Origin of the sequence: Bradyrhizobium sp. WSM471 (genome assembly GCF_000244915.1) — a bacterium.
In the GTDB taxonomy this organism is placed as follows: Bacteria; Pseudomonadota; Alphaproteobacteria; order Rhizobiales; family Xanthobacteraceae; genus Bradyrhizobium.
In genome coordinates this window covers 6872239-6927429 of sequence record NZ_CM001442.1, presented here as the reverse complement: position 1 = coordinate 6927429, position 55191 = coordinate 6872239, and the positions used below count along the sequence as shown (strand labels likewise).

At 63.7% G+C, this 55191-nt stretch carries 52 protein-coding genes and 1 tRNA gene (1 of these 53 only partly in view); 30 read left to right on the top strand and 23 right to left on the bottom strand.

Translation table 11 applies throughout. From position 1 onward, the window contains the following. The first annotated feature begins 125 nt into the window (after positions 1-125). The 4 genes from BRA471DRAFT_RS31540 (at position 126) to BRA471DRAFT_RS31525 (ending at position 4802) form a co-directional block, all read left to right on the top strand. Complete coding sequence (locus BRA471DRAFT_RS31540; protein WP_231170993.1) at positions 126-317, top strand: hypothetical protein; 192 nt, start codon at positions 126-128, stop codon at positions 315-317. A gap of 79 nt (positions 318-396) precedes the next feature. Next, positions 397-1569, top strand: a complete 1173-nt coding sequence (locus BRA471DRAFT_RS31535) for a phosphoserine transaminase (RefSeq protein WP_007614733.1) — start codon at positions 397-399, stop codon at positions 1567-1569. A gap of 211 nt (positions 1570-1780) precedes the next feature. Next, the gene (gene serA / locus BRA471DRAFT_RS31530; RefSeq protein ID WP_007614731.1) at positions 1781-3370 is read left to right on the top strand and encodes a phosphoglycerate dehydrogenase; all 1590 of its coding nucleotides are present in this window, start codon (positions 1781-1783) and stop codon (positions 3368-3370) included. A 259-nt stretch (positions 3371-3629) separates the two neighbouring features. Then, a complete protein-coding gene (locus BRA471DRAFT_RS31525; RefSeq protein ID WP_007596708.1) occupies positions 3630-4802 on the top strand; it encodes an acetyl-CoA C-acyltransferase in 1173 nt (390 codons plus the stop codon). Positions 4803-4935: 133 nt separating this feature from the next. Here the strand turns inward: BRA471DRAFT_RS31525 and BRA471DRAFT_RS31520 are convergent, their stop codons facing one another. Then, complete coding sequence (locus tag BRA471DRAFT_RS31520) at positions 4936-8280, bottom strand: PAS domain-containing protein (RefSeq protein ID WP_007614729.1); 3345 nt, start codon at positions 8278-8280, stop codon at positions 4936-4938. 649 nt (positions 8281-8929) lie between these two features. On the opposite strand from BRA471DRAFT_RS31520, the gene BRA471DRAFT_RS31515 reads away from it, so the two are divergent. The 8 genes from BRA471DRAFT_RS31515 (at position 8930) to tenA (ending at position 16598) form a co-directional block, all read left to right on the top strand. Next, complete coding sequence (locus BRA471DRAFT_RS31515; protein WP_007596705.1) at positions 8930-9361, top strand: phasin; 432 nt, start codon at positions 8930-8932, stop codon at positions 9359-9361. 192 nt (positions 9362-9553) lie between these two features. After that, a tRNA-His gene (locus BRA471DRAFT_RS31510) sits at positions 9554-9630 on the top strand. Positions 9631-9891: 261 nt separating this feature from the next. Further along, positions 9892-10383, top strand: a complete 492-nt coding sequence (locus tag BRA471DRAFT_RS31505; protein ID WP_007614727.1) for a TIR domain-containing protein — start codon at positions 9892-9894, stop codon at positions 10381-10383. Between the two features lie 7 nt (positions 10384-10390). Next, positions 10391-11038 carry a hypothetical protein gene (locus BRA471DRAFT_RS37245; RefSeq protein ID WP_007614725.1) on the top strand — a complete coding sequence of 216 codons (648 nt, stop codon included), beginning with the start codon at positions 10391-10393 and terminating at the stop codon, positions 11036-11038. A 163-nt stretch (positions 11039-11201) separates the two neighbouring features. After that, positions 11202-12317: a nucleoside triphosphate pyrophosphohydrolase family protein gene (locus BRA471DRAFT_RS31500; protein WP_007614723.1), complete on the top strand. Its 1116-nt coding sequence runs from the start codon at positions 11202-11204 to the stop codon at positions 12315-12317. Beyond that, positions 12317-13000, top strand: a complete 684-nt coding sequence (locus tag BRA471DRAFT_RS31495) for a uracil-DNA glycosylase (protein WP_007614722.1) — start codon at positions 12317-12319, stop codon at positions 12998-13000. Before BRA471DRAFT_RS31500 ends, BRA471DRAFT_RS31495 begins: the two co-directional genes overlap by 1 nt. Positions 13001-13097: 97 nt before the next feature. Then, positions 13098-15590: a patatin-like phospholipase family protein gene (locus BRA471DRAFT_RS31490; RefSeq protein ID WP_007614720.1), complete on the top strand. Its 2493-nt coding sequence runs from the start codon at positions 13098-13100 to the stop codon at positions 15588-15590. 333 nt (positions 15591-15923) lie between these two features. Beyond that, a complete protein-coding gene (gene tenA, locus BRA471DRAFT_RS31485) occupies positions 15924-16598 on the top strand; it encodes a thiaminase II (protein ID WP_007614718.1) in 675 nt (224 codons plus the stop codon). A 286-nt stretch (positions 16599-16884) separates the two neighbouring features. Here the strand turns inward: tenA and BRA471DRAFT_RS31480 are convergent, their stop codons facing one another. From BRA471DRAFT_RS31480 to BRA471DRAFT_RS31470, 3 genes are read right to left on the bottom strand one after another with little or no spacing between them, the layout of a single operon-like run. Further along, positions 16885-17823, bottom strand: a complete 939-nt coding sequence (locus BRA471DRAFT_RS31480) for an AEC family transporter (RefSeq protein ID WP_007614714.1) — start codon at positions 17821-17823, stop codon at positions 16885-16887. A gap of 6 nt (positions 17824-17829) precedes the next feature. Continuing rightward, complete coding sequence (locus BRA471DRAFT_RS31475; protein WP_231170992.1) at positions 17830-18759, bottom strand: CoA ester lyase; 930 nt, start codon at positions 18757-18759, stop codon at positions 17830-17832. Continuing rightward, positions 18756-19922 (bottom strand): CaiB/BaiF CoA-transferase family protein, encoded by a 1167-nt coding sequence (locus BRA471DRAFT_RS31470; protein WP_007614711.1) that lies wholly within the window; start codon positions 19920-19922, stop codon positions 18756-18758. Before BRA471DRAFT_RS31470 ends, BRA471DRAFT_RS31475 begins: the two co-directional genes overlap by 4 nt. A 320-nt stretch (positions 19923-20242) precedes the next feature. On the opposite strand from BRA471DRAFT_RS31470, the gene BRA471DRAFT_RS31465 reads away from it, so the two are divergent. Both BRA471DRAFT_RS31465 and BRA471DRAFT_RS31460 read left to right on the top strand, forming a co-directional pair. Beyond that, a complete protein-coding gene (locus tag BRA471DRAFT_RS31465; protein ID WP_007614709.1) occupies positions 20243-20593 on the top strand; it encodes a hypothetical protein in 351 nt (116 codons plus the stop codon). Between the two features lie 438 nt (positions 20594-21031). Then, on the top strand, positions 21032-21709 hold the full coding sequence (locus BRA471DRAFT_RS31460) for a ParA family protein (RefSeq protein ID WP_007596685.1): 678 nt from the start codon (positions 21032-21034) through the stop codon (positions 21707-21709). Between the two features lie 78 nt (positions 21710-21787). On the opposite strand, the gene BRA471DRAFT_RS31455 is transcribed toward BRA471DRAFT_RS31460, so the two are convergent. The 5 genes from BRA471DRAFT_RS31455 to trxB form a co-directional block, all read right to left on the bottom strand. Continuing rightward, positions 21788-21967, bottom strand: a complete 180-nt coding sequence (locus BRA471DRAFT_RS31455) for a hypothetical protein (protein ID WP_007614707.1) — start codon at positions 21965-21967, stop codon at positions 21788-21790. Positions 21968-22065: 98 nt separating this feature from the next. After that, entirely contained in the window at positions 22066-22212 is a 147-nt protein-coding gene (locus BRA471DRAFT_RS39165; RefSeq protein ID WP_007614705.1) for a hypothetical protein, read from the bottom strand. 179 nt (positions 22213-22391) lie between these two features. Beyond that, positions 22392-23300 (bottom strand): 4-hydroxy-tetrahydrodipicolinate synthase, encoded by a 909-nt coding sequence (locus BRA471DRAFT_RS31450; protein ID WP_007614703.1) that lies wholly within the window; start codon positions 23298-23300, stop codon positions 22392-22394. 461 nt (positions 23301-23761) lie between these two features. Then, positions 23762-24685 (bottom strand): LysR family transcriptional regulator, encoded by a 924-nt coding sequence (locus tag BRA471DRAFT_RS31445; protein ID WP_007614700.1) that lies wholly within the window; start codon positions 24683-24685, stop codon positions 23762-23764. A 5-nt stretch (positions 24686-24690) separates the two neighbouring features. Continuing rightward, the gene (gene trxB, locus BRA471DRAFT_RS31440; RefSeq protein WP_007614698.1) at positions 24691-25656 is read right to left on the bottom strand and encodes a thioredoxin-disulfide reductase; all 966 of its coding nucleotides are present in this window, start codon (positions 25654-25656) and stop codon (positions 24691-24693) included. Positions 25657-25921: 265 nt separating this feature from the next. On the opposite strand from trxB, the gene BRA471DRAFT_RS31435 reads away from it, so the two are divergent. Beyond that, positions 25922-26401, top strand: coding sequence for an Lrp/AsnC family transcriptional regulator (locus BRA471DRAFT_RS31435; protein WP_007596676.1), 480 nt, complete (start codon positions 25922-25924; stop codon positions 26399-26401). Positions 26402-26587: 186 nt separating this feature from the next. On the opposite strand, the gene greA is transcribed toward BRA471DRAFT_RS31435, so the two are convergent. From greA to BRA471DRAFT_RS31420, 3 genes are all read right to left on the bottom strand, one after another. Further along, positions 26588-27061: a transcription elongation factor GreA gene (gene greA, locus BRA471DRAFT_RS31430; RefSeq protein WP_007596674.1), complete on the bottom strand. Its 474-nt coding sequence runs from the start codon at positions 27059-27061 to the stop codon at positions 26588-26590. A 212-nt stretch (positions 27062-27273) separates the two neighbouring features. Further along, positions 27274-30738, bottom strand: a complete 3465-nt coding sequence (carB, locus tag BRA471DRAFT_RS31425) for a carbamoyl-phosphate synthase large subunit (RefSeq protein WP_007614696.1) — start codon at positions 30736-30738, stop codon at positions 27274-27276. A 145-nt stretch (positions 30739-30883) separates the two neighbouring features. Further along, the gene (locus tag BRA471DRAFT_RS31420; RefSeq protein ID WP_007614695.1) at positions 30884-32053 is read right to left on the bottom strand and encodes an MFS transporter; all 1170 of its coding nucleotides are present in this window, start codon (positions 32051-32053) and stop codon (positions 30884-30886) included. Positions 32054-32165: 112 nt separating this feature from the next. On the opposite strand from BRA471DRAFT_RS31420, the gene BRA471DRAFT_RS31415 reads away from it, so the two are divergent. Then, positions 32166-32537, top strand: a complete 372-nt coding sequence (locus tag BRA471DRAFT_RS31415; RefSeq protein ID WP_007614693.1) for a helix-turn-helix transcriptional regulator — start codon at positions 32166-32168, stop codon at positions 32535-32537. 278 nt (positions 32538-32815) lie between these two features. On the opposite strand, the gene BRA471DRAFT_RS31410 is transcribed toward BRA471DRAFT_RS31415, so the two are convergent. Continuing rightward, the gene (locus BRA471DRAFT_RS31410) at positions 32816-33517 is read right to left on the bottom strand and encodes a class I SAM-dependent methyltransferase (protein ID WP_007614691.1); all 702 of its coding nucleotides are present in this window, start codon (positions 33515-33517) and stop codon (positions 32816-32818) included. Between the two features lie 113 nt (positions 33518-33630). On the opposite strand from BRA471DRAFT_RS31410, the gene BRA471DRAFT_RS31405 reads away from it, so the two are divergent. Next, the gene (locus tag BRA471DRAFT_RS31405) at positions 33631-34155 is read left to right on the top strand and encodes a Dps family protein (RefSeq protein ID WP_007614688.1); all 525 of its coding nucleotides are present in this window, start codon (positions 33631-33633) and stop codon (positions 34153-34155) included. A 171-nt stretch (positions 34156-34326) separates the two neighbouring features. Here the strand turns inward: BRA471DRAFT_RS31405 and BRA471DRAFT_RS31400 are convergent, their stop codons facing one another. Together BRA471DRAFT_RS31400 and carA are read right to left on the bottom strand one after the other, a co-directional pair. Further along, positions 34327-34851: a hypothetical protein gene (locus BRA471DRAFT_RS31400; RefSeq protein ID WP_007614683.1), complete on the bottom strand. Its 525-nt coding sequence runs from the start codon at positions 34849-34851 to the stop codon at positions 34327-34329. A gap of 166 nt (positions 34852-35017) precedes the next feature. Further along, positions 35018-36208 carry a glutamine-hydrolyzing carbamoyl-phosphate synthase small subunit gene (carA, locus tag BRA471DRAFT_RS31395; RefSeq protein WP_007614681.1) on the bottom strand — a complete coding sequence of 397 codons (1191 nt, stop codon included), beginning with the start codon at positions 36206-36208 and terminating at the stop codon, positions 35018-35020. A 146-nt stretch (positions 36209-36354) separates the two neighbouring features. Here carA and BRA471DRAFT_RS31390 point away from each other — a divergent pair, with 146 nt between their 5' ends. The 6 genes from BRA471DRAFT_RS31390 to BRA471DRAFT_RS31365 all read left to right on the top strand — a co-directional run bounded on the left by BRA471DRAFT_RS31390 (position 36355) and on the right by BRA471DRAFT_RS31365 (position 41428). Further along, positions 36355-37083, top strand: coding sequence for an alpha/beta fold hydrolase (locus tag BRA471DRAFT_RS31390; RefSeq protein ID WP_007614680.1), 729 nt, complete (start codon positions 36355-36357; stop codon positions 37081-37083). 33 nt (positions 37084-37116) lie between these two features. After that, positions 37117-37572: a GatB/YqeY domain-containing protein gene (locus BRA471DRAFT_RS31385; RefSeq protein WP_007614677.1), complete on the top strand. Its 456-nt coding sequence runs from the start codon at positions 37117-37119 to the stop codon at positions 37570-37572. Between the two features lie 96 nt (positions 37573-37668). Further along, complete coding sequence (locus tag BRA471DRAFT_RS31380; RefSeq protein ID WP_007614675.1) at positions 37669-38805, top strand: epoxide hydrolase family protein; 1137 nt, start codon at positions 37669-37671, stop codon at positions 38803-38805. A 10-nt stretch (positions 38806-38815) separates the two neighbouring features. Next, a complete protein-coding gene (locus BRA471DRAFT_RS31375; protein ID WP_007614673.1) occupies positions 38816-40426 on the top strand; it encodes an acyl-CoA synthetase in 1611 nt (536 codons plus the stop codon). 9 nt (positions 40427-40435) lie between these two features. Further along, positions 40436-40903, top strand: a complete 468-nt coding sequence (locus BRA471DRAFT_RS31370) for a MarR family winged helix-turn-helix transcriptional regulator (RefSeq protein ID WP_007614671.1) — start codon at positions 40436-40438, stop codon at positions 40901-40903. An 81-nt stretch (positions 40904-40984) separates the two neighbouring features. Further along, entirely contained in the window at positions 40985-41428 is a 444-nt protein-coding gene (locus tag BRA471DRAFT_RS31365; protein ID WP_007614669.1) for a hypothetical protein, read from the top strand. On the opposite strand, the gene BRA471DRAFT_RS31360 is transcribed toward BRA471DRAFT_RS31365, so the two are convergent. Then, the gene (locus BRA471DRAFT_RS31360) at positions 41429-43657 is read right to left on the bottom strand and encodes an ATP-binding protein (RefSeq protein ID WP_007614666.1); all 2229 of its coding nucleotides are present in this window, start codon (positions 43655-43657) and stop codon (positions 41429-41431) included. Between the two features lie 313 nt (positions 43658-43970). Here BRA471DRAFT_RS31360 and BRA471DRAFT_RS31355 point away from each other — a divergent pair, with 313 nt between their 5' ends. Continuing rightward, positions 43971-44744, top strand: a complete 774-nt coding sequence (locus BRA471DRAFT_RS31355) for a DUF2189 domain-containing protein (protein ID WP_007614665.1) — start codon at positions 43971-43973, stop codon at positions 44742-44744. 27 nt (positions 44745-44771) lie between these two features. On the opposite strand, the gene BRA471DRAFT_RS31350 is transcribed toward BRA471DRAFT_RS31355, so the two are convergent. Together BRA471DRAFT_RS31350 and BRA471DRAFT_RS31345 are read right to left on the bottom strand one after the other, a co-directional pair. Beyond that, a complete protein-coding gene (locus BRA471DRAFT_RS31350; protein WP_007614664.1) occupies positions 44772-44963 on the bottom strand; it encodes a hypothetical protein in 192 nt (63 codons plus the stop codon). Beyond that, positions 44963-45769 (bottom strand): transglutaminase family protein, encoded by an 807-nt coding sequence (locus tag BRA471DRAFT_RS31345; RefSeq protein ID WP_007614663.1) that lies wholly within the window; start codon positions 45767-45769, stop codon positions 44963-44965. Before BRA471DRAFT_RS31345 ends, BRA471DRAFT_RS31350 begins: the two co-directional genes overlap by 1 nt. Before the next feature lie 361 nt (positions 45770-46130). Here BRA471DRAFT_RS31345 and BRA471DRAFT_RS31340 point away from each other — a divergent pair, with 361 nt between their 5' ends. Then, entirely contained in the window at positions 46131-46355 is a 225-nt protein-coding gene (locus tag BRA471DRAFT_RS31340) for a hypothetical protein (RefSeq protein ID WP_007614662.1), read from the top strand. Positions 46356-46373: 18 nt separating this feature from the next. Here BRA471DRAFT_RS31340 and BRA471DRAFT_RS31335 read toward each other — a convergent pair whose 3' ends face one another. The 3 genes from BRA471DRAFT_RS31335 to BRA471DRAFT_RS31325 are packed head-to-tail and all read right to left on the bottom strand — an operon-like array spanning position 46374 to position 47660. Further along, entirely contained in the window at positions 46374-46886 is a 513-nt protein-coding gene (locus tag BRA471DRAFT_RS31335) for an SRPBCC family protein (RefSeq protein WP_007614661.1), read from the bottom strand. Continuing rightward, positions 46883-47353 (bottom strand): SRPBCC family protein, encoded by a 471-nt coding sequence (locus BRA471DRAFT_RS31330; RefSeq protein WP_007614660.1) that lies wholly within the window; start codon positions 47351-47353, stop codon positions 46883-46885. The genes BRA471DRAFT_RS31335 and BRA471DRAFT_RS31330 overlap by 4 nt, the downstream gene beginning before the upstream one ends. Continuing rightward, positions 47346-47660, bottom strand: a complete 315-nt coding sequence (locus BRA471DRAFT_RS31325; protein ID WP_007614659.1) for a helix-turn-helix transcriptional regulator — start codon at positions 47658-47660, stop codon at positions 47346-47348. Before BRA471DRAFT_RS31325 ends, BRA471DRAFT_RS31330 begins: the two co-directional genes overlap by 8 nt. A 165-nt stretch (positions 47661-47825) precedes the next feature. On the opposite strand from BRA471DRAFT_RS31325, the gene BRA471DRAFT_RS31320 reads away from it, so the two are divergent. Next, a complete protein-coding gene (locus BRA471DRAFT_RS31320) occupies positions 47826-48446 on the top strand; it encodes a LysE family translocator (RefSeq protein WP_007614658.1) in 621 nt (206 codons plus the stop codon). An 11-nt stretch (positions 48447-48457) separates the two neighbouring features. Here the strand turns inward: BRA471DRAFT_RS31320 and BRA471DRAFT_RS31315 are convergent, their stop codons facing one another. After that, on the bottom strand, positions 48458-49264 hold the full coding sequence (locus BRA471DRAFT_RS31315; RefSeq protein ID WP_007614656.1) for an N-formylglutamate amidohydrolase: 807 nt from the start codon (positions 49262-49264) through the stop codon (positions 48458-48460). A gap of 91 nt (positions 49265-49355) precedes the next feature. On the opposite strand from BRA471DRAFT_RS31315, the gene BRA471DRAFT_RS31310 reads away from it, so the two are divergent. Further along, positions 49356-50267, top strand: coding sequence for a transglutaminase family protein (locus tag BRA471DRAFT_RS31310; protein ID WP_007614649.1), 912 nt, complete (start codon positions 49356-49358; stop codon positions 50265-50267). Between the two features lie 178 nt (positions 50268-50445). Further along, a complete protein-coding gene (locus BRA471DRAFT_RS31305; RefSeq protein ID WP_007614647.1) occupies positions 50446-50844 on the top strand; it encodes a gamma-glutamylcyclotransferase in 399 nt (132 codons plus the stop codon). On the opposite strand, the gene BRA471DRAFT_RS31300 is transcribed toward BRA471DRAFT_RS31305, so the two are convergent. Next, positions 50841-51404, bottom strand: a complete 564-nt coding sequence (locus tag BRA471DRAFT_RS31300) for a chlorite dismutase family protein (protein ID WP_007614646.1) — start codon at positions 51402-51404, stop codon at positions 50841-50843. The two genes, BRA471DRAFT_RS31305 and BRA471DRAFT_RS31300, sit on opposite strands and share 4 nt — an antisense overlap. Positions 51405-51563: 159 nt before the next feature. Here BRA471DRAFT_RS31300 and dnaG point away from each other — a divergent pair, with 159 nt between their 5' ends. After that, positions 51564-53576 carry a DNA primase gene (dnaG, locus tag BRA471DRAFT_RS31295; RefSeq protein WP_007614645.1) on the top strand — a complete coding sequence of 671 codons (2013 nt, stop codon included), beginning with the start codon at positions 51564-51566 and terminating at the stop codon, positions 53574-53576. A gap of 377 nt (positions 53577-53953) precedes the next feature. Then, positions 53954-55191 carry the 5' portion of an RNA polymerase sigma factor RpoD gene (gene rpoD / locus BRA471DRAFT_RS31290; protein WP_007614644.1) on the top strand. Its footprint extends 913 nt past the window's final position, so the window shows 1238 of its 2151 coding nt (coding positions 1-1238); the start codon lies at positions 53954-53956; its stop codon lies off the right edge, out of view.

Here is a 55191-nt window from a genome sequence, read left to right as displayed (position 1 = left end):
ATACGTTCATATTAAGAGCTGATAAACCACCGCTACGGCGTTCACGTTGGTGAAGGAACGAACGGTGCTACGGGACGTCGAAACCGGGCTCGATCGGTTCGGGGATTTCGATGACAAGCTATTCGATGATCAAGGTCGGCAACGACTACGTCGTGCAGGCCAATGACAAATGCATTTTGAAAGTCGGCAGCCGCCGCCGCGCCGCGCAATTGATCAGCGAAGCCACGGACTTGCTGAACGCGCTCGCCGCCGTCGAATCCCCCAAAATCGCGCCGGAGGCGCCATCACTCGCGCGTGAGGCCCCGGAACTTCCTTGACGACCCTTCCCGATTCCCGTATCAGCCGCGGCGGGACACCTCCCCCCAACGGGAGGCTTACTATCTGGAAGGGTAGACGATGACTGTAGCGAAGCCCGCTTCGCGGCCGAACGTGCCGCATTTTTCCTCCGGCCCCTGCGCCAAGCGCCCCGGATGGAATGCCCAAAATCTCAAGGACGCAGCGCTCGGCCGTTCGCATCGCGCGAAGGTCGGCAAGACCAAGCTCAAGCTCGCGATCGATTTGACGCGCGAAGTGCTTGAAGTGCCCGCCGATTATCGCATCGGCATCGTGCCGGCCTCCGATACCGGCGCGGTCGAGATGGCGCTGTGGTCGCTGCTGGGTGCGCGGCCCGTCACCACGCTCGCCTGGGAATCCTTCGGCGAGGGTTGGGTCAGCGACATCGTCAAGGAATTGAAGCTCAAGGACGTCACCAAGCTCAACGCGGCTTATGGTGAGATCCCCGACCTCTCCAAGGTCGATCCGAAGTCCGACGTCGTCTTCACCTGGAACGGCACCACCTCGGGCGTGCGCGTGCCCAACGCCGACTGGATCAGCGCGAGCCGCGAAGGTCTGACCATCTGCGACGCCACTTCGGCCGCGTTCGCGCAACCCCTCGACTGGGCCAAGCTCGACGTCGTCACCTTCTCCTGGCAGAAGGCGCTCGGCGGCGAAGCCGCGCACGGCATGCTGATCCTCTCGCCCCGCGCGGTGGAGCGGCTCGAAACCTACAAGCCAGCCTGGCCGCTGCCGAAGATTTTCCGCATGACCAAGGGCGGCAAGATCAACGAAGGCATTTTCGTCGGCGAGACCATCAACACGCCGTCGATGCTCTGCGTCGAGGATTATCTCGACGCGCTGAACTGGGCCAAGTCGATCGGCGGCCTGAAGGCGCTGATCGCGCGCGCCGACGCCAACACCAAGGTGCTCGCCGACTGGAAGGCGAAGACGCCCTGGATCGACTTCCTCGCCAAGGACGCCGCGATCCGCTCCAACACTTCGGTGTGCCTGAAGTTCACCGATCCCGCGATCACCTCGCTCTCCGAGGACGCGCAGGCCGACTTCTCCAAGAAGCTGGTGGCGCTGGTCGAGAAGGAAGGTGCCGGCTACGACTTCGCCTACTACCGCGATGCGCCCGCCGGCCTGCGCATCTGGTGCGGCGCCACCGTCGAGGCCAGCGATGTCGCGCTGCTGACCCAGTGGATCGACTGGGCCTTTGCCGAGACCAAGGCCACGCTCGCCAAGGCGGCGTAGTTTTTACCTCTCCCCGTTCTTACGGGGAGAGGTCGGGTCGCGCAGCGATCCGGGTGAGGGGCTCTCTCCGCGAGCACCTCGCCTGTGGCTGCCCCTCACCCCGACCCTCTCCCCGTAAGAACGGGGAGAGGGAGAGCAAAGAGCTTTCGAGCAATTCCCATTCCGGCCCTCAGGCCGATCTCCCTCTAGGGACGGCGAAGGACACATTCCCATGACCAAACCCAAAGTTCTCATTTCCGACGCGCTCTCTCCCGCCGCCGTGCAGATCTTCAAAGACCGCGGTGTCGAGGTCGACTTCCAGCCCAATCTTGGCAAGGACAAGGACAAGCTCGCCGAGATCATCGGCAATTACGACGGCCTCGCGATCCGCTCGGCGACCAAGGCGACCGCGAAGATCCTCGAGAAGGCGACCAATCTCAAGGTGATCGGCCGCGCCGGTATCGGCGTCGACAACGTCGAGATTCCCGCCGCCACGGCCAAGGGCATCATCGTGATGAACACGCCGTTCGGCAATTCGATCACGACCGCCGAGCACGCCATCACCCTGATGCTGGCGCTGGCGCGCGAGATTCCGCAGGCTGACGCTTCGACCCAGGCCGGCAAATGGGAGAAGAACCGCTTCATGGGCGTCGAGATCACCGGCAAGGTGCTCGGCGTCGTCGGCTGCGGCAACATCGGCTCGATCGTCGCCGACCGCGCGCTCGGCCTGCGCATGAAGGTGATTGCGTTCGATCCGTTCCTGTCGCCCGAGCGCGCCAGGGACATCGGCGTCGAGAAGGTCGAGCTCGACGACCTCTTCAAGCGCGCCGACTTCATCACGCTGCACACGCCGCTGACCGAGAAGACCAAGAACATCATCGACGCAGCCGCGATTGCCAGGATGAAGAAGGGCGTTCGCCTGATCAACTGCGCCCGCGGCGGCCTCGTCGACGAGCAGGCCGTGGTCGACGCTTTGAATTCCAAGCACATCGCGGGCGCCGCCTTCGACGTCTTTGTCGAGGAGCCCGCCACCGCGAACGTGCTGTTCGGTCATCCCAACGTGATCTGCACGCCGCATCTCGGCGCGTCCACCACCGAGGCGCAGGAGAACGTCGCGCTTCAGGTCGCCGAGCAGATGTCGGACTATCTGCTCACCGGCGCGATCTCGAATGCCGTCAACTTCCCCTCGATCACGGCGGAAGAGGCGCCGAAGCTGAAGCCGTTCATCGCGCTCGCCGAAAAGCTCGGCTCGTTCGCCGGACAGCTGACCGAGAGCGGCATTCTCAAGGTCGAGATCACCTATGAGGGCCACGTCGCCGAGATGAAGATCAAGGCGATCACCTCCGCCGTGCTGTCCGGCCTGCTGCGGCCGATGCTGGGCGAGGTCAACGTCGTCTCCGCGCCCGTCGTCGCCAAGGAGCGCGGCATGGTGGTGGACGAGATCGTCCGCGCCGCCCAGAGCGACTATGAAAGCCTGATCACCGTCACCGTCACCACCGAGCGGCAGGAGCGGTCGGTCTCGGGCACGGTCTATGCCGACGGCAAGCCGCGCCTGGTCGACATCAAGGGCATCCGCGTCGACGCTGAATTTGGCAAGTCGATGATCTACGTCACCAACGAGGACAAGCCGGGCTTCATCGGCAAGTTCGCGAGCCTGCTCGGCGATGCCAAGATCAACATCGCGACCTTCCATCTCGGCCGCGTCGCGCCGGGCTCCGATGCCATCGCGCTGATCGAGGTCGACGGCGCGGTGCCGGCCGATCTGCTCGCCAAGGTGCAGGCCCTGCCGCAGGTCAAGCAGGTCAAGGCGCTGACGTTCTGAGTAACTGTCATTCCGGGGCGCGCGTAAGCGCGAACTATGGTGCGCAATTGCGCACCTGAGAATCTCGAGATTCCGGGTTCGATGCTGCGCGTCGCCCCGGAATGACGCCGATCGTATATTCCGACCCGCGGAACAACGCCGCCCTCTCGCGAGGGCGGCGTTTTTATTTCTCCCGCGACCGCTGGACATTGTGTACCAATGGCGCCGAGAAGACGTCGATCGACGCTCCGTTCAAAATCGTTCGAAAAGGGAGAAAACAATGCGTGAAGCCGTCATCGTTTCCTATGCACGCACGGGCCTCGCGAAATCCGGCCGCGGCGGGTTCAACATCACCCCGCCGATGTCGCTCGCGGCCCACGCCATCCACCACGCGGTCGACCGCGCCGGCGTCGAGAAGGACTATGTCGAGGATTGCTATCTCGGCAATTGCGCCCATGGCGCGCCGAACATCGGCCGCCAGGCCGCGCTGCTGGCGGGAATGCCGAAATCGACCGGGGGCGTCTCGGTGAACCGGTTCTGCTCGTCCGGGCTCCAGACCATCGCGATGGCCGCCAACTCGATCCGCTCGGACGGTTCCGATTGCATCGTCGCAGGCGGCGTCGAGAGCATCTCGATGCCGGGCGGCGGCACGCCGAAGGAATCGATCGATCCCGAGCTGCTCAAGACGGCACCGGCGATCTTCATGGCGATGATCGACACCGCCGATATCGTCGCCGAGCGCTACAACCTCAGCCGTGAATATCAGGACGAGTATTCGCTGGAGTCGCAGCGCCGAATGGCCGCCGCGCAGCAGGCGGGCAAGTTCAAGGACGAGATCGTCCCGATGAAGACCAAGATGAAAGTGGTCGACAAGGCGACCAAGGCCGAGTCGATCGTCGATTACGTCGTCGATCGCGACGAGTGCAACCGGCCCGAGACCACGCTGGAAGGTCTCGCCAAGCTCGAGCCCGTCAGGGGTCCCGGCAAGTTCGTCACGGCGGGCAACGCCAGCCAGCTGTCGGACGGCGCCGCGGCCGTCGTGCTGATGGAAGCCAAGGACGCGGAGAAGCGCGGCCTCAATCCCATGGGCCGCTTCGTCGCCTGGGCGGCCGCGGGTTGCGAACCGGACGAGATGGGCATCGGCCCGATCTTTGCCGTGCCGAAGCTGTTGAAGCGTCATGGTCTGAAGATCGACGACATCGATCTGTGGGAGCTCAACGAAGCCTTCGCCAGCCAGTGTCTCTATTCGCGCGACAAGCTCGGCATCGATCCCGCCAAGTACAACGTCAACGGCGGCTCGATCGCGATCGGCCATCCCTTCGGCATGACCGGCGCGCGTCTCACCGGCCACATCCTCCAGGAAGGCAAGCGCCGCAAGGCCAAGTGGGGCGTCGTGACGATGTGCATCGGCGGCGGCCAGGGCGGCGCGGGCCTGTTCGAAATCTACAGCTGAGATCGAGCCTCTTGAATGCGGAAGGGCACGGCGCCGCAAACGCCGTGCCCTTTTTGTTTGGGTGATCTGGGTTTGCGAGCTCTCTCAACGCGGGTCGTCCCGGCCTTCGCCGGGACGACGATGTTGTGAAGGCTTACGCCTTCGCCAGCGCAGGTGCGAACACCACCTCGATCAGCGAGCCGGAGTTCGCCGCGCTCTTGATGTTGAACCGGGCGCGGTTGGCTTCGACCAGAGCCTTGGTCAGCGACAGGCTCAGCGCGGAATTGTCCTCGGCATCGCCAGGCGGCGGCGTCCGGAACGGCTCCATCGCGGCGGCGACTTCGCGCTCGCTGAGGCCGTGGCCGGTGTCGCGGATGCGAAGTGCGACCTCGCCGCGGTCGGTGAGCGCGGTCGAGACGATGACCTGGCCGCCGGCGCTGGCAAGCCGGATCGAGTTGGAGATCAGGTTCATGGTGATCTGCCGCATCGCGCGCGCATCCGCGCTCACCTGCGGCAGCGCATGACCGAGCGAGGTGCGGATGATGATGCGCTCGCGATTGGCCTGCGGCTGCATCACGACCACGCAGGCCTCGACGAGATCGTTGAGGTTGAGGTTGGCGAAGTTGAGGTCGAGCTTGCCGGTCTCGATCCGCGACAGCTCAAGCAAATCGTCGATGATGGCGATGACGCGCTCGCCGGAGGCGCGGATGTCCTTCATGTACTCGCCGTAACGCTCGTTGCCGAGCGTGCCGAAACGCTCCGAGATCATCACCTCCGAGAAGCCGATGATGGCGTTGAGCGGCGTGCGGATCTCGTGGCTGATCCGCGCCAGCATGTCGGCCTTGGCATTGGCCGCGCCGTCGACCAGACGTCGCGCCTGCGTCAGCTCGCTCTCGCCCTGCTTGCTCTGCGAGAGATCGCGGAACACGGCGAAGAAGTTCGGGCCGTCGGGCCGGGTGCGGCCCATGATCATCGCGAGCGGAATGACGCCGCCCTTCTTCTCGCGCCCCAGCACCTCGCGGCCATGGTCGAGCAGGCTCGCGATGTCCTGGCTCTTGAGGTTTTCCAGATAGTCGATGACGACATGCTGGCTCTCCGGCGCGAACAGCGTCACCAGGTTCTGCTGCATCAGCGTCTCGCCGTCATAGCCGAACAGCGCCTCGGCGCTGCGGTTGCAGGCGTGGATGTTGCCTTCGGCGTCGAACATGACGATGCCCTCGGCGGTGGTGTCGAGGATCGCCGCGAGATCTTCCGCGTCGGCCTCGCCGATCTCGGGCTCGGTGGGCAAGATCTCCGGAACAATGGTCTCCGGGACAATGGTCTCGGCGACCACGGTCTCCGCGATGACGGGCGCAACGGGCGCTGCTTGCGGCAGCGCGCAGATCAGCGCATGCGCGCTCTCGCCGTCCCAGTCGATCGCGTGCAGATGCGCCTCGGTGGTCGGCAGCGGCGCTTCGCCATTGGCGAGCGTCGCGCTGATCGTGACAGGCGTGCCTGCTTGCGACGTGCTGCTCGCCGCGGACACGCCCGGCTCGACATAGAGCGCATCGAGCCCGCCGGCGTTTTCCAGTGCGCTCAGGCTGGCATAGCCCATGCGCGCGAGAAACGCGGGGTTGGCGTAGAGCAGGCGGTCGAGCCGATAGATCAGAATGCCGGTCGGCAACAGGTCGAGCAGCGCGCGGTCGCGCGTGCTGTGGCCGTGCGCGGGCGGCGCGGGCTCGCTCAGCCATTCGGCCGGCGCATGCGGCGGTTCAGGCTCTGGCGTGGGCGTCGGCGCTTCAGGCGTGATCTCGGCATCCGCAGGCTCGGCCGATGCCGCGATGGTTTCCTTGTCGCGTTCGAGGCGCTCGGACAATTGCCGGGCGAGCTCGTTGAACGCGCTGTTCTCGACCGGCGTCAGCGTCGGCGATCGCGTGTCGCCGGGCGCGCGGAACGGCAGGACATTGGGAGGCGTTTCCACTGGCGTTTCCGGATCGGTTGGATGTGAATTCGCGTCGGTGATGGTTTCGGGCAGTTCGGCTTCAGGCTCAGGTGCGGGCGGCTCGATCGGCGGAGGCGGCGGCGCCTCCAGCTTTGGTTCGGGCTCCGGCTCGACCACATCGGCGAAAAGGCTTTGCGGCGCCGCCGGTTCGGCCAGCAGCTCAAAACGCCTGAGCGCATCGAGCCGGTTGAGGCCGTCGAGATCGCGGCAGACGCCAAAACCCCTGAAGCCCGCGAAATTGCGCTCGCCGTCGTAGACCGGAAGCCCGGCAAGCTCGACCGGCAGATGCTCGCCGCCATCGGCCGGCCAGTTCACGGTGATCCCGGCCCAGGTGTCCTTGCTGGCAAGCGCCTGCGCCACGCGGCTTTCAGGATCGAGCGCGAACGCGTCGGCGATCTCGCGCCAGGGGCGGTCGAAGCCGGCGGCCGCGCGCGGACCGATCAGGTGGATGAATTCGTCGGAGAGAAGCACAAAGCGGCCCTCTGCATCGGCCTTCCAGAGGAAGCGCAACGGATGCTGACGCGGTGCGGGCGGCTCTTCATGGCCCGACGGCGGCTCGACCATGGCGGTCACGGTCGGCGCGGCCTGCGGCGACACCATGGCTTCGGCCGAGTTTTCAACCGGAGTCTTGTTTTCAACTGGAGGCTTGGGCGCGATCGTCTCGCTTCCTTCCGGCGCGTCGACCGGCTCGGCAAAGGCATCGAACAGCGCGATTTCGGATGGCGCCTCGTGCGACGGCGCTGCTTGCACATGCTCCGGCACGTCGGCCGGAGCAGGGGGCGGCGCAGCCTCAGGCTGAACGATGTCTTCGCGCGCGACCTCTTCAGCGGCCTCGGGTTCGACCTTATCACTCGCCGCCGCCTGCTGCACGGCAGGCTCGATCAGCGCGACCAGGCCGACATCGGCCCCGCTGCCGACCCGCTGCAGCACCATCTGGCCGATGCCGATCGGCGTCTCGGCGCGGCCGAGGCTGAGCGCATCGCTGCGCGCCTGTTCGAGTCCTGCTTCGCCCAGGTCGCGGAAGCCGAGCAGGGTGCGGGCCGTTTCGCTGGCGCCGACGAACAGGCCGTCGGGTGCGAACGCCGCCATCGGCGTCTTGGCGCCGTCGACCAGACGAAGCAGCCGCTCGACCAGCGGCATGGACCGTAAGCCGGGGTCCATCGCGGTGACGAGCACCGCGCGGCCGCCATCGGCGAACTCAAGCCGGGCGCAGGCGCAGGTCATCAGCGTGCCGAGCCGCGCGCCGAAGCCGCGCAGCCGTTCGAGCCGGATCGCCCCGTTCGCAGGCAGCCGGCCGGCCAGCCGGACGATCTGGCGGCGGTGGCTGTCGGCAGGGCCGAAAATCCTGTCCGCCAGCGCCGTGGCATGGGCCGCGCCGAACAGCCTTGCGCCGACCGGATTGGCCCAGAGCACGCGCGTGCCGTCGATCGACCACAGCCAGACGGGCAGCGGCGAAGTCGCGTGCACGGCCAGCCGGGGATCGCCCACGCCTCGCAACTGGAAATCCGAACTCGTCATCCGACCGGCTTCGCGTCCCGCTTATCAGCAAAGGCTGCCGGGAATGGCAGCCTTAAGAAAGGGTTAGTATCGCCCGCAGCCGCGGGCAGGTCCACGTCCCAAGCCTACGGAGCAAGGCCTAAAGCCGCGATAACCTTAATGTCCCCAGGCCCGCAAGGCGTGCCGGCGCTGCATCCGCAGGATTCGCGCGTGGCGGATGGTCAGTCGCATCAAGCCGAGCTCGCGCCCCAACCCAGCTGCGTTCCCTCCCCCCTTGTGGGGGAGGGCTAGGGAGAGGGGTAAGCCCAGCAAAAGGTGTGAGCCGTTGCCTACGGCCCAGAGCGCGACGGACAGAATCCCGGTGTGGCACCCCCTCCCTGACCCTCCCCCACAAGGGGGGAGGGAACGGAGACAGCGCTGCTGGCGCACTCAATTACCTCAACCACCGGTTCCCCCGCCCGGGAACCTCATCCTCCCCGAGATTAAATTTGCGCAACGCACCCTCAAACCCGTTGCGGTGCACAATGTTGACATTTTAGGCAGGCATGGTCTCGGCGCTGGGCGAGCCATCATTCGTTTTGTGTTTCCAGTCTTCGCACCCGTTACCCGGTTGGCCGGCGGGCGCGCCTGAAGGCTCACTCCGTTTTTTCATTCGTGTGAGGGACAAACCATGACAGGTGCGACTGATCCGTTTTCTGCCTCGATCATTCCGTTCGAGGTCCCCGAGCAGATGCGTGCGTTCGCCGAAAAGGGCGTGTCGCAGGCCCGCGAGAACTACGCCAAGTTCAAGGACGCCGCCGAGACCCACAACGGCACCGTCGAGGCCGTGTTCTCGTCCGCCCACAAGGGCGTGAGCGAATACACCGCCAAGCTGATGGAGTTCGCGAAGGCCAACACCAAGGCCCATCTCGACTTCACCCAGGAGCTGTTCAGCGTGAAGGCGCCGCAGGATGCGTTCGCGCTGTGGACCAACCATTCCAAGGCGCAGCTCGAGACCTTCCAGGCCCAGGCCCGGGAGCTCGCCGAGATCGCCCAGCGCGCTGCCACTGCCGCCGCCGAGCCGATCAAGGCCTCTGCCGCAAAGCTCTACCCCGCCGCCTGATCCGGCGCGGTCGTCTCAATTAAGAAACCCGGGCCTAGAGCCCGGGTTTTGCTTTGGAATAACCTCGTTTGCGGACGTTTTGAGGGTGTTGCGGCCTTGCCAAAAACGCCCGTTGCACCTAGTTTCCGCCCCGTCCAGCCCCCCTCGGTGACCGGCCCTATCAAGGGCGCCCCTCGGGCGGCTCGCAAGGATGCAGTTGTAGCTCAGTTGGTTAGAGCGCCTGTCTGTGGAACAGGAGGTCGGTGGTTCGAGCCCACCCAACTGTACCAATGATTTCAGCAAATTAGCGGTCCGCCGTTCGTCCGCTGCAGAGTTGGTGGCCGCGTGCGACGCACGTCTTGCCAGCATCACTCGTCGCGTGGATCGCCCTCAAGTCTCGACTGAACATCCCAGTCGCGGTCAGCCAATTGTCCTCGCGCCCGTCACCGAGTTGCACGCTCTACTCCAGCGTGCCTTGACATTTCAAAACACGTAATATCTCGTGATCGAGATGGCTCGATTCCCGGATCGAGGGGCCCCCTGGAGGGACAATGTCAAAGCGCCGCAATGTCTTTATTAGCCATCACCATGCGGACGACGAGCACGTCGGCGGCCTTACCAAGTTGCTTGATCGGCAAGGCTTTCAAATACGGAACAGCTCGATTCGAGCGAAGCCATCAAACCAGGCGCGCTTGGACAAAAAGCAGATCCCCGAAGGGACGTTGAAGCGCCTTTTGCGCATGAAGATGTCCTGGGCTTCAACCGTGATTGTGCTGATAGGCAAAGACACGCACCAACGCCCGTGGGTCGACTGGGAGATTCGTAAGGCTAACGAGCTGGGTAAGCGGATCATAGGCGTTTTCACAAGGGGCGGGACCGAAGCCGATATTCCGCCTGCTTTTGAAGAATATGGCGATGCGCTGGTGAATTGGAATTCTGACAGCGTCATACAAGCGATTGAGGGCACGAATAGCCCATTTGAAACTCCCGGCAGTGCCGCGCCGCGCGAACTAGTTCATGCTTCTCGAACGGCTCGCTGCTGAGACCGCGATGACGAGAGCCTATTTTTATGTTGTGGCTCGGGACTTTGGATTTGCGCCGAATCCATTCCACGGGATGTGTACCCTGGCGACATGCAAGCCAACCATTCGTCGCACCGCCCGAGCCGGCGACTGGGTTGTCGGTATGGGAGGTGCAAAGTTGAATGCAGTCGGCCGTTGCATTTATGCGATGCAAGTAACTGATGCACTGAACTTTGAAAGTTACTGGGAAGCCCCGGAATTTCGCGCTAAGCGCCCAGTCCGAAATGGCAGTCGAAAAACGATAATCGGGGACAATATCTATCACCGATCGCCTCCGTCCAAGAAATGGCAGCAAGAAGATTCTCACCACAGTAAGCCGGATGGGTCGCCAGATCCGCATAATATTCAGCACGATACACAGACCAACCGGGTGCTTGTATCGAGACACTTTTATTACTTTGGCAAAACCGCGCCCCTCGTTCCTGAAGAAATTCTGCGCGATCTAGGTTTCCGTAACGGGATCGGTCATCGGGTCTTCCCGATGCAGGATGCACGACCCTTCTTATCGTGGCTCGATACCTCCTTTGGAAGTCAGGTGAACCGGGTGCTCGGCGATCCATTCCAATTTTCTCAGAGCACAGCTCGGTACTCTAAGAAAGCCGACAAGGTGATTTGACGATCGTCGCCCGCAATTTGCGTTGTCCGTTGCAGTCAAAGATGCCCGACATGGTCGGTAAAGCCGTGACGCGAAGCTCTCGCTGGATCAAATCTTTATGTCTGCTGGGTCAGCACATAGTTCGATCGAGAGCTTCGAATACGTAAACACGGAGAAGGCTAACATGTTCATCGCAGAATACGAGCGGCTGACCCAGGAAACCGACCGCTTTAGGCAGGAGGAGGTAAATCCGATCCTGCTCGGGCTTTTCGGAGAGGTTGGAGGTGTCATGGCTGCGGCCAAGAAGCTCAGGCGGGAAGGCACCGCGTTCGTTGGCTACCGCCGCGCGGTCGAGGAGGAATTCGGCGACGCGCTCTGGTATTTCGCGGCTCTCTGTCGGCGCGCAGGCGTGCCCTTGCAAGAGGTACTCGCCGCGGCTTCGTCGCAGCACTACGTGTGTTCGGTAGCGGCCGCGGATGATCCGCCGGGCGCCGTATCGCGGGTCTCGTCTCCGCAACCATCAGGCTCGTTCGATGAAATCTTGCTCAGCCTCGGGGGCAATGCCGCCGATCTTCTTGTTCTGACGAAGCAGGCCCCGGACGCGCTGGCCCGCCTGACGGCTTTCGCCGACTCGTTTTTGCGTGCCTTGAATGCCGCTGGTATTTCATTCTCTGAGGTCGCGTCTGCCAACGTTCGAAAGGTGCGGGGTAGATTTCTGGCACCAATTCTGCCCGATCTGCCCGAGTTTGACGGAACTTTCCCCGAAGAAGAACGTCTGCCGCGCGAATTCGAGATCGTCATCCGCCAGCGCTCCGGAGGCCGCAGCGTCCTGGAAATGAACGGAGTGGTCATCGGCGACCCGCTGACCGACAACATCGCCGACCGCGATGGCTACCGGTTTCACGACGTTTTTCATTTCGCGCATGCTGCGGTCATGCATTGGTCGCCGACTTTTCGCGCTCTGATAAAGCGCAAGCGTAAGAGCGATCCCGTCACCGACGAGACGCAGGACGCCGGTCGCGCCATCGTCGTTGAAGAAGGCCTCTCCGCATTCGTGTTCTCCCACGCGAAAACGCTTGCCTTCTTCGAAAACCAATCCTCGTTGTCTTTCGACCTTCTCAAGACGATACGGCAATTCGTCGACGGCTACGAGGTTGATGCGTGTCCCATGAAGCTGTGGGAAGATGCCATTTTACAAGGCTATGACGTGTTCCGTCGTGTAAAGAGGGAAGAGGGCGGCATCGTCCGCGGAGATCGTAATCGCCGCAAGCTGGAGTTCCGGCCGCTCGGAGCAGTTTGATGAATGCAGCCGCCCGTTTCGTCGCCTCGGTCCGCGGCGTTGCCTTCGAAAACGTCTTCAATCCCTATTCCGATCGGTGCCCCGTTCATGACAGAGCGGACGCGCCGGCAAGTCGGTCCGCGACCCTGAACGCCATTCTGCAGGCGGCCGCCTCCGGAGGAGTTCACTCGGTGTGGATCGGAAGGGATCTTGGTTATCGCGGTGGTCGGCGCACCGGGCTCGCTTTGACGGACGACGTCCACGTTGCGGCTCACGCTGCCCGCTGGGGCATCGAGACGCGACGCTGCACGAAAGGATTGCCCGTTAAGGAGCGGACCGCAGGGCTTGCATGGGCGGTGCTGGACGAAATCAAGCTGCCCGTGTTCTTGTGGAATGTTTTCCCCTTTCACCCTCACGAGCCAGGGCTTCCCTTTACGAACAGGTCGCATCGAGCTTCGGAGCGCGGGGTAGGAGAGGAGATACTCTCCGAACTACTGCGGATACTGCGGCCGGAACGGATGGTGGCGCTCGGCGGCGATGCGGCCAGTTGCGGCGAGCGCGTGGCGCCGGGAAAATGCCTCAAGGTCCGTCACCCGAGTTACGGTGGCCAAGCCGATTTCCTGCGTCAGATGTCGGATCTATACGGGCCCCTCCGGGGCTCGAAGACACAGGCGGATATGTTCGATGACGGTGTCCGATCCTAGGATGCTCCCAGCCGGGCGCAACGGTCAGTCGGCCTGATCATACGAGCCGTTGCTGTGATTATCGCACCATCCGTTTGCCGTCAGGATACGCCCCTTAATGAACGCCGCTTCCGACAAACAGTCACCCGACCAGCTCGCAGCGCACGATCTGCTATCTGAGCTGCGGACTCGCATCGCGACGCAGCCGCTTCCCTATCAGTACGGCGTCGAGACGCGCGCTCTCGAGAGCCTGATGCAGATCTTTGGGCTGGCGCGGGAAGCGATGAAAAAGCATCCTGGCTGCCGGGAATTCGCGCGTATCACGACTTGCATGCTCAACGTAGACCTGCGCCCGGTCACGGCCAAATGGCATCGCGCCTTCGAAGCAGGCGTCCTGAATTCCAAAGACGGAGCCAATGAATTCCGCGCGGATCTGAAGAATGTTCGGATAAAACTCGTCGATTTTGCCGAACGGCTTCAATTATTGGCGTACGGCGAATATGTGGCCGACGCCGTGACGCCAGACGTCCTTGACGATACCGAAATCGCGCGCTGCTTCGAACCAGTCGTCTTCGGTGTCGATACTTCCTCAACCGCAGGAGCCGCCATCAACGCCTCTGAAGCAGCAGAGGTGACGAACCGACGACGCGCGGTCGGGATCGACGGAGCGGTGGAAAGCGATGCTGTCGGTTTGGCACTTTCCGGCGGTGGAATCAGATCGGCGACGTTCTGTCTCGGTGTTCTGCAAGTCCTCGCGGCCCGGGGACTGATGAAGCACTTCGATTTCCTGTCGACGGTCTCGGGAGGCGGCTATACCGGCAGTTTCGTTACCGCAAGGATCGGAAGCGGCGAACCGTTCGACGCGATGAGTAATCCGAACGGGCCAGATACCGTAGCCATCAGGTATGTGCGCCAAAACGCCAAGTATCTTAGTGCAGTCGACCTCAAAGAGCGACTGCTGTTGGTAACGGGTACGCTCGCCGGGTTGATGCTGAATTGGATGGTGCCGCTCTTCGTGCTGTCCCTTTTGGCATTGAATGTCGTTCAGACGATCCCATACATGCCGGATTTCACTTGGTCCTCATTGGCCGTCGTCTTGTCGATCCTAATGGCGATGCTTGTCCTTCTCTACGGCATTACTCTGCGCGCGGGGGTGGGCACTCGTAGCAGCGGAATTCTGCTTGCACTGCTTGCAGCGATTACGGCTGCATCAGCGCTTATGGCGGCGATCGAATTTGGCTACCGGAAATTCGGCGAAGCGCTGGACGTTCCCTGGTCCGTTTCAGGGACGGCGGTTGCGGCCGTGATGGCCGCTCCGGCCATTATCAGGTTTCTGCCGATTTTCCAGAGCGATGCCGCCCGCAAACTATTGATGAAGATTGCTCTCCTTGCGGCAGGTATCGCAGTTCCGATCTTAGCCTTGCTGGGTTTTTACCTGTTGCGCAGGCTCGGTGGCTTGCCGTGGGAGCCGGAGGCGCCGTGGTGGTCGCCGCTGCACCATATAAGCGGCGGGGCACTGTTGGTGGTTACGGTGCTAGTTTCCGGTGTCTATTCGCTGTTTTTCCTGAACATAAACTTGACTGGTCCGCACAAGTTGTACCGCGATCGACTCGCTAAAACGTTCGTGTCGAACGGCGCCGCAACCGACGACATTGCGCTCGCTTCGCTCAATGCCACGAGCATCGCCCCCTATCATCTGATCAACGCTACCGTAAACCTCCCGTCGAGCACGAGCCCCGCTGTCCGAGATAGGAAGGGAGATTTCTTCCTGTTCTCCAAGCATTGGTCTGGCTCAGTAGCGACGGGATACGAATCGACGAGCAATTGGAAGATGAATGGCGCCCCCGTCGATCTAGCCACGGCGATGGCGATTTCGGGTGCTGCGGCTTCACCTCACATGGGCATGGGCTCCATTCCCAGCCTTTCGGCCCTTATGACCTTGCTCAACATCCGCTTGGGTTTCTGGATAGCAAATCCTTCGAAGAAGACTTGGGGGGTCCCAGGATTTACCTGCCTTCTCCGGGAAATGACGGGCACGATGATGACGGAAAAGAATAGTTGGTTGAACCTGTCTGACGGCGGACACATCGAAAACATGGGAGTATTCGAGCTTCTTCGAAGGCGATGCAAGTTTATCGTGTGCGTCGACGGAGAGGCCGACCCTAAGTCAACGTTTCAGGGGCATCTTACTCTCGTGCGTCATGCCCAAATCGATCTCGGGATTCGTATCGAGCCGCGGCTCGACGAAATCCGTCCTGATCCGAATTCGCGCTTCAGCCGGACCCACTCTCAATTATTCCGCATCAATTATCCTAAAACCTGCGACGGCCGCGCCGAGGGAATCGGGCTGATGCTATATCTCAAGCTCTCTTTGACTGGGGACGAGGCGGAATTGCTCAAGAGATATCGGTCCGTGAACCCGGATTTTCCGCATCAATCCACTCTTGATCAATTCTACGACGAAGAGCAATTCGAAGCCTACCGGCAACTGGGCGTGCACGTTGTCGAAGGAACTTTCGCACCGGCGCTCATGACAAGAAATCGCTCTCCCAATAACGTGCGCAATTGGTTTGAGCAGCTTGCGGCCAACATGCTGGAGCCGTCCAACTAAGGATTGGAACTGCGTATGGGATCGACAAGCCTCAGCTTCTGCCCTAACGACCTAAATCGCACCACTTACACCACCACCCGGCAACGTCACCGCCGCCAGCAGCGCGACCGCGCCTGACACCGGGTTCACGAGGCGCTTGTACTGAACCGCGAAAATCTACGCGCGTTGTAACTACGGTGACAGTGCACAAAATCCCCGTCGCAGAGAGTGCCACCATCCGCAACGCTGCTCAAAGCCATTTTGTCCGCGGTCACCGTAGCTCCCCAGTTCGCAATGCGCTATCGGTAGCGAACCAAAGGCGTTCATGAAAAAGCAAACCGGGCGAAAAACATCGTGAGTTTCTTCGAGCGTCTCAAGACAGCAGCATCCGTCGAGTGGCAGGCCTACACCGAGCATCCCTTCACGAACGGATTGGCGGACGGCTCGCTCCCCGAAGCGGCGTTTCGTCACTACCTCGTTCAGGACTATTTGTTCCTCATCGAGTTTGCTCGCGCCTACGCGCTCGCGGTCTACAAGTCGCCCAGACTTGCCGACATGCGTGAAGCCGCGGCCGGCCTGTCGGCCATCCTTGATGTCGAGATGAACCTGCATGTGAAGCTCTGTGCCGATTGGGGTCTGTCCCCGACCGATCTTGAACAGGCTCCTCCGGCGGCCGAGATGCTGGCCTATACACGCTACGTGCTCGACGCGGGAATGCGCGGCGATCTGCTGGCTCTCAAGGTGGCGCTTGCCCCCTGCGTGATCGGGTACGCGGAGATCGCAACGCGGCTCGCCTCGCTCCCCCTCGCGGACGCTGCGACGAACGCCTACCGCGTCTGGATCGCGGAGTACGCCGGCGCGCCGTACCAGGAGGTCGCTGCCAGAGCGCGGGCGCATATGGAGCATCTCGCCGATCTCTACGCCACGCCGGCCCGCGAAGCAGAGCTGATTGCGATCTTCAAGGAAGCCACGCGACTCGAGGCAGACTTCTGGGAGATGGCCTGGCGCGCGGGCCAGCGCGTTCATTAGCTCTTTCGGCAGTCAGGATGGGGGCGGGGGCTCGGCACGCCACGACGCAGGATCGGTCGCTTTCGTTCCCCCATTTCAGGAGAAATCGGCGTCGAGCAATGCCGAACCTTTTCACGACCTTGGGTGTTTGTGTTGCGGCAGGACTGACAACGCTGAGGAGCTAAGACATGAACGGACTTATTTATCTGGTCGGACTCGTGGTCGTGGTTGGTGTGGTGCTCTCGTTCCTGGGCCTGCGCTGATTGGATATTTGGGAGGTGGTGCGGCACTCCCAAGCTTTGACACTTCACCTCGCCACCACCCACACCACCACCGGCAACGTCACCGCCGCCAGCAACGTGCCCAGCGCCACCGCGCCTGAGACCGGGTTCACCAGCCGCTGGTACTGAACCGCGAAGATGTACGCATTCGCGCCGGTCGGCATCGCCGCGAACAGCACGAGCACGCCGGCCGCGAGCGGCGGCAAGTCGAGCAGCTTTGCCAGCACGAAGGCGGCCGCCGGCATCGCCAGCAGCTTGAGCGCGCTCATCACGAGGACGCTCAACATCTCTCCCTTGACCTCAAAGCGAAAGAGATTGATGCCGAGCGCGATCAGCGCCGCCGGCGAGCCCGCCTGCGCCAGCAACTCGACGGTCCGGTCGACGACCGGATGCAGGCCGAGGCCGGTGAGACGCCAGACGAGGCCAAAGCCGATCGCGAGCATGATGGGGTTGCGGGAAAGATCCAGCAGCACCGGCACGATCAGCGACGCCGCCGAGGCCGTCTGCTTGCGGTCGACCAGCTCCATCTGCAGCGTGCCGCAGAGCCAGAGCAACGGCGTGTTCACCGACAGGATCAGCGCCATCGGTCCTGCCGCCTCATTGCCCAGCGCCGAGAGTGTCAAGGGAATGCCGAGCATCACGATGTTGCCGTAGACCGAGCCGATCGCGAACACGACGCCGTCCTCGCGGTCCTCGCGCCGCTTGCGCAGCAGCGCCGAGAGGATCAGTGCCGCGATCCAGGTCAGCGCGAGCGCGCCGTAATAGGCGCCCCACATCCGCCAAGGGCTGACGCCGGAAAATTCCGAGACGACGATGGTGCGGAACAGCAGCGCGGGAATCGCGATGCTGAAGGCGAATTCGGAGATGCCCTTGTGCGCGGTCTCGGAGACGAAGCGAAACAGCACCGCGGCATAGCCGGCCGCGATCAGCGCGAATACCGGCGCGACGATCAGCACGGTGGCCATGCGCCGCTACGATCCCATCTCGATGATCCGGCGCGCCATGCGCACATTGGCATAGTCGATCATCTTGCCGTCGAGCGTCACCGCGCCCTGGCCCTGCGCCTCGGCCTGCTCCATGGCCGCGACGACCCGCCGTGCGTGCGCCAGTTCAGTGTCGGACGGGACGAACGCCCGCAGCGTCGGTTCGATCTGGTCGGGATGGATCACCTGCTTGCCGTCAAAACCCATCGCGGCCGCCTTGAGCGCGCTGCTTTCGGTCAGTCTGGCATCGCGGAACGCGCCGCAAGGGCCGTCGATCGCGCGCAGCCCGAACGCACGCGCCGCCACCAGCAGGCGCATCATCGGATAGGCGAATAGATCGAGCGGTGCGGAGGCATAGCCGCTCTGGGCGGAGCCCACATGCCGGTAGCCGTCCGGCGATGCGCCGATTTCCGAGGAGCGGGCGCCGATCGACGCCGCGAAATCGCCGACACCGAGATGAAGGGCGGCGACGCTTTGGTGCGCGGCGGCGAGCGTGTCGACATTGACGAGGCCCAGCGCGGTCTCGATCAGCAGTTCGAGCGCCACAGGAGAAGAGCGACGGGGCGCGGCCGCGCGCAGCTGATCGGCGATGGCGACGATGTCGCTTCCGCGCTCCGCCTTCGGCACGATCACCGAATCCAGCCTGGGCAGCGCAGCGAGCTTGCGGATTTCCTGCGCGATGAAGGGGCTGTCGACGGCGTTGAGCCTGACCGCGACGACCTTGTGGCCCCAATCCAGCGAAGACAGCGCCCGCGCGGCTTCCTCCAGCGCCGCGCTCTTCTCGGACGGCGGCACCGCGTCCTCGAGATCCATGAACACCGCATCCGCCGCCGAGGCAGCGGCCTTGGCGACGAGACGGGAGCGATGCGCGGGAACGGCCAGATAGACCCGCGTCGGCCGCTGAGGCGCCATCGTCATGTCTCCTTTGCGAGACCGAGCTCGCTGAGGATGGATTGATTGTGCTGCCCGACGTCAGGCACCGGATCCATCCGCGGCGACAGGCCCGGAATGGTGAGAGCCGGCAGGAAGCTCATCACCGGGCCGCTCGGAGATCCCACCGTTTGCACCCGGGAGCGGGCGCGGAGCTGCTCGTGCTCCAGGAACGCCTCGACCGAATTCAGATGCGCGTTGGCGATTGAGGCCTCGTCGAGCAGCCGCAGCACCTCGTCACTGCTCATCGCCGCAAAACGCTGCTCGACATGGACCTGCAGATCGTCCCGGTTCTGCATGCGCAGCGGATTGGTGCGGAAGCGGGGATGGTCGGCAAAGGCCGCGTCGCCAAGCACGATGGCGCACAGCGATCGCCATTCCCGGTCGTTCTGGATGCCGAAGAAGATCGTGTTGCCATCGCCGACGCGGAACGGGCCATACGGCGCTATCGTTGCATGCTTGGCCCCGGTGCGCGGCAGCGGCCGGCCGGTACTCTGCGTGTAGAAGGCGGGATAGCTCATCCAGTCCGTGATGGAATCGAACAGCGAGGCCTGGAAGGCGGTGCCCTTGCCGGTCCGCTCGCGGCGATACAGCGCCATCAGCACGCCGTTGAGGATGTACATGCCGGTGGCGATATCGACCACCGAAAGTCCGACCTTGGCGGGCTCCGACTCGGTGCCGTTGATGGCGAGGACGCCGGCCTCGCACTGCACCAGGAGGTCGTAGGCCTTCTTGTTGCTGTAGGGTCCGTCGGCACCATAGCCCGACACGTCGCAGGCGATGATCCGGGGAAACTTCCGCAGCAGCGATGCGGCATCGAGACCCAGCCGCTCCGCCGCGCCCGGCGCCAGGTTCTGGATGAAGACGTCGGCCTGCGGCAGCAAGGCCTCGAGCACCTCCTGGCCTTCAGGACTCTTGATGTCGATGGCGAGGCTCTCCTTCGACCTGTTGGTCCAGACGAACTGGCTCGACATCCCGTTCATCACATGATCGTAGTCGCGGCAGAAATCGCCATCGCCCGGCCGCTCGATCTTGATGACGCGCGCGCCCCAATCCGCAAGATGCCGGCTGGCAAGAGGAGCCGCGATCGCCTGCTCGAGCGAGACCACCGTCACGCCCGACAGCGGCAGCTCCGCCTCATTTTGCTCCATGCAATCGTCTCCGTCCCGCTCGCGCTTTTGTCCAGCGCAGGAGACAAGCCGACCACCCCACGCACGTTCTGTGATGATGGCATCATGCGCCTGTTTTGCCCGACGAGTCAAATCCAATTTCGTAAAATCCGCAAAACGCGATTCACAAAGTTCAATTGGTACATGGACTTGGCTACTGTGCATGGGGTTGTTTTCGCGGTTTTTGTTTTAGGGGCCCTGTTGCCGAGACCGCACACGTCGCGGCTTTCGCATCTCGCCTCGGTTGCCAACGAACCGCCGTTCACCCACTATCCGCTCCGACTCGACATTTGGGGGGATCGATGCCGGCGTTCCGTTTCAAGAAAACCTTGGCTGCTGCAATCGCCGGGATCGCCCTGGCCGTCCTGATCCACCCGGGTGAAGGCTTTGCCTACTCCCAGGAGGAGCAGCAGGCCTGCACCCCCGATGCGATGCGGCTGTGCGGCGAGTTCGTACCGAACGTCGACGCCATCACCGCCTGCATGATCCAGAAGAAGTCGCAGCTCTCGCCGCAGTGCCGGGTGTTCTTCCGCCCGGGACCGGAGCCCGGCATGGCGGCCGCACCCCGCGCCGGCAAGCCGACCAGCATCGCGCCCAAAACTTCGAAGAAGAGCACGAAGACGGCCAAGAAGAAGAAATCCAGCGAAGGCTGACCGCGGGCACCGCGTTCCCTTTCTGAAACTCGATCATGCCCGGGCCACAGCGCGCAGTGCGTTTGAAGTCCCGGGCATTTGCGTTTCCGGTCCCCTCGTTCGCTGTCCCCTTGAGTCAAACTGACCCAGCCATCAGCCCCGCACCAGCCACCGGACTCGTTTTGTTCGCCTTCCTGTGCGGACGCTTGCGACAAGGCGGGATGGAAACGAGTCACGGAATGGATTGCCCGGCGAGGTTGCATTCCATTTTTTCCCGCCGCACTGCTCAAAAAACGCACGATTGCCGGCGTGAGGCCGTCGCCGCACGCAGCAGTGTGACTCAAAAGCCAACGCGCTTTGTTATTTCATGGCGCCGACATAACTTATGATAAATTTTTCTTTCCCGAATCACCGCGGTGATTCATTTTCGCCGCCTGGGGTCAATCTGGAGGCAGAGGTATGAACGTTATTGTTTTTGCATCGCGTAAAGGTGGCTCAGGCAAGAGTACGCTGGCCGCGCATCTCGCCGCGCAGATCAAGGCGACCAAGCCGATCCTGCTCGTCGATGCGGATCCGCAAGGCTCGCTCACGCTGTGGCACAAGCTGCGCGGCACCAACGAACCGCCGATCAAGTCCGCGGTGAACTCGGTCAGCGGCATCGTCTCCGCTGCCAAGCGCGACGGTTATGAATGGGTGTTGATCGACACGCCGCCGAACCTGTCGGCCGTCGTCGACGACGCCATCCGCAATGCCACCATGGTGGTGATTCCCGCCCGTCCCGGCGTGTTCGACGTCAACGCGGTGCAGGAAACCATCCAGATGTGCCGTGCGGCGCGCAAGCCCTACGCGGTCGTGCTCAACGGTGCGCCGGCGCGCCGCGACGAGTCCGAAAGCCCGATCGTCACCATCGCCCGCGAGGCGCTGGCGAAGTTCCGTGCTCCGGTGTGGGGCGGCCAGATCACCAACCGTTCGGATCTGCTGATGGCGCTGAGCCACGGCGAGGGCGCGCGGGAATATCAGGCCGAGAGCCGCGCGGCGCAGGAAATCGCAAGGCTGTGGGCGGCGATCGAGCGTTCGGTAAAGGCTATTCGCGGCACGGCGTCGGCGTCCGGCGCAATGCACAAGCAGGCGGCATAATTTTTCATAAATCATTCCCCGGACGAAAAACGCGCGGACATCCGCGCGTTTTGCGTTTTTGGGAAGATGACTTGGTAACTACGCCACCATCAGCATGTAGAACACGATCACCGGCGACAAAGTGAGGATCACCGACCAGATGCCGGCGGCCCAGAGAATGTCCTCGGTGGTGAAGCCCTGCTCTCCAGCGTCGTAATGCGACGCCATTTCGTTATGATGATTCACAAACGCCCCCGCGATTTCTTCGCTTATGGGCATGAACGCTACACGGGATATTTTAAAAATCCGGGTCGCAGTTTCGCGCGCTTTCGAACACAGGTGCTACCACGAGTTAACCATCCGGACCTGCGCTGGCATCACGCCAGCCAGACTCGAAACACCAGCACCGGCATCAGGCCGAGCATCACCGCCCAGAACCCGAACGACGACACCACCAGAATTCCCCGCATGAAATCGGCCGACGCGAACATCTCTGCCGCCGTCGGGCGGATGCGTTGCCCCATGATCATTCCCCCATTTGAAAAGACTTTGAATGAAGACGATAGGCGCGATTGCGTAAACGAGCCGTGGATGCACCATGCGGCAGCAGCGAAGGCCGTTGGGGCGCGGTTAACCACGGGACACGCTCTCTCACTCCCTCTCCCCGTTCTTACGGGGAGAGGGTGGGGTGAGGGGCTATCAGCTACGCTGCGACTTGCATCCGCCGTTCGATCTCGCGGTCAAGCTGGACTGCGAGTTCGCTGCCGACCTCGACCATCGGCAGGCGCACTTCGGGGCTGTCGATCAGACCCGTGCGCCACAGCCAGTATTTTGCCGGCGCGGGACTGGGCTCGGTGAACAACAGGCGCGTCAGGTCCGCGACCTCCTGCCAGCGCGCCAGCGCAACATCGTGGTTGCCGCGCTTCAGCTCGGCTTGGACAGCCGCGAACGTCGCGGTCTCGAGATGGGCTGACAGCACGATGCCGCCGTCGGCGCCGTCGCTGAGCGCCTCGAAATAATTCGCATCCTCGCCGGTCAGCACGCGAAAGTCCGCAGGGCGGTCGCGCAGCAGCGCGATGGATTGCTCGCGGCTCGCGCCGCAATCCTTCAGACCGATGATGTTCGGGTGCCCGGCAAGCCGCAGCAGCGTCTGGTTGGTGATGTTGACCGAGGTGCGATAGGGGATGTTGTAGAGCGCGATCGGCCAGGCGGCGTTATCGGCGAGCGCCTCGAAATGCGCCAGCAACCCGCGCTGCGATGGCCGCAGATAATACGGGCTCGCGATCAGATAACCGTCGATCGGCCAATCCGCGGTTTTGTCGAGACGCTCCTTCAGCCGCGAGGTGTCCGCGCCTGAAAGTCCGAGGCAGATCGGAATCTTGCTGTGGCCGGTGGTCAGTTCGTCGCGCACGATAGCGACGAGGCGTTCGAGCTCGGCGTCGCGCAGCGTCATGCCTTCACCGGAGGTCGCCCCCAGGATGAAGCCGTCAACGGCCTGTCCGCTGTAATGCCGTGTCAGCCGCCGCAGCGACCTCTCGTCGAGAGCGCCGTCGCGAAACGGCGTTATCAGCGGCAGCCAGAGCCCGTGCAAATGTTCCTGTAGTCCGGTCATGTTCCACTCTCCTTCTCGGGAAAATCCTGAGACGAGGCACATGAAAAAACCCCGTCCAGGCGGCGGGGTTTTCGAAGTTTCGGCTCGCGATGACGAAGCTGTTAGCGCGCGCAAAAATCCGAGGTCCCCGAATGGGGGCCTTTTTTCGAGGCGACTGCCTGCGACGAGATTGCGCACGACTTCGTGATCATTTGCAAATGATGCGGGGTAAGCATGGAACTGTCAATGCACGTGGAGGGCGAAGGCCGAATCCGCCAAAAAAAAGCCGGGCTCGATCGAGCCCGGCTTAAGGTATTGGCCACGTGAGGCCGACACAATCACCTTCCAAGAGGGATTACTGAACTCCCGCGCCACTGGAGGAGGGGGACAAATGCGCAACGCGAAGGCTCAGCGTAGAAACATTATGGGCTAGCCTCGCGCCCCGCATCAAGCGTCCAAGCCGCATGTCAGACATGCGGAAATCAGGACGGCCAGCGCTGCGCTTTGCTCACCACGAAGTCGCGGAACACTTGCACGCGCGCGACCGTCTTCAGCTCTTCCGGATAAACAAAATACGTATCGAGCTGGATCGAATCCGATTCGCCGAACAGCTGCACGAGGCGGCTCTGTTCTTCGATCAGATAGTCCGGCAGCGCGGCGATGCCGAGGCCCTGCTGACAGGCGCGGACGAGGCCAAGAATGTTGTTGACCCTGAAATAGGCTTCGCGCGGACCCGAGCCGTTGCGCCCCGCTTCGACCAGCCAGTTGCGGTTCTGAAGATGCGGCGCGAAGTTGCCGTCGGAGAGCGTGATGATGCGGTGGGAGTCGAGCTCCTCCAGCGTGCGCGGCGTCCCGAAGCGCTTGATGTAATCAGGCGAGCAATAAGCGTGGAAGCCCATCGCGAACAGCTTGCGCTGAATGAGATCCGGCTGTGTCGGCTTGCGGGTGCGGATCGCGACGTCGGCCTCCCGCATCGACAGGTCGAGTTCCTCGTCGGTGACGATCAGCGAGATCCGGATCTCCGGATAGAGCGCGGTGAATTCGCCGAGTCGCGGGATCAGCCAGTTGATGCCGACGCCGGGCGTGGTGGTGATCTTGAGATCGCCGCTCGGCCGCTCGCGGCTGTCGGTCAGTTTCGCGCGCGCCGCCTGCAGCTGCATGAACACGTCATGCGCGGTGCGGAACAGGAGGTCGCCCTGCTCGGTGAGGATCAGGCCGCGGGCGTGGCGGTGGAACAGCGAGACCGAGAGCTCCTGCTCCAGCGCCGAGACCTGGCGTGACACCGCCGATTGCGACAGGCCGAGCTGCTCGCCCGCGTGCGTGAAGCTGCCAGCTTCCGCCGCCGCGTGAAACACCTTCAGCTTGTCCCAGTCCATATCCGTAAATCCGTCGCGTGTGCGTGCCATGATGTCTATTCCGCTGCCGCGCGCTCGCTGGCGCGCAGGGCCAAAAATCGTTCCGCCTCGAGCGCTGCCATGCAGCCGAGGCCGGCCGCCGTGACCGCTTGGCGATATGTCTCGTCGGCCACGTCGCCGGCGGCGAACAGGCCGGGGATCGAGGTGGCGGTCGAGTTCGGGGCGACCTCGACATAGCCCGACGGTTTCAGCTTGATCTGCCCGGCCACGAGCTCGGTCGCCGGGGCATGCCCGATGGCGACAAAGACGCCGTCGGTCGGCACGTCGGTCAACGCGCCGGTCTTGACGTTCTTCAGTCGCACATGGGTGACCTTGTTCGGGTTCTCGGTGCCGCAGATCTCGTCGACGGCTGAGTCCCAGATCACCTTGATCTTCGGGTGCTTGAACAGACGCTCCTGCAGGATGCGTTCGGCGCGGAAGTGATCGCGACGATGCACGATGGTGACCTGCGAGGCATGGTTGGTCAGGTACAGGGCTTCCTCGACCGCGGTATTGCCGCCGCCGACCACTACGACTTGCTTGTTGCGGTAGAAGAAGCCGTCACAGGTGGCACAGGCCGAGACGCCGCCGCCCTGGAATTTCGCTTCGGACGGCAGCCCGAGCCAGCGCGCCTGGGCGCCGGTGGCGAGGATCACGGTGTCGGCGAGATAGACGTCGCCGCTATCGCAGGTCAGGCGAAAGGGTCGCTGCGAGGTGTCGAGCTTCGTCACCAGATCGGTCTTGATCTGGGTGCCCACATGCAGTGCCTGCTTCTCCATCTGCTCCATCAGCCAGGGGCCCTGGATCACGTCGGCAAAGCCGGGATAGTTCTCGACGTCGGTGGTGATGGTGAGCTGGCCGCCTGCCTGGATGCCCTGGATCAGGATCGGCTCGAGCATCGCGCGCGCGGCGTAGATCGCCGCCGTGTAGCCGGCGGGGCCGGAGCCGATGATGACGACCTTTGCATGGACAGCGGCGGACATTTCGACGGATGCCTTTCACGGGGGATTGCAGCGCGGGCGCGGAACGTGCCGGGAGGCCTCGCGGAGGCGCTGAAATATCAGAGGTAATCTAAGCCTTCTGGTGAGCTATGCAAGAATTGCATTCCCTGTCGGCGGATTTTTCCAACAAGGAACAAAAGTCGATTGCGCTGCACGCGCAATAAAATTGCGCCAGTCATGCGGTCTGGGCTATGAGGATTGCGACAGACCCACCAATACCGCCGCAAATGCCAGGAGTTCCAATCACGTGTCGCGGAACCTAGACGAGATCGACCTGAAGATTCTCACCGAGATTCAGGCCGACGGTCGAATCACGAATGTCGAGCTGGCCAAGCGCGTCGGCATTTCGCCGCCGCCCTGCCTGCGCCGAGTCCGGGCGCTGGAGGAGGAGGGGTATATCCATGGCTATCGCGGGCTTCTGGACGCGCGCAAGCTCGGCTTCGACGTTACGGTGTTTGCCGCAGTGCATCTCTCCAGCCAGGCCGAGGCGGATTTGCGCGCCTTCGAGGAGTTCGTTCGCGCCGAGCCGCTGGTGCGCGAGTGCTGGATGCTGTCGGGCGAAGTCGATTTCATCCTGAAATGCGTCGCACCCGACATGGCTACCTTCCAGGATTTCGTCACCCATTTGACCGCCGCCCCACACGTCCGCAACGTGCGGACCTCGCTGGTGCTGCACAATTCGAAATACGAGGCGGCCGTGCCGCTGGACGTGAGGGGACGAAGGTAGAGCCTCCTCCGTCATTGCGAGCGGAGCGAAGCAATCCAGGCGGTCTCCGCGGAAAGATTCTAGATTGCATCGCTTCGCTCGCAATGACGCGGGGGGAGGATCATCCCACCTCATTGCCAGCAACACACACATAAAAAAGGCCGCGCGGTGCACGGCCTTTTTCAAATCACATGCGACGGCAAATCGCTACCGCCACTCCACCTTGGTGATCTCATAAGCCTTGGCGCCGCCGGGTGCGTTGACCTCGACGGTTGAGCCCTTCTTCTTGCCGATCAGCGCGCGCGCGAGCGGCGAGGTGATGGAGATGCGGCCCTTCTTGGCGTCGGCCTCGACCTCGCCGACGATCTGCCACACCGTCTTCTTTTCGGTGTCCTCGTCGACCAGTGTCACGGTGGCGCCGAACTTGATGGTGTCGCCGGACAGCTTCGAGATGTCGATGATGTCGGCGCGCGCCAGCTTGTCCTCGAGCTCGGCGATGCGGCCTTCATTGTGGGACTGCTCTTCCTTCGCGGCGTGGTATTCCGCGTTTTCCGACAGGTCTCCGTGCGAGCGCGCCTCGGCGATATGCTCGATGATCCGCGGACGGTCCTCCGACTGGCGCTTCTTCAGTTCTTCCCCGAGCGCCGCAAAGCCGCCCGCTGTCATCGGTACCTTTTCCATCTCTTCTCTCGTCCTTCGGTCGCGCGCGCCCTGACATGTCAGCGCGCACGCAACTTGATTCGTCAGTCTGTCCGGGGGCTCAACGCGCGTGCCGCCGAACGTTCATATGGGCTTGGCACCGGAACAGAACAACCATATGGCCGGACAGTTCCTCCGGCCATCGTGGCTTCATCGCCAATCACTTAGCGGAAGGTGGGGCCTTCCGCTCGCGATCAGGTTTCCGAAAAGTAGCTCTGCAGGGTCCGAACCTCAAGGTCCCCGCCCAGATAGGCGCGGATGCCCCGCGCGGCCGCCACGGCCCCGGAAAGAGTGGTGTAATACGGCACTTTATGCAAGAGGGCCGCGCGCCGCAGCGAACGGCTGTCGGCGAGCGCCTGCGGGCCTTCGGTGGTGTTGAAGACGAGCTGGACGTCACCATTGGTGATGGCGTCGACGATGTGCGGCCGCCCCTCCAGCACCTTGTTCACCTTCTCGGTCGGGATGCCCTGGTCGGTCAGGAAGCGGGCCGTGCCCGACGTCGCCAGCACCTTGAAGCCGAGCGAATGCAGCTCGCGGACGGCCTCGGTGATGCGCGTCTTGTCGCTCTCGCGAACCGAGACGAACACCGTGCCCTTGCGCGGCACCCGCGTGCCGCCGCCGAGCTGGCTCTTGGCGAACGCCACCGCGAAGGAGCGGTCGATGCCCATGACCTCGCCGGTCGAGCGCATTTCGGGGCCGAGCACGGTATCGACCCCGGGGAAGCGGGCGAACGGAAACACCGATTCCTTCACGCCGACATGATCGAGGTTCGCCTTCTTCAGCTTGAAATCGGCAAGCTTCTCGCCGGCCATGACGCGCGCCGCTATCTTCGCGACAGGCGTGCCGACCACCTTGGCGACAAAGGGCACCGTGCGCGAGGCGCGCGGATTGACTTCGAGCACGTAGATCTCGCCGTCCTTGATGGCGTATTGCACATTCATCAGGCCGACGACGTCGAGGCCGAGCGCCAGCTCGCGGGTCTGCCGCTCCAGCTCCTCGATCATCTTGTCGTCCAGCGAATGCGGCGGCAGCGAGCAGGCGCTGTCGCCGGAATGGATGCCGGCTTCCTCGATGTGCTCCATGATGCCGACGATGAAAGTGTCCTTGCCGTCGCAGAGGCAGTCGACGTCGATCTCGGTCGCATCGGACAGATAGCGGTCGAACAGCAGCGGGTTCTTGCCGAGCACGGTGTTGATCTGGCCGGTCTTGTCGTTCGGGTAACGCGCCTTGACGTCCCCCGGCACCAGTTCCGGCAGCGTGCCCAGCAGGTAATCGCTGAGCTGGTTTTCCTCGCGGATGATTTGCATCGCGCGGCCGCCGAGCACGTAGGACGGGCGCACCACCAGCGGCAGGCCGAGATCGGTTGCGACCAGGCGCGCTTGCTCGACCGAATAGGCGATGCCGTTCTTGGGCTGCTTCAGCCGCAGCTTGTCGAGCACCCGCTTGAAGCGATCGCGGTCTTCCGCAAGGTCGATGGCGTCGGGCGAGGTGCCGAGGATCGGCACTTCGGCGGCTTCCAGCGCCCGCGCGAGCTTGAGGGGGGTCTGGCCGCCGAACTGCACGATCACGCCGTGCAGCGTGCCGTTCGTGCGTTCCTTCGCGATGATCTCCAGCACGTCCTCGGCGGTGAGCGGCTCGAAATAGAGCCGGTCCGCAGTGTCGTAGTCGGTCGACACCGTCTCCGGGTTGCAGTTGACCATGATGGATTCGTAGCCGGCGTCGTGCAGCGCGAAGCAGGCGTGACAGCAGCAATAGTCGAATTCGATGCCCTGGCCGATGCGGTTCGGTCCGCCGCCGAGGATGATGACCTTCTTCTTGTCGGACGGCGAGCTCTCGTCCGCGGGCGTGCCCGCGAACGGCGCCTCATAGGTCGAGTACATGTAGGCGGTGGGCGAAGCGAACTCGGCCGCGCAGGTATCGATGCGTTTGTAGACCGGGCGAACGCCGAGCGCGTGGCGCTTCGCCGTGACCTCCGCCTCCGTCGTCTCGGCGATCACCGCGAGCCGGGCATCGGAGAAGCCCATGGCCTTGAGCGTGCGCATGCCGAAGGCGTTGCCCGGCAGGCCGTTCTTGCGGACCTTCGCTTCCATGTCGACGATGCCGCGCATCTCGCTGAGGAACCACGGATCGATCTTGCAGGAATTGAAGATCTCCTCGTCCGACCAGCCGAGCCGCATCGCCTGCGCGACCTGGAGCAGCCGGTTCGGCGTCGGCGTGCCGAGCGCAGCGCGGATCGCATTCTTGTCGTCGTCGCGGCCGAGACCTTCGATCTCGATCTCGTCGAGGCCGGTGAGTCCGGTCTCGAGCCCGCGCAATGCCTTCTGAAGGCTTTCCTGAAAGGTGCGGCCGATCGCCATGACTTCGCCGACCGACTTCATCGACGTGGTCAGCGTGGTGGAGGCGCCGGGGAATTTCTCGAAGGCGAAACGCGGCACCTTGGTGACGACATAGTCGATCGTCGGCTCGAACGAGGCCGGCGTGGCGCCGCCGGTGATGTCGTTGGCAATTTCGTCGAGCGTGTAGCCGACCGCAAGCTTGGCGGCGACCTTTGCAATCGGAAAGCCGGTGGCTTTCGAAGCCAGGGCGGAAGAGCGCGACACGCGCGGATTCATCTCGATGACGACCATGCGGCCGTCTTCGGGATTGACGCCGAACTGCACGTTGGAGCCGCCGGTCTCGACGCCGATCTCGCGCAGCACCGCCAGCGAGGCGTCGCGCATGATCTGGTATTCCTTGTCGGTCAGCGTCAGCGCCGGCGCCACCGTGATGGAATCGCCGGTGTGCACGCCCATCGGATCGAGGTTCTCGATCGAGCAGACGATGATGCAATTGTCTTTCTTGTCGCGCACCACCTCCATCTCGTACTCTTTCCAGCCGAGCACGGATTCTTCGATCAGCACTTCGTTGGTGGGAGACGCATCCAGGCCGCGCTCGATGATGTCGAGGAACTCTTCCTTGTTGTAGGCAATGCCGCCGCCGGTGCCGCCCATGGTGAAGGAGGGGCGGATGATCGCGGGCAGGCCGATCTCGGACAGCGCCATCAGCGCCTGGCCGAGCGCATATTCCTGGTAGCGCTTGCGGCGGTCGCTCTCGCCGAGCGTCCACTGCCGCTCGAGCTCTGCGAGCTCCGCGCCCGAGGCCTTTGCGCGATCGGCCTGGTACTTGTCGCGGAAGGCCTTCTTCAGGGCGGAGGCGTTGGCGAGCCGCGACTTCGGCGTCTCGAGCCCGATCTTGGTCATGGCCTCGCGGAACAACTGGCGGTCTTCGGCCTTGTCGATCGCGTCCGCGGTGGCGCCGATCATTTCGACGTCGAACTTTTCGAGCGTGCCTTGCTGGCGCAGCGACAGCGCGCAGTTCAGCGCGGTCTGTCCGCCCATGGTCGGCAGCAGCGCGAAGCCGCCCGGAATGACGTGACGTTCCTTCTCGATGATCTTTGCGACGATCTCGGGCGTGATCGGCTCGATATAGGTGGCATCGGCCAATTCCGGGTCGGTCATGATGGTGGCCGGATTGGAATTGACGAGGACGATGCGATAGCCCTCTTCCTTCAGCGTCTTCACCGCCTGGGTGCCCGAATAGTCGAACTCGCAGGCCTGGCCGATCACGATGGGACCGGCGCCGATGATCAGGATGGTGGTGATGTCTGTACGTTTGGGCATCAACTCTCGCCGAAGTGGAATTTGGGCACAAAAAAAGGGCGCGCCTGCTGCGCGTCCCTTTGGCCGAGAGCGCGGTGGTCCCCCCTCGCGCGCGGGGTGGGTCTTAGACCAGTTTTCGGGGCGGCGAAACCCCGAAAAACGCCCATCAACCGGCAATTTTGACCGGTTTTGGCCGAGCCTGCCAGCCCCGGGCGACATGCACCAGAAGAGCCGCCGAAACGCTCAATCCGCCGACCCAGCCGAGATCGGCCGGGCTCCACGCCGCAAGCACGGCGCCGCCCAAGGCACCGCCGATCGCAAAGCCGAGATACATGGCCGAGGCGTTGAGCGAGAGCGCGATCATCGAGGCCTGCGGCTCGATCCGGATGATGCTGGCGACCTGGGCCGGGTAGAACGCCCATCCCGAGATGCCCCAGAGGAAGATTGCGCCCAGCACCGCATAATGCGCCTGTCCCGGCATCAGCTTCAGGACCAGCGAATGCAGGATCAGCGCGCTGGCCATGCCGGCAAGCCCGAGACCTGCCGTGGCGAGCGTGCCGAGCCGGTCGGCCAGGACGCCACCGAGCATGTTCCCGATCGCGGCGGCGCCGCCGAACACCAGCAGCGCGAGGCTGATCTGCGACGCATCGAAGCCGAGGCCGCGCAGCGGGATCGCGAAATAGGTGAACACGGTGAAGGCACCGAGCGCCCATAAGATCGTGATCAGAAGCGCGGTCAGGACATTGCGGTGACGCGCCACTGCCAGCCGATCGCCGAGCGAGGCCGTGTTGCGCGGCAGGCCGCGGGGCAGGCCGAGCAGCAGGCCGGCGAGCGCAACGGCGCCGATCAGCGCGACCATGGCAAAGGTCGCGCGCCAGCCGAGCAGGCTGCCGATGAGATTGCCGAGGGGAACGCCGATGACAGTCGCAACCGTGAGGCCCGAGGTAACCAGCGCCACCGCGCGGCCGCGTCGCTCCGGCGCGGCGACGGCCACGGATACGGCCAGCGCGGTCGGCATGCACAGCCCGGAGCCCAGCGCCATCAGCATGCGCGAGGCCAGCAGCAGGGCGTAGTTGGACGCCACCATCGCCGCGAGGTTTCCGGCGATGAAGGTCGATAGCGCCAGGGCCAGCACGGTGCGGCGGTCGATATTGTTCAGCGTCACCGCCAGGATCGGCGAGCCGACCGCATAGGTGAGCGCGTAGGCCGTGACCAACTGCCCGGCGGCGGGGACGGAAATCGCCAGGTCCGTTGCGATAGACGGCAAAAGCCCAGCAATGACAAAGCCTTCCGTGCCGATCGCAAAGGCCGCCAAGGCCAACCAGAACACGCTCATCCGAGAATTCCCTATGTTCAATGTTTATTGAACTATCGATGGGGCCGGGTCAGAAGTCAATTGGTTCAAGAACTATTGAACATCGAGGCCATTCCGCTATGATCTTCAGACCATGAGCCGCACCCCACCCCACCCCACCCGCGAGCAGATTGAACTGCCGATGGTTCTGGATTGCCTGAGCGATCCGATCAGATTGGCGATCGTGTACCAGCTCGCGCAGCAGGAACGTGTCAGCGGCGAGCTGTGCTGCGGCGATTTCAACGGGCTCAGCGGCAAGTCGAATCTGGCCTATCACTTCGCCAAGCTACGCGAATGCGGCCTGATGCAGACCCGCGTCGCCGGCACCAACCGCTTCATGCGGCTGCGCCGCGAGGATCTGGACGCACGTTTTCCGGGCCTGCTCGATGCCGTCATCACCTCCGCCGCAAAGGATGCCGACCGGCTGCGGCTTGTGTCGGAATGTGAAGTGGTTGAGGCTGATTGAGGATTGCGGCCAGTCCGTCTACGCTTGCGCTTCGCTCCAGCTATGCCGGACACGCTTCGCCCCTCCGGCCCTCGCGTGGCTGCGCCACGCGTAGCCCCGTGAGGGGCGAAGCGTGGAGACCCGGCCTGGATTTGAACCAGGATAAAGAGCGATGCATCGCCCTCGCGTAGACACTTCCGCCACCGGGCCGCGGCGATCATTGCCGATCGGGGTGCGACAAGCCACCTCAGGCAGACGTTATGCTTAACGAACCCAGGGTCCTTAAGAACCCAGGAAGCTTACCGAACCAATGGCGGCCGCGCGACGAACGTCATGCGCCAGCTATTGTGGCCGATATTGCGGTGAGCGCGCTGGACCGCGAAGCCGGCTGCCTTCAGCTTGGCGGTGATCTCCTCCTCACTGTAGCGTTGCAGCCCGATGCGCGTGCGCAGCTGACGGTAATCTGACAGTGCGGTGCTGATCAGCCCGATCAGCGCATCTTTGAAAAAGCCGTGCCGCAGGCCGAAGCTGAGCAGCGCCGTGACGTCCCTGAGCATGCCGACATTGGGCTGGAGGACATCGCCCAGCACGAGCTTGCCCGCGGGCTTCAGGATACGGCGAAAGTTGAGGAGCGCGGCGTCGAGCTCGTCCGGCGTCATGTATTGCGCGACCGAGTTCATCACGACGAGATCAATCGACTGCTCCTGCATCTTGCGGACATCGTCGAGCGAGCGGACGCGGATCTTCGTATTCGGGGCAAACCGCGCGATCAACCGGCCGCGCACGCCGGGCGCGGGCTCGGCCAGGATCAGCTGGCCGCAGGCCGCCGCGACCTGGCTCGCCGACAGCGCCTCGCCACAGGCATAGTCGAGCACTGTCGCCTCGGGCGAAGAAATGTAGCCGATGATGTCCCGCGCGATGATCTGGAAGTGCAAGTCGCGATGCAGCTTGCTGACATAGATCGTGTGCGTCGAGTCGTAATAATCGATCCAGTCGTCCATGGTCGTCGAGGGCCCCGGCCAATCGGTTCCGCTGAAGGAACCGGCGCTGCCCGCCTGCGTTAGGGGTGCGGCGGCGCGCCGTCAATGTCTGCGTCCTAACAGGAAGGTTTCCCGTGAGCAAAGCCCCACAAAAGGTCTCGCCCGACCTCGATACCCCTACCGATCTGTCGTCCCAGGCGGTCAACAAGGTTTCGGAGGCACTCAACGTGCTTCTGGCCGATGCGTTCGCGCTGTATCTGAAGACCAAGAATTTCCACTGGCACATCAGCGGCCGGCATTTCCGCGATTATCATTTGCTGCTCGACGAGCAGTCCGACCAGATCTTCGCCACCACCGACCAGCTCGCCGAGCGCGTCCGCAAGATCGGCGGCACCACGCTGAAGTCGATCGGCCAGGTCGCGAAACTCCAGACCATCAAGGACAACAACGAAGACTATGTCCCGCCGCGCGAGATGCTGCGCGAGCTGATGCAGGACAACAAGCATGTCGCCGCGGCAATGCGCAAGGCACACGAGGTCTGCGACGACGCCGGTGACGTCGCCAGCGCCAGCATCCTCGAGAACTTCATCGACGAGACCGAGCGCCGCACCTGGTTTTTGTTCGAAGCCACGAGACAGGAAGGCGCGAACGAGGCGTAGGCGCACGCTGGATTGCTTCCACGTCGTCGTCCTGGCGAAGGCCGGGACCCATACCCCCAGGGAGAAGTTGTGGCGCGAGATGCGCAATTGCGAATCTTCGCCAAGCTACCTTTCGTGGCTATGGGTCCCGGCCTTCGCCGGACGACTGCGGAGTTTGTTGGAGGAGCGCCGCTAGTACCGCCACAACCGCATCAGCGCCCCGTCCTTGCCGGCCACCGGATCGGCCGGCGGCAGCGCGACGTTTGGAATCGTCTTTAGCGCTTTCGCGTGGTTCTCCGGCGTTGCGCGGGTGATCTCCATCTTCGCGCCCGGCGGATAGGCGCCGATCACGCAGAAATCCTCGCTGGCCTTGATGCGTTGGTGACCTGTGCCGGCGGGCAGGATCGCGACGTCGCCGGCCTTGATCTCCAGCTCCTGGCCATGGTCGCCGCCGAAGCGAACGCGCGCGCTGCCACGCGCAACGCCGAGCACCTCATGCACCGTCGCGTGATAATGCAGATAATCGAAGACGCCATTGCGCCACGTGCCGCCCCAGCCGTTCGCTTCGAACAAGCGTTCGATCGTCTCTTCCGGCTGTCTGGAATCGAGCTTCACTGCGGCCTGGTAGACCAGGAAGGGGAGGATATTGTTCGGCACGAGCCCGTCATCCTCAAACACGATGGCGAGCGGCTCGGCATTGTCGCGGACGACGGACATAAGGGGCTCCTGCGTGACCGTAGCAGTGATCAACGATAGGAGTTGAGCGGCGTTCCTCGTTCCGCTGTCATTCCGGGTTCGCGCTGCGCTGCGCCCCGGAACGACAAAAGCCCGGGAGAAGGCCCGGGCTCGATGTCGTCAAAGCAGTCGCAGGAGAGCGCGCGCCTTACGCGCTCTTCTTCTGCCGCATCAGGTCCGCAAAACGCTGGAACAGATAGTGCGAGTCGCGCGGACCCGGTGAGGCCTCGGGGTGGTACTGCACCGAGAACACCGGCTTGCCGTCGAGCTGGATGCCGCAATTGGAGCCGTCGAACAGCGAGATGTGGGTCTGGGTCGCGCCCGTCGGCAGCGTGCTCTCGTCCACGGCAAAGCCGTGATTCATCGAGGTGATCTCGACCTTGCCGGTGGTCTCGTCCTTCACGGGATGATTGGCGCCGTGATGGCCCTGGTGCATCTTCTTGGTCTTGGCGCCGACCGCGAGGCCGAGCATCTGGTGGCCGAGACAAATTCCGAATGTCGGCGTGCCCGACTTGATCACGTCCTGAATCACGGGCACGGCATATTTGCCGGTCGCGGCCGGATCGCCGGGACCGTTCGACAGGAACACGCCGTCCGGCTTCATCGCCAGGATGTCCTCGGATGACGTCGTTGCCGGCACCACCGTCACCTTGCAGCCGACGCCGGCGAGCAGGCGCAGAATGTTGCGCTTGATGCCGTAGTCGATGGCGACGACGTTGAACTCAGGCTTGTCCTGACGGCCAAAGCCCTTCTCCCACAGCCACGGCGTCTCGTCCCAGGTGAAGCGCTGGCCGGAGGTGACCATCGGCACGAGGTCCATGCCTTCGAGGCCCGGCCATTCGCGCGCTTCTTCCTTCAGGCCGTGCAGGTCGAACTCGCCGTCCTTGGCGTGCGCGATCACGGCGTTGGGCATGCCCTTGCTGCGGATCAGCGCGGTCAGCGCGCGGGTGTCGATGCCGGAGAGGCCGATGATGCCGCGGGCCTTCAGCCACTGGTCGAGGTGCTTGGTGGCGCGGTAGTTCGAGGGATCGGTGATCGCGGTGCGCAGGATCACGCCGCGCGCGCCGGGCGTCGCGGCCATGTTCACCGTCTCGATGTCGTCGTCATTGGTGCCGACATTGCCGATATGCGGGAAGGTGAAGGTGATGAGCTGGCCGGCATAGGAGGGATCGGTGAGGATCTCCTCATAGCCGGTCATCGCGGTGTTGAAGCAGACCTCGCCGACGGCTTGGCCTTCGGCGCCGAGGCCAAAGCCTTCCAGCACCGTACCGTCGGCAAGCACCAACAGCGCGGTCGGTTTGTGGTCCGGCCAGGCGGGATCGTTGTCATGTTGTGTCATGAGCCCGGTTCATAGTCCCCGCGGGCGCCCGCGTCAAAGCGGAGATGTGGCGATTCACATGCGTTTTTGCATATTTGACAGGTCGCCTTGGGCCCCTAAGCTCCGCGGCATAATTTCCGGCAAATTCGGGGGCTTCGGAGGCAATAATGGACCAGACGACGCCGATTTTGCTGGTTCCGGGACTAGCCTCCTCGGCCCGGATCTATGCGCCGGTGATCCCGGCGCTGTGGCGGTTCGGCCCGGTGATGGTCGCCAACCATGTTCGCGACGACAACATGGCGGCGATCGCCCGGCGGGTGCTGAGCGAGGCGCCGCCGCGCTTCGCGCTCGCCGGCCATTCCATGGGCGGCTACATCGCGCTCGAGATCATGCGCCAGGCGCCCGAGCGGGTGGCCAGGCTCGCGCTGATCAACACCCAGGCGCGGCCCGACACGGAGGAGGCGACCGCGCGCCGCCGCGGCCTGATGGAGCGGGCCCGGCGCGGCGAGCTGCGTGCCGCGCGCGAGGAGATGTTTCCCGAACTGGTACATCCGTCGCGCCGCGACGATTCCGGCATTCGCCAACTCGTCCACGAGCAGGGCGAGGACGTGGGCGTCGAAGGCTATCTGCGGCAGCAGACCGCGATCATCGCGCGGGTGGATTCACGGCCGACGCTTGCCACGATCAAATGCCCGACGCTGGTGCTGACGGGCGATGCGGACAACACGATTCCCAACGCCTTCTCGAAGGAGATGGCGGAGGGCATTGCCGGCGCAAGGCTCGTCGTTCTGGAGAATTGCGGACATCTGCCGCAGCCGGAGCAGCCTGCGGCGACGGTGCGGGCGCTGGTCGAATGGCTGGGAACCCCGGTTGTCTCGGGGCCGCGAACGGCCTAGATCAGGCGTCGGATATGCGAAGGGGTCACGATCATGCTGCGCGACGACATCAACAATGCGGTCAAGGAGGCCATGAAGGCCAAGGAAGAGCGCAAGCTGTCCACGCTGCGCATGGTCAACTCGACCATCAAGAACGCCGACATCGAGGCGCGCGGCAGCGGCAAGCCGCCGCTCTCGGACGCGGACCTGCTCGGCGTGTTCCAGAAGATGATCAAGCAACGTCAGGAGTCGGTCGAGCTCTACGAGAAGGGCGGCCGTGCCGAGCTCGCGGCGCAGGAGCGCGAGGAGATCGCGGTGATCTCGGCGTATCTGCCGAAGCAGATGTCGGACGACGACGTCAAGAAGGCGATCTCGGACGCGATCGCCGAGACCGGCGCCGCCGGCATGAAGGACATGGGCAAGGTGATCGCCGTGTTGAAGACGAAGTACGCCGGCCAGATGGATTTCGGCAAGGCCTCTGGTTTGGTGAAGGCTGCGCTGACGGGCTAACTCTCTCTTTCCTTCTCCCACAAGGGGAGAAGGTGCACCTTTGATGCGGTGCCCGTTCGGTCTACTCTCTCCCGATAGACAAATCGGGAGCAACCGATGACTGCCATAGAACCGTTTCGCATCGCCATCAGCGACGACATTCTCGCCGACCTCAAGTCGCGCCTCGCCCGGACGCGCTGGCCGGAGGCGGAGCTGGTCTCCGACTGGAGCCAAGGTGCGCCGCTGAAATGGATCCAGGAGATCTGCACCTATTGGGCTGATGGCTACGACTGGCGTGCGCGCGAAGCAAAACTCAATCGCTTCGAACAGTTCACCACCGAGATCGATGGGCTCGACATCCACTTCCTGCATGTGCGCTCGAAGGAGCCGTCGGCGCTGCCGCTGATCATCACCCATGGCTGGCCCGGCTCGATCGTCGAATTCCAGAAGGTGATCGCGCCGCTGGTCGATCCTACCGCGCATGGCGGCAATCCCGCCGATGCTTTCCACGTCGTCTGTCCATCGCTGCCGGGCTTTGGGTTCTCGGGCAAGCCGAACACCACCGGCTGGGGCGTCGATCGCATTGCCGCGACCTGGGCCAGGCTGATGGACCGGCTCGGCTACGCACGCTATGGCGCGCAGGGCGGCGACTGGGGTTCGGCGGTGACGACCTCGCTTGGCATGCAGGACGCCGAGCATTGCGCCGGCATCCACATCACGCTCGCCTTCAACGCCGCACCGAAGGTCGAGGGCGAACCGACGCCGGAAGAGAAGCGCGCGCTCGCCGGCCTCAAGCATTACGTTGACCTCGACTCCGGCTATTCGAAGCAGCAATCGACGCGGCCGCAGACCCTCGGCTATGGTCTGACGGATTCACCGAGCGGGCAGGCGGCCTGGATTCTGGAAAAATTCTGGGCCTGGACCGATTGCGACGGCCATCCCGAGAACATCTTCACCAAGGACGAGCTGCTCGACAACGTCATGCTCTATTGGGCGACGGAGACGGCGACCTCGTCTGCGCGGCTTTATTGGGAAAGCTTCGGCAAACGCCGGACCACGCCGGTGGTCAAGGTGCCGACGGGCGTGGCTGTTTTCCCCAAGGAGATCATCACGCCGGTGCGGCGCTGGATGGAGCCGAACTTCCACAACATCACGCATTGGAGCGAGATGGAGAAGGGCGGCCATTTCGCCGCATTCGAGCAGCCGGAGCTGTATGTCGGAGAGGTCCGCAAGTTCTTCGCGACGGTGCGGTAGGATCGATCCCATGCTCACCGAAGCCAGCACCTACGACGAACTCTACGGCAATTTCCGCTGGGAGATCCCGGCGCGCTTCAACCTGGCGGAGGCTTGCTGCGATCGCCACGCCGACGGCACCGGCCGGCTGGCGTTGGTCTATGTTGATGAAAGCGGCGCCATCACGCGCACATCCTTCGACGAGGTCGCGGAGATGTCGCGCCGCTTCGCCAATGTGCTGAAGGCAGATGGTCTTGCCCGCGGCGACCGCGTCGCGGTGTTCCTGTCGCAGTCGCTGGAGCTGCCGATCGCGCACATGGCGGCGTTCCGTTCGGCGATGATCTCCATTCCGCTGTTCGCATTGTTCGGCGAAGACGCACTGGAATTCCGCCTGTCGAACTCGCAAGCCAAGGCGATCGTCACCGACGCGGGGGGCTGGGAGAAGCTTTCGAAGATTCGCGACCGTCTGCCGGAGCTGAAGAATGTCTATATAGTTGGCGAACGAACGCCGGCGGGCACGACATCGTTCTGGAATTCGCTCAAGGCTGCATCGCCCGACTTTACGCTGGTGGACACGTCTGCGGACGATCCCGCGCTGATCATCTACACCTCGGGCACGACGGGCAATCCGAAGGGCGCGCTGCACGCACACCGCGTTGTGCTCGGACATCTCCCCAATGTCGAGATGTGCCACAACTTCCTGCCGCGCCCCGGCGATCTGATGTGGACGCCGGCGGACTGGGCCTGGATCGGCGGCCTCATCAACGGCCTGTTCGCGTTCTGGTATCACGGCATTCCCCTGGTCGGCCACCGCGCGCGAAAGTTCGAGCCGCAAGCGGCGATGCAGATGATGGCCGATCTCGGCGTGCGCAATGTCTTTCTGCCGCCGACTGCGCTGAAGCTGATGCGGCAGGCTGGGGTGACGCAATCCGGCGTCAAGCTGCGCAGCATCTTTACCGGCGGCGAGTCCCTCGGGGGCGAGATGCTCGGCTGGGTACGCGAGACTTTCGGCATCGACGCGCATGAGGTGTTTGGCCAGACCGAATGCAATCTCGTGATCGGCAGCAACGCGAATCTGTTTCCGATCCGCCCCGGTTCGATGGGCAAGGCGACGCCGGGTTTCGATGTCCGTATCGTCAACGACAGAGGCGAGGAGCAGCCGAGGGGACAGCGCGGCATCATCGGCGTGCGCCAGCCCTGTCCTTGCACGATGCTCGAATACTGGCGCAATCCGGAGGCGACGGCGAAGAAATATGCCGGCGAGTTCCTGCTCACCGGCGATCTCGGCGTGCAGGACGAGGACGGTTACTTCTGGTACGTCAGCCGCGAGGACGACGTCATCACCACCGCCGGCTATCGCGTCGGCCCGTCCGAGATCGAGCACACGCTGATGAAGCACCCGGCGGTGGCGATGGCGGCGGTGGTCGGCATCCCCGATCCGATCCGCACCGAATCGATCAAGGCCTGGATCGTGCTGCGCCCGGGCTTCGCCGCCGGCGACGCACTCGCGCGCGAGATCCAGGAGTTCGTCAAGGTGCAACTCGCCGCCCACGAATACCCACGGTTCGTGGAGTTCGCGGAGACACTGCCGATGACCGCTACCGGAAAGGTGCTGCGGCGCGAGCTGCGGACGAGGGGTTAGCTTCCTGCAATGGCAAAGACGTCTCAAGCCGCGGGGCTTCACCGCGCTTCACTTGCGAAGCTGCACGATCTCGATGCGGCGCTGGAGCTCATGTATTACGGCTGGCGCGGGATGACACTCGAAGCCGACGCGTATCTCGCCAAGCAGGGACTGTCGCGGCCGCACCATCGCATCCTCTACGTGGTGGCGCGCCGGCCCGATATTGCGATCGGCTCGCTGATCGAGATCCTCGGCATTTCGAAGCAGGCCCTGAACCGGCCGCTCAATTTGTTGCTGGAGCGCAAGCTCGTGAACTCGAAACGCTCGCCCGAGCAGCATCGCTCGAAACTGCTGCGCCTGACTGCCGCGGGGCAGCGCATCGAGCAGCGTGCATCGGACCACGAGCGCAAGGTGCTGCGCGAGGCGTTCGATCGCATCGGAGCGACCGGTGCGGCTGCGTGGATGGGCGTCATGGAGGCGATCGCCGACACCAACTGACGATTCCTGACGTCAACATGGTTGACATGAGGACTGGGCTTTGCCACTTTCCTGGCCAACGAGCCGTGGGAGGGCTCCGCCATGCGTCTTTCGGATATCGTGCTGCTCCTCAACGCGCTCTGGTTCGGCGGCGCCTTCATCCAGTTCAGCATTGCGCAAGCCAACACGCTGAAAATTCTCGTACCGCGCGAGGAGCGCGCCAATCCGATCGCGCCGACATTGTCGGCCAGCGTGGCATTCCTCGGCGGCATCAATCTGCCGATCGGCCTTCTGTCGCTCTATCTTCTGGCAGCCCGACCGGTCTTCTTCCAGCCGGTCGAAGCGCAGCTGGTGCTGTTCCTGTTCTTTGCCGCCTGCCATTTCAGCCAGTTCGCCTACAACCTTCCGGTCCTGCTGCGCGGAGGACGCGTCGGAGTGGCTTACTGGCCCGTGTTGAAGGGCCCGATGCTCAGGATCTTCGTCATCGACGCGGCCTTGTTCGTGGCCAATCTGGGTGCGGCGCTTCTCCTCGCGTCGCGCTCCTGACTACCGCGAAGGCGTCGACAGCGCGGACCGCAGCATCGCGGCGAGGTCTCGCCGCCGGAACGGCTTGGTCAGGATGCGGGCATCGCCGATTCCATCGGGCGCCTTGACCGGATTTTGGCTGTAGCCGGAGGTGAAGAGCACCTTGAGCCCGGGCCGCAACTGGATTGCTTGCCTGGCAAGCTCCGGCCCGAACATGCCGCCGGGCATCACGACGTCGGTGAACAGCAGGTCGATGTCGCCGGACTGGCGCAGCACGTCGAGCGCCGCCGGGCCGCTTGCGGCCGTGATGACGCGATAGCCGAGCGTCTTCAGCTCGCTTTCGACATAAGTTCGAACCATATCGTTGTCCTCGACGACGAGAATGGTCTCGCTTCCTTCGCGCGCGACGATCTCTTCGGCGGGTGACGGATGCTCGTTCGGCGTCGTTGCCAGGCGGGGAAAGAACAGCCTGACGGCGCTGCCTTGTCTCGGCGCGGACTGCATCTGCACCAGTCCGCCGGACTGTCGCACAAACCCGTAGACCATGCTCAGGCCGAGCCCGGTCCCCTTGCCGACCTCCTTGGTGGTGAAGAACGGCTCGAACGCCCGGCTCGCCACCTCGGCGGTCATGCCGCTGCCGGTGTCGGTCACGGCCACCATGACATAGTCGCCCGGTCGCGGCTCGCCGTTGACGTCAAGGTCGGATTCACCGAGCGAGGCGTTGCGCGCCTCGATGGTCAGCCTGCCGCCCAACGGCATGACATCGCGCGCGTTGAGCACGAGATTGAGCAGCGCAGTCGTCAGCTGGCCGGGATCGACGCTGGTCAACCCCACATCCGGTTCGAGCGCGAAGGTGCATTCGATGTGCTCGCCCAGGGGGCGGCGCAACAACTGCTCCATCTCCTGAATCTTCTCGCTGATGTCGATGTCTCGCGGCCTCAGGGGCTGCTTGCGCGCGAAGGCGAGCAGGCTCCGCGTCAGGTCGGAGCCGCGCTCGGCGGCTGTCGCGATGTCGCCGGCGATCCGGTGCAACTCCTTATTCCCGGCCAGCCTGTCGGCAAGGTGCTCCGAATTGCCGAGAATGACGGTGAGGAGGTTGTTGAAATCATGCGCCACGCCGCCGGTGAGCTGGCCCATCGCCTCCATCTTCTGGGATTGGCTGAGCTTCTGGTTGAGGTCCGCGATGGCCGCGCGTTGCTGCTCGAGCGACTCGGCGGTGCCGTTGAGCAGGGTCATCAATCCGCCCAGCTCGCCGCGCGGATGGGGAGGGGGAATTCGCGCGCTGAGATCTCCGAGCCCGAGTCTCTTCGCCATGTTGGCGAGCCGCCCGACCTGGCGGCCGACGCTCACTGTCGCGAGGATCCATACGCCGGCCAGCAGCAGCAGCAAGGCCACCGCGAGGATCGCCATGTCCTCGTAGAGCCGGCGATTCGCCGCCGCGACCAATCCGTCCTTGGAGCGTCCGACCAGGATGTAGAGGCCGGCATCACGGATCGAAGGCGAGTGGGCGACGGCCCAGACCTGCGTGCGGCCGTCGCGATCGGTCACTTCCTGAAATGCTTTTTGATCGGGAGCCGTCGCGAAGCGGAGCAGGTCGGATCCTGCAATCGACGCGCCCACGGGCGCGGACCAGCCGGCTGTCGAGGGGGCGACGAGAACGGTGCCCTTGGCGTCGATGAGCAGGATATCCTTCTCGGCGAGCAGCCGCTTGTGGTGATACTCGGCGAATTTGCGCAGGTTGAACGAGGCGAGCAGCACCAGCTTCAGCGCGCCCGCCTCCGATCGCACCGGATATGCGATCTGGAGCACCGATGTTCCGGTCAGCCGGCCGAATACCGGCTCAACCACGACGCTGCGCGAGACCAGGGCCTGCCTGAAATAGGCGCGATCCCTCAGATCGAGCGTGCGGTTGGTCCGCAGCGAGTCGCAGAACAGGCTGCCGTCCGGATCGATGGTCAGGATTCCCGTAAACTGAGGGTATTCCTCGCGCACATCCGACAGAAACGCCGAGCACGCCGCCTTGTCGCGCGTGTCGAGGTCGCGCGCACGGGCCAGACCGTAATGAAGCTGCGCGGTGCCTTGAATCTTCTCGCCCAGATCACTCGCAATGTCGTCGGCCGAGGCTGCCAGATTGGCCAGGGCGGCGTTGATTTCGCTGCTCCGGTTCTGCACGAAACGCAACCCGACGAGGCTCGCCGGCACCAGCATGGCCGCGATGACGAGTATCAGTAGCCGGGTACGCAAGCTCATCGGTGGGACGGTCCATCCTGGTCATCGCGCGTTCGTTCAAAGACCCAATTTGCGGCACCACCCTCCGCTCAGTCCATAGGCAAGGGGCCGAAAAAGTCCTCGACGGGGAAAGATTTCGGGCCGCGTGCACCACGGATGAGCCTCCTAAAGGGAGCGCCGCCGACGGCGCGGCGGTTTTCCCGGGTCTGCGCGGGCGGCTTCGGGATACCGTCGTCCGGCCATCAACTCGCGCGTGCGCGCCGGCCGCGAGGGCGCTAAGATCGAACTCATCCGTGTGCGACGGAGATCGCGCCGGCCAAGGAGGAGGAAGCTGATGTCCATTTCGGGCAAGGTCGATCCGGTGGTGCGTCCCGTCGCGGCGACCGATATCGCCGAGGCGCTGGTCGAGGGCCTGCGTGATTTCCAGGCGCTGCCGCTTTACGGCCTCTGCTTCGGCGGGCTCTACGCCGCCGGCGGCATCGCCATCATGCTGTGCTTCACCGCGTTCGGCATGGTCTATCTGGTCTATCCGCTGGCTGCCGGCTTCGCGCTGCTCGGGCCGTTCGTGGCGATCGGGCTCTATGAAGTCAGCCGCCGTCGCGAGCGCGGCGAGCCCGTCTCGCCCGGCGCGATCTGGTCGGCGGTGCGCGCGCGCAGCGAGATCGGTTGGATGGCCTTCGTCACGCTGTTCGTGTTCGTGGTCTGGATGTATCAGGTGCGGCTTCTGATCGCGCTGCTGCTTGGCCTGCATGCCTCGTTCTCGAGCCTGCAGGAATTCATGACGGTGGTGCTGACCACGAACGAGGGCTTGCTGTTCCTCGGCATCGGCAACGCGGTCGGCGCGGTGCTGTCGCTGATCCTGTTTTCGCTGACCGTGGTGTCGTTTCCGCTGCTGCTCGACCGCGAGGTCGATTTCGTCACGGCGATGGTGACGAGCGTGCGCGCGGTCGTGGCGAGTCCGGTGCCGATGATTGGCTGGGCCGCGGTGATCGTGATGGTCCTGATCGTCTCGGCGCTGCCGTATTTTCTGGGGCTGGTGGTGACGCTGCCCGTGCTCGGGCACGCGACCTGGCATCTTTATCGGCGGATCGTGGTGCCGGTGGCGTAACAGTCAGCCGGACGCAACGGCAGCGAGCTATTCGCCCGTTGCCAGCCGGCGCGCGCCGGATGAGGTCAGTTCGAGGTCGCCGAGGCGCCTGATCGCATAACCGAGGTTGGTCAGGCGCTCGCCGTGCGCTTGCGGGATTTCGCCTTGCGCCTTGCCCTTGCCGATCTCGGCCAAGGACGCAAATTCATCGGCGCTGAGCGCAACGCTGCTGTCTGCCATCAGGCAACCTCGTCGGTCCATACCTTGAAATTGACCAGCTTATTCGGACCGAAGGTCTGGGTGATCGGGACGTCCGCGGCATCGCGTCCTTGCGCGATCAGCACGCGGCCGATCCGCGGCGTGTTGTTGCGGGGATCGAACATGTGCCAGCTTCCGCCGAGATAAGCCTCGAACCAGCCGGCGAAATCTCCCACGGCCCAGGGCTTCGGCGTGCCGATGTCGCTGAGATAGCCGGTGCAGTAGCGTGCCGGGATGTTCATGCAGCGGCAGAACGCGATGGCAAGATGAGCATAGTCGCGGCACACCCCCTTGCCTTCGTCGTAGGCCTCCCGCGCCGTCTTGGTTGCGCGTGCGTGCTCATAGCCGAAAGCGATGTGACGATGAACGAAATCGCAGATGGCCTGGACCCGCGCCCAGCCCGGCTGAGTGTGCTCGAACAGTTGCCATGCGATATCCGACAGGCGGTCGGTTTCGCAGTAGCGACTGCCGAGCAGATAGACGAGCGTGTCGGTCGGCAGCGCCTCGACGGCGTGCTGAGCTGCGTTCGGAAACGCCGGGTCGGGCAGGCCGCTGTCGCTCACGACCCCATCGCCGGCAAGGCGAAAGGCGCCGGCCGGCGCCACGATCCGGCTGCACCAATTGCCGAAGAGGTCGCGATAGGGGGTGATCGGCACCGAGGGTCTCGTGGTCAGCAGGTCGGGCACGATGACGTCGGAGGCGCGGGTGAAGTGCGTGCCCAACACCATGATCATAGGCGTGGGCTGCGGGAATTCGTACAGCATCTCAAACCCGACGCGGAGCTTCATACGATTTTCCCTTGGCTAAGCTCGTAACATGGCTACGAAGCGGCCGATCACAAGGCTTTGACGGCCTATTCGGTCGCGCGGGGCATTTGGCGCCTCAAAAGCGCGACACGGGCGAGAAAACGATAGCTAATTGCTGCGATTGCGCGCACGGTGCGGGAATGTCGAAAGATCTGTCGTTTCTGCGCCTATGCAGCGCCACGACTATTCGCGCGACGTGAAGCGCCTCATTCCCTCGCACCGGCGGAGCCGACTCGTAGCGACGTCGTAACAGCGGTCGTCGCGCATATTGCCCGCTCCAGCGGGTGAGTTGGACGCGGCAGCCTCGTGCCGCAGACGCCTGAAGGTTTCACCGCGATCGATCATGAGATCGAACGCCAACCGAAAGCACCCGATGCAAACTCAACCGATGCAAGCTCTCTCGCCACGGCACGTCAAGACAGAAGAAGCGCTCCGGCTCGGCGTCGAGTCGGGCTGGTACGCGATCAAGGTCAGCGGGACCTTTGTCTCTGGTCCGCACGATTCGGAAGCGGATTGCAGTCGCAAGATCGACGAAATCAATCCACCTCCGGTGAAGAAGAAGCGATGACGGCGCGGAGTTCGCCCGCTACGGCGTCTTGATACCCATCGCCTTCAACGCTTCCAGCATCTGCGCCGGCGGCGCCATCTTGATCTGCGGCGCCTTGCCCGTTTCCAGCAGGCTCTTCAGCCCCGACAGGATTGCGGGCCAGCCGGTGCGGCCGCCGGACAGGATGTCGTCGCTGAGCGAACGATCGTGACGTTCGCTCATGGTGAGGCGGACGGCCTCGCCGGCTTGTTCGATCTCGTAAGTGACAAGCGTGGTGCCGAGCTTCGCGACGAGGTCGGGCCAGTTGACGTTCCACGTCACCGTCAGCTTGTTCGGCGGATCGCATTCGAACACATCGCCCGAGATGTGTTCCGATCCGTCAGGCGCGCGCACGACGAATTTGCCGCCGAGTCTTGGCTCCAACTCAACCGCAAAGCCGGAAAAATATTTGCGGCTGAACTCGGCGGAGGTCAGGGCCTCCCACACCTTGTCCGGCGTCGCGGCGATGTAAATGGTGTAGACGGTGAGCGGCTTGAAGTGATCGAGTTTCATTTTGCATCGAATCCCTTGTTGAGGGCTGCGCGCGGAATGGCCAGCTCTTTGCCGCTTTCCAGCAGGCTCTTGAGACCGGACAGGATCGCCGGCCAGCCGTTGGAAACGGCGCCGAGATATTTGCCGCCTTCGACGAAGCCGTCATGCAACACGGTCAAACGCACGAGCGAGCCGAACGGTTCGATGGTGAAGACCACCCGGGAGATCGGTTCGCCGCGCAGCTCTTCGTATTTCTGGTGCTTGAAGCTGTAGGACAATCGCCGCGGCGGATCGGCTTCGAGGATCTCGCCGGAATCGGTGGTCTCGCCGTCCAGCAGCAGCGCGAAAGGGGAGCCGATTTTCCAGTCGGATCTGACCTCGGCGCCGAACCAGTATTGCTTGGTGAACTCGCTCGATGTCAGCGCCTCCCACAGCCTCGTTGGCGTGGTCTCGATGTAGGTGACATAGACGAATTGCGGATTACTCATCACGCTTCTCCAACTGGCGTTTCAACTCGCCGAGTGCGGCGAGCTTGCCGCGCTCGAATTTCTTGATCCAGCGTTCGCCGATCTGATGGATCGGAACCGGATTGAGATAGTGCAGCTTCTCCCGGCCGTGCCTGATGGTCGTGACCAGATTGGCCTCTTCCAGAATCGCAAGGTGCTTGGTCACCGCCTGGCGCGTCATCGCGAGACCTTCGCAGAGCTCGTTCAGCGTCTGGCCGTTCCTGGCGTGAAGCCTGTCGAGCAGCGACCGTCGTGACGCATCGGCGAGCGCTTTGAAGACCTCATCCATGGCTGCGATAATAGGCAACCGAATGGTTGCCTGTCAAGATGGTGATGCAGCGCGCGGTGCTCGTGTTCCTGGAGACGCGAGACGAAGACGTGGGTGACGGCGGCGCTGGACGGAAAATGAGTGCCATGCATTAATGCCCCAAACCGCTGTCAGCGAGTCCTCCCCATGATGTCTCTGCAAGCCTATCTCGCCTTCCTTGCCGCCTGCGTCGCGCTCGCGCTGCTGCCGGGGCCGATCGTCACCCTCGTCATCGCCAACGGCCTGCGCCACGGCACGCGTGCGGCGCTGACCAATGTGGCCGGTGCGCAGGCCGGCCTCGCCATCGTCATCGGCATCGTCGCGGTCGGCCTGACCTCGCTGATGGCGACCATGGGCTACTGGTTCGACTGGGTGCGCTTTGCCGGCGCCGCCTATCTGGTCTGGCTCGGCGTCAAGCTGATCTGGGCGCCGGTCGAGGGCGTCAATGTGGACCAGCCGCCGGCGCCGCCGCGCGGCGGATTCTTCCTGCAAGGTTTCCTGGTGCTGCTGTCGAACCCGAAAGTGCTGGTGTTCTTCGGCGCCTTCATCCCGCAGTTCATGGACATGAACCGCGACCACTTCCCGCAGGTCGCGCTGCTGGGCGCAACCTTCATGGTCACGGCAGTGATGACGGACGCGCTCTACGCCATCGCCGCCGGGCGCGCTCGAAAGTTCTTTTCGGCTCGCCGCACGCGCATGATGTCGCGCATCTCCGGCGGCTTCATGATCGGCGGCGGCATCTGGCTGGCGCTGACCAGGGCGAAATAGCCGCCATCGGGCTAATCGACCAGCCTCTGCGCCCGCAGCTCCAGTTCGATCTCCGCAAAAATCCCCGCCAGCCGCTCGGCCCATTGTTGCTGGCCGGACTGGTCGGCGATCAGATCCTGGCGGATCTCGATGCCGGTGTTGACGAGGCCGCGGGCTTCGCCGTGCACGGGGATGGTGTAGTCGGTGAGGTCGTCCACCGCGTAGGGCTCGTTGTCGCCGACGACGAGATCGCCCTGGCCGCGCAGATGCTTGAGCAGCAGCTGCGGCAGCACGGTGTCCCGATTGTAGAGCGCGCCGATGTGCCAGGGACGCGCGACGCCGGCGTAAACGGGGGTGAAGCTGTGCAGCGACACCAGCACCGTCGGCCGCTTGTCGTGCACGCGGCGGTCGATCGCGGCATCGATACGGCGGTGATAGGGCTCGAAAATCTCGCGCCTGCGCGCTTTGCGCTCCTGCTCCGAAATTCCCTCGTTGCGCGGGATCGCGGTTGCTTCGGAAATCACGGGGATCGAGCTCACGGCGGCGGGCGGGCGGTTGCAGTCGATCACCAGCCGCGAATAGCGCTGGGCGATCAGATGTGCGCCCAGCATCTCTGCCAGCCGGTCGGCGACCCCCGCGATGCCGATGTCCCAGGCGATATGCCGCGTCAGCTCGCCTCCCGCGACGCCGAGATCGCCCAGCGCAGCCGGCAGGACCCGTCCGTAGTGGTCCGAGGTGAGCAAAAAAGGCGACGTCCCTTGCGCATTCACCTCGTGCACCGGGGGGACGTCACCCTCGCCGAGGAGTTGATTGGTCGCCTCGATTGTGTCTAAAGCCATCCTGATTGCCTAATGAAACAGCAGTCACCCCGAAGAATCGGGCGGGATTGCTATAGATTGGTCCGCCCGACATCACCATGATTGCCTGACGATGCCGCTGCTGACGATTCATCACAAGACCGAATATCGCTACACCCGCCCCGTGGCGTTCGGCGAACACAGGATCATGCTGCGTCCGCGCGACGGGCATGATCTGCGCGTGCTCGACTCCAGGCTCGAGATCTCACCCGAGCCGATGTCGCTGCACTGGATCCACGACGTGTTCGGCAATTCCGTCGCGATCGCGAATTTCGACGAGCGCGCGGCCACGCTGGTCTTCGACTGGCACGTCACCGTCGAGCACAATCCGGTGGAGGAGTTCGCGCTGACGCCGGACGACTCGGCCTATTTCTATCCGTTCGCGTATGACGACGAGGAGTTTCCCGACCTCGTCCACTACATCACGCCGCAATATACCGATCCCGACGGCGAGATCGCGGAATGGGCGCGCGGCTTTCTCGACGAGGACGCGCCGACGCCGACCTTCAAGATCCTGAGCGGCATGACCCACGGCATCCGCGAGCGGTTCAAGTATCGCAAGCGCCACGAACTGGGCACGCAGCATCCGCTCGACACCTTGCAGTCCGGTAGCGGAACCTGCCGCGACTACGCGCTGTTCATGATCGAGGCGCTGCGCCATCTCGGCTTCGCCGCACGCTTCGTCTCCGGCTACATCTTCCTGCCGGAGGATATCGAGCAGCGCCATGTCGGCGGTGGTTCGACCCATGCCTGGGTGCAGGTCTACCTGCCGAGCGCGGGCTGGATCGAGTTCGATCCGACCAACGGCATCGTCGGCACCCGCGATCTCATCCGCGTTGCGGTCGCACGCGATCCGCGCCAGGCGATCCCGCTGCACGGCGTCTATATCGGCCCTGCGGGCGCGTTCGACGCCATGGACGTGACCATCAGGGTGGTGTCGGACGAGCAACGCAGCGGCGAGGAGCTGGAGGCGGAGGTTTCGTAGCCGCTCACCGTCGTCGTCCTGGCGAAAGCCAGGACCCATTACTCCGACTGTCAGCGTGGTGCGACGGCCATAGCGTTGCCGTTCCCATGTTCGGTGGCTATGGGTCCTGGCTTTCGCCAGGACGACACTGGAATGTGTGGCGCTGTTGCTCCGCATCATTCGCAGCTATAGAGCCCCCATGACCTCCAATCGTCTTTTCGTCTACGGCACGCTGATGCGCGGCTTCGATCATCCGATGGCGCGGCTGCTTGCGGGCCACGCGGATTTTCTGGGTGAAGCGACCTGCCGTGGCCGGCTCGTTCTGGTGAAGCATTATCCGGGGCTGCTGCTCTCCGATGTGCCGTCCGACCGCATCCACGGCGAACTCTTTCACCTGCGCGTGCCCGACGAACTCTTGCGCGAGCTCGACATGTACGAGGCTTGCGGCGAGGGCTTTCCGGAGCCGACCGAATATCTGCGCAGACTGGTCGACGTGACAGACGCAGATGGCGTGACGGCACCGGCCTGGACTTACATCTACAACTGGCCGGTCACCGATCTGCCGCGCATCGAATCCGGCCGCTTCCTCGATCACTAGGCCGACAGCACTTCCTTCACCGCGCGCACATCGACCTCGCGCTCGACATAGGTCCACTCCTCGGTCCGCCTGAGCATCGCCACCAGCTCCTCGAACAGCGAGGCGTGCGCGGGCGCGAATTCGAACCAGGTCAGGAAATCGAAGGGCCCGCCGAGGTCGCGGCAATGATAGAGCTGGCGTGCAATTGCGGGCAGGTAGCGCAGGCTGCTCGCGATGTGATGCGACTTGTCCTCGAAGATCCTGCGGCGCTCTTCCTGGGTCAGATCCCACCAGGCCTGCGACTTGCGGATTGGGATCAGCGCCGCACTGGTCGCTTCCAGCCGGCCGAGGCCGGCTTGCACGGCAATGAGCTGCTGCTTCTCGGCGCGCTCGGTGTAGCGCAAGCTGCTTGCGGCGCCGACCAGCCGCCAGGCATTGCGCGAGGGCACGAGCGGCAGCGCGATGGCCTCGCTGTCGGTGACCGACAGCGCCGGCATAAAGGGCAGCGGCTCGCCCGTCACCGGGGAAATCGAGGTGATGCGCCAACCCCCGCTCTGGCCGCCTCGGAAGGTCCTGAACATCGCCCATGGAGGCGTGGAACCGGGCCGGGTTCAAGGCCTCTGTCGAATCTTCGACCTGTGAATAGCCGGGAGAAGCCCCAAGTGCTTCGTATTTCCCGGGGCCATCCTTATATGCCTATTCGTTGGCAAAACGCCCGACTCACCCCAGAAATCAATCTGATGCGCTTCACGCCCCAATTCCTCGACGAGCTGCGTGCCAGGCTTTCGGTCTCCGAAGTCGTGGGCAAGCGCGTCAAGCTGAAGAAGGCGGGGCGGGAGTGGAAGGGACTGTCGCCGTTCCAGCAGGAAAAGACGCCGTCCTTCTACGTCAACGACCAGAAGGGTTTTTACCACGACTTCTCCTCGGGCAAGCACGGCGACATCATCAGCTTCATGATGGAGACCGACGGCCTGCCGTTCGCGGAGGCCGTGGAGCGGCTCGCCAACATGGCGGGCCTGCCGCTGCCGGCGGTGACGCCGGATGCGGCGCGTCAGGAGCAGCGGCGCCGCTCGCTGCATGACGTCATGGATCTTGCGGCAAAATTCTTCGCCGAGACGCTGGCCTCGCGCGTCGGCGCCAAGGCGCGCGGCTATCTCGCCGACCGCGCGATCTCGCCGGCGACGCAATTGCAGTTTCGGCTGGGCTATGCGCCGCCCGATCGCTTCGCGCTGAAGGAGCATCTCGGCAAGCTCGGCGTCTCCGTCGACGACATGGTCGAGACCGGCATGCTGGTGGCCGGCAACGACATCCCGGTGCCCTACGATCGCTTCCGCGATCGCGTGATGTTTCCGATCACGGATCTGCGTGGCCGCGTCATTGCCTTCGGCGGGCGCGCGCTGGAGAAGGACGTTCCGGCCAAGTACCTGAATTCGCCGGAGACGCCGCTCTTCCACAAGGGCGACAATCTCTACAACCACCAGACGGCGCGCAAAGCCACCCATGACGGCAGCGCGCTTATCGTGGTCGAAGGCTATGTCGACGTCATCGCCATGGTCACCGCGGGCTTTGCCGGCAGCGTGGCGCCGCTCGGCACCGCGCTCACCGAAAACCAGCTCGCGCTGCTCTGGAAGATGGCGGACGAGCCGATCCTCTGCTTCGACGGCGACCGCGCCGGCCAGAAGGCGGCTTATCGTGCCGCGGATCTTGCCTTGCCGTTTCTCGCGCCGGGCAAGAGTCTTCGTTTTGCGCTGCTGCCGGAGGGTCAGGACCCCGACGATCTCGTGCGCTCCGGCGGTCGCGGCGCGATCGAGGAGGTGATCGCGGCGGCGCGTCCGCTCGCCGAGATGATCTGGTCGCGCGAGCTCGAAGGCGGCAATTTCGCCACGCCCGAACGTCGCGCAGCACTGGAGGCGCGCATCAAGGAGCTCTCCAACGGCATCCGCGACGAGGTGGTGCGGCGCTACTATCGGCAGGATCTCGCCGAGCGGCTTCAGCGCGCCTTTGCCCCCGAAGGCGGGCGCGGCGGCTTTGGCGGCGGCCGTGGCAATTTCCGCCCCGGGCCCGGCGGTCGCCAGTTCCAGCCCCGCGGTGGGGGCGGCGCGAATCGATTCGGCGGCCAGGGATTTGGGGGCCGCCGCGGCCCGCCCGGTCCGATCCAGCTGCCCTCCGGACCCTACCAGGCGGCGAGCGCGCAGCTCGCGGCAAGCCCGATCATGCGCGGCCAGCGCAGCGCGATTTCCCGCCGCGAGGCCCTGATCCTGCAAATCCTGATCAACCATCCCTGGCTGCTGCACGACCATCTCGAGGAAGTCGCGGCCCTGGAGCTCGCCCATCCTGAGGTCCACAAGCTCCGGGCCGGCATCATCGCCGCCTTCGCCAACGACCATCACCATTCGCCGGACCCCGGGGAGCTGGCCGAGAAGATGCGCAGTGACCTTGAGAAGGGTGGATTTTCGCAAGCGCTTCAACGGGTTGAGGGCGGCATCACGACCGCGGCGGTGTGGGGCGCCCGCGAGGGCGCCGCACGGGACGACGTTCTCTCCACCTGGCATCAGCTGGTCGCCTTGCATCGGCAGTACCATTCACTACTTAGAGAGCTGAAAGACGCCGAGATGGCCTTGGGGGAGGATCCCAGCGAGGCCAACATGGCGTGGCTGCGCGACGTCAAGGCTCGGATAGGCGAAGTCGACGGCACCGAGGCCCTGATCGAGGGTTTTGGCGAGCTGTCGGGCCGGTTCCAGAAGAGCGTGTGATGAAAGAATCATGCGGACGGCCGGGACCGGAACCGCTAAAAGACTCGCCAAATCCGAGGTTTGGCGGCAAAAACAGGGTTAATCGAGGCTTAACGGTCTTGTAGCACTTTGGCCACCAGGCGGCCGCAGGCAGAACAGACGCGTCAGGAATGAATCCGCGCAATTGCTGTTGGCACTACACCTGCTTCCGCTGCGACAAAGAGGCTCTACGAAGCGTTAGGCAAATCCGGCGAGTGAAAGGTCGGGGGTGGCGACAAGAGGTCCGCGCCGCCCTTTCCGTGTCGAGATCTGACGAAGCGAGAGCATCGAGCAACAGGTTCAAGTGATTTCACGCGGGCGCGGCGAACGTCTGTGTGAAACGCGTTTAGGAGCAATGGATGGCCACCAAGGCAAAGACGCTGCAGGCGAAGGACAAGGAAAAAGACGACAAGGCAGCGGACGCGCCGGAGAAGGACTCCCAGGACGCGCCCTCGCCGTTGCTCGATCTGTCCGACGCGGCCGTGAAGAAGATGATCAAGCAGGCCAAGAAGCGCGGCTTCGTGACCTTCGATCAGCTCAACGAAGTTTTGCCGTCCGACCAGACCTCTCCCGAGCAGATCGAGGACATCATGTCCATGCTCTCGGACATGGGCATCAACGTCACCGAAGCCGACGATAGCGAAGGCGAGGAAGACAAGGACGAGAGCGGCGAGGACGAGACCGACAACGAGCTCGTCGAAGTCACCCAGAAGGCCGTCACCGAGGTCAAGAAGAGCGAGCCGGGCGAGCGCACCGACGATCCCGTGCGCATGTATCTGCGCGAGATGGGCACCGTCGAGCTGCTGTCGCGCGAAGGCGAAATCGCGATTGCGAAGCGCATCGAGGCCGGCCGCGAGGCGATGATCGCAGGGCTGTGCGAAAGCCCGCTGACCTTCCAGGCCATCATCATCTGGCGCGACGAGCTCAACGAAGGCAAGATCTTCCTTCGCGACATCATCGATCTCGAAGCCACCTACGCCGGGCCCGACGCCAAGGCCGGCATGAACAATGCGATGATCGCGGGTCCCAACGGCGAGACCGGTGAAGCGACGGCCGAAGGCGGCCAGGTCACCGGCGCCGCGCCCGCGCATGTCGCGCCGCCGGCCGCACCGCCGGCGCCGACCCCGTTCCGCGCCGCGCCTGCGCCGGGCAATGCCGGCGAAGCCGCGAAGGATCCCGCGGAGTCCGCCGCCGAAGCCGACATGGACGAGGACGACGAGTTCGAGAACCAGATGTCGCTTGCGGCGATCGAGGCCGAGCTCAAGCCGAAGGTCGTCGAGATCTTCGACAAGATCGCCGACAGTTACAAGAAGCTGCGCAAGCTGCAAGAGCAGGACATCCAGAACCAGCTCGAGAGCACCTCGCACGGCCCCTCGCTCTCGCCGCACCAGGAGCGCAAATATCGCAAGCTCAAGGACGAGATCATCGTCGAGGTGAAGTCGCTGCGCCTCAACCAGGCGCGTATCGACTCACTGGTCGAGCAGCTCTACGACATCAACAAGCGCCTCGTCTCGCATGAGGGCCGCCTGATGCGCCTTGCCGACAGCCACGGCGTCGCGCGCGAGGACTTCCTGCGCAACTACACCGGCTCGGAGCT

Excerpts from the sequence above, each read along its gene's own strand:
- BRA471DRAFT_RS31540 (WP_231170993.1), top strand. The coding sequence starts at position 126 with ATGATCAAGGTCGGCAACGACTACGTCGTGCAGGCCAATGACAAATGC.
- BRA471DRAFT_RS31480 (WP_007614714.1), bottom strand. The coding sequence starts at position 17,823 with ATGGCCACCGTGCTGATCGTCGCGCCGGTATTCGCGCTGATCGCGGCC.
- BRA471DRAFT_RS31315 (WP_007614656.1), bottom strand. The coding sequence starts at position 49,264 with ATGGCTTTAGACACAATCGAGGCGACCAATCAACTCCTCGGCGAGGGT.
- BRA471DRAFT_RS31345 (WP_007614663.1), bottom strand. The coding sequence starts at position 45,769 with ATGAAGCTCCGCGTCGGGTTTGAGATGCTGTACGAATTCCCGCAGCCC.
- BRA471DRAFT_RS31320 (WP_007614658.1), top strand. The coding sequence starts at position 47,826 with ATGATGTCTCTGCAAGCCTATCTCGCCTTCCTTGCCGCCTGCGTCGCG.
- BRA471DRAFT_RS39165 (WP_007614705.1), bottom strand. The coding sequence starts at position 22,212 with ATGGGGCAACGCATCCGCCCGACGGCGGCAGAGATGTTCGCGTCGGCC.
- BRA471DRAFT_RS31375 (WP_007614673.1), top strand. The coding sequence starts at position 38,816 with ATGCTCACCGAAGCCAGCACCTACGACGAACTCTACGGCAATTTCCGC.
- BRA471DRAFT_RS31500 (WP_007614723.1), top strand. The coding sequence starts at position 11,202 with ATGTTCATCGCAGAATACGAGCGGCTGACCCAGGAAACCGACCGCTTT.
- dnaG (WP_007614645.1), top strand. The coding sequence starts at position 51,564 with ATGCGCTTCACGCCCCAATTCCTCGACGAGCTGCGTGCCAGGCTTTCG.
- BRA471DRAFT_RS31360 (WP_007614666.1), bottom strand. The coding sequence starts at position 43,657 with ATGAGCTTGCGTACCCGGCTACTGATACTCGTCATCGCGGCCATGCTG.
- BRA471DRAFT_RS31525 (WP_007596708.1), top strand. The coding sequence starts at position 3,630 with ATGCGTGAAGCCGTCATCGTTTCCTATGCACGCACGGGCCTCGCGAAA.
- trxB (WP_007614698.1), bottom strand. The coding sequence starts at position 25,656 with ATGTCCGCCGCTGTCCATGCAAAGGTCGTCATCATCGGCTCCGGCCCC.
- BRA471DRAFT_RS31370 (WP_007614671.1), top strand. The coding sequence starts at position 40,436 with ATGGCAAAGACGTCTCAAGCCGCGGGGCTTCACCGCGCTTCACTTGCG.
- greA (WP_007596674.1), bottom strand. The coding sequence starts at position 27,061 with ATGGAAAAGGTACCGATGACAGCGGGCGGCTTTGCGGCGCTCGGGGAA.
- BRA471DRAFT_RS37245 (WP_007614725.1), top strand. The coding sequence starts at position 10,391 with ATGACGAGAGCCTATTTTTATGTTGTGGCTCGGGACTTTGGATTTGCG.
- BRA471DRAFT_RS31410 (WP_007614691.1), bottom strand. The coding sequence starts at position 33,517 with ATGGACGACTGGATCGATTATTACGACTCGACGCACACGATCTATGTC.
- BRA471DRAFT_RS31355 (WP_007614665.1), top strand. The coding sequence starts at position 43,971 with ATGTCCATTTCGGGCAAGGTCGATCCGGTGGTGCGTCCCGTCGCGGCG.
- BRA471DRAFT_RS31515 (WP_007596705.1), top strand. The coding sequence starts at position 8,930 with ATGACAGGTGCGACTGATCCGTTTTCTGCCTCGATCATTCCGTTCGAG.
- BRA471DRAFT_RS31470 (WP_007614711.1), bottom strand. The coding sequence starts at position 19,922 with ATGGAGCAAAATGAGGCGGAGCTGCCGCTGTCGGGCGTGACGGTGGTC.
- BRA471DRAFT_RS31310 (WP_007614649.1), top strand. The coding sequence starts at position 49,356 with ATGCCGCTGCTGACGATTCATCACAAGACCGAATATCGCTACACCCGC.
- BRA471DRAFT_RS31380 (WP_007614675.1), top strand. The coding sequence starts at position 37,669 with ATGACTGCCATAGAACCGTTTCGCATCGCCATCAGCGACGACATTCTC.
- BRA471DRAFT_RS31325 (WP_007614659.1), bottom strand. The coding sequence starts at position 47,660 with ATGGATGAGGTCTTCAAAGCGCTCGCCGATGCGTCACGACGGTCGCTG.
- BRA471DRAFT_RS31535 (WP_007614733.1), top strand. The coding sequence starts at position 397 with ATGACTGTAGCGAAGCCCGCTTCGCGGCCGAACGTGCCGCATTTTTCC.
- BRA471DRAFT_RS31465 (WP_007614709.1), top strand. The coding sequence starts at position 20,243 with ATGCCGGCGTTCCGTTTCAAGAAAACCTTGGCTGCTGCAATCGCCGGG.
- BRA471DRAFT_RS31350 (WP_007614664.1), bottom strand. The coding sequence starts at position 44,963 with ATGGCAGACAGCAGCGTTGCGCTCAGCGCCGATGAATTTGCGTCCTTG.
- BRA471DRAFT_RS31420 (WP_007614695.1), bottom strand. The coding sequence starts at position 32,053 with ATGAGCGTGTTCTGGTTGGCCTTGGCGGCCTTTGCGATCGGCACGGAA.
- serA (WP_007614731.1), top strand. The coding sequence starts at position 1,781 with ATGACCAAACCCAAAGTTCTCATTTCCGACGCGCTCTCTCCCGCCGCC.
- BRA471DRAFT_RS31450 (WP_007614703.1), bottom strand. The coding sequence starts at position 23,300 with ATGACCGGACTACAGGAACATTTGCACGGGCTCTGGCTGCCGCTGATA.
- BRA471DRAFT_RS31335 (WP_007614661.1), bottom strand. The coding sequence starts at position 46,886 with ATGAAACTCGATCACTTCAAGCCGCTCACCGTCTACACCATTTACATC.
- BRA471DRAFT_RS31505 (WP_007614727.1), top strand. The coding sequence starts at position 9,892 with ATGTCAAAGCGCCGCAATGTCTTTATTAGCCATCACCATGCGGACGAC.
- BRA471DRAFT_RS31390 (WP_007614680.1), top strand. The coding sequence starts at position 36,355 with ATGGACCAGACGACGCCGATTTTGCTGGTTCCGGGACTAGCCTCCTCG.
- BRA471DRAFT_RS31475 (WP_231170992.1), bottom strand. The coding sequence starts at position 18,759 with ATGACGATGGCGCCTCAGCGGCCGACGCGGGTCTATCTGGCCGTTCCC.
- BRA471DRAFT_RS31385 (WP_007614677.1), top strand. The coding sequence starts at position 37,117 with ATGCTGCGCGACGACATCAACAATGCGGTCAAGGAGGCCATGAAGGCC.
- BRA471DRAFT_RS31340 (WP_007614662.1), top strand. The coding sequence starts at position 46,131 with ATGAGATCGAACGCCAACCGAAAGCACCCGATGCAAACTCAACCGATG.
- BRA471DRAFT_RS31300 (WP_007614646.1), bottom strand. The coding sequence starts at position 51,404 with ATGTTCAGGACCTTCCGAGGCGGCCAGAGCGGGGGTTGGCGCATCACC.
- BRA471DRAFT_RS31520 (WP_007614729.1), bottom strand. The coding sequence starts at position 8,280 with ATGACGAGTTCGGATTTCCAGTTGCGAGGCGTGGGCGATCCCCGGCTG.
- carA (WP_007614681.1), bottom strand. The coding sequence starts at position 36,208 with ATGACACAACATGACAACGATCCCGCCTGGCCGGACCACAAACCGACC.
- BRA471DRAFT_RS31495 (WP_007614722.1), top strand. The coding sequence starts at position 12,317 with ATGAATGCAGCCGCCCGTTTCGTCGCCTCGGTCCGCGGCGTTGCCTTC.
- BRA471DRAFT_RS31330 (WP_007614660.1), bottom strand. The coding sequence starts at position 47,353 with ATGAGTAATCCGCAATTCGTCTATGTCACCTACATCGAGACCACGCCA.
- BRA471DRAFT_RS31415 (WP_007614693.1), top strand. The coding sequence starts at position 32,166 with ATGAGCCGCACCCCACCCCACCCCACCCGCGAGCAGATTGAACTGCCG.
- BRA471DRAFT_RS31490 (WP_007614720.1), top strand. The coding sequence starts at position 13,098 with ATGAACGCCGCTTCCGACAAACAGTCACCCGACCAGCTCGCAGCGCAC.
- BRA471DRAFT_RS31460 (WP_007596685.1), top strand. The coding sequence starts at position 21,032 with ATGAACGTTATTGTTTTTGCATCGCGTAAAGGTGGCTCAGGCAAGAGT.
- BRA471DRAFT_RS31455 (WP_007614707.1), bottom strand. The coding sequence starts at position 21,967 with ATGCCCATAAGCGAAGAAATCGCGGGGGCGTTTGTGAATCATCATAAC.
- BRA471DRAFT_RS31365 (WP_007614669.1), top strand. The coding sequence starts at position 40,985 with ATGCGTCTTTCGGATATCGTGCTGCTCCTCAACGCGCTCTGGTTCGGC.
- carB (WP_007614696.1), bottom strand. The coding sequence starts at position 30,738 with ATGCCCAAACGTACAGACATCACCACCATCCTGATCATCGGCGCCGGT.
- BRA471DRAFT_RS31445 (WP_007614700.1), bottom strand. The coding sequence starts at position 24,685 with ATGGCACGCACACGCGACGGATTTACGGATATGGACTGGGACAAGCTG.
- BRA471DRAFT_RS31400 (WP_007614683.1), bottom strand. The coding sequence starts at position 34,851 with ATGTCCGTCGTCCGCGACAATGCCGAGCCGCTCGCCATCGTGTTTGAG.
- BRA471DRAFT_RS31305 (WP_007614647.1), top strand. The coding sequence starts at position 50,446 with ATGACCTCCAATCGTCTTTTCGTCTACGGCACGCTGATGCGCGGCTTC.